Below are 53,430 nucleotides of genomic sequence, written 5' to 3' on the forward strand. Positions count from 1 at the left end.
TTTACACGGTTCAGGTAATTGAGTTGATCGCCGGGGCTACCAACCTCACTATGATGGGACTGAACATTCGCGACGGCTTGCGAATGACCGGCAAAATTAAGCGCCTACGCTGAAAGCTCGATTCGAATCCAAGTGCTAGCGAAATTGCCGACATTCGAGCGAAGGCGACGAATTGGTGCATTGTTGCGCCAAGAGGATATCAAGATACATCCAACACAATGTCGGCCTACTGGTCGCTTAGAACAACCAAAACTTGAAAGTGCTAACCATAACAAACCGCGAACATCGCTGAAGCGGTTTTATGTGAAGCGATCTCTGGTTGAGTAGTGGCCATTCAGTGGAACGAGTACAAAAGGCTGCCTCGCGGACAATGCTACCATTCATTGCGTTGGGACGAATGGACGCTTTATCTGCCAACGGCTTAGTCAGTGGCCAGAATATATCTGCGTCCTATCTCCTGAACGGGACGCACGTTGGAAGGAAATGTTGAGCGCAACGCTTGGAGTTGCTCTGCTGACAACGTAACCATGTCGTTTACAACGTGCCATGTGATAATTTCAAAGCATCCCGGCGTGGTCAGAGAGCCTTTGTATCTGTAACCAGCGTGGCGGCTTGGCAATAGATTTTCCGGAGAAATCATTGTTTCTGGCCTCACGAATTGCCCCTTGGCCGGAATATAGTTTAGCAGGTTATCCATTTGAGCATTCGAGGCGCCGGTTTCCATCAGCACGGCAACCACGAGCAAATCGCCTTCGTCGGATTGGTGTACGAAATGGATCTCCGCATCTGCCTGCTTACCGTTAATAAGGTGTTCAGAGCCGTGGTGGAAATGGAATTGGACAAATTGGTACTTCCGATTTTCAATGGCCACGCTACCAGCTTGGCCTTGAGTGCTGACTTCCAGAGAATGCCCGCTATTCATGATAGCAGGAGCGAACGCCTGCCAGTGCAGTACCAATACTGGCGGCTCAGCCTTGACGGTCATTGATGTCTTGATATCGATTGGCGATTGTTCGTGACCCTCAGAGCAAATACTCAGCGCCGGGCTTAATTCTCCCCAATGTTCAGGGCCAGTGTCACCGACGTAGCCCCAATTGGCTTCTTCCGCATTTGCGTGCTGTGATGACGAAAGCATGAAGATCACACCCATTAAGAACGCCATAGAGTGCCGTACCATCATTTTTTTACTCCTGTTCGTTCTTTTGGCTTACTTTCAACTGTTTGTATTGAGCATCTGGCAGACCCGCCGATGCCCACTACAACACGCCTACTTGTTTCCGAGGAAGATTAGTTTTTTGGCAACCCGTTTTGAAATAACGATTTGATTGAAGACGATAGGCTCCGCTTATCGGGCGCGAATAAATTTCTCAACGGGAGCTCTGAATTTTGCCTGTAAGCGAGTATCGGGAGACTTGACGCAAAGGAGATGGGCCCGCCACATCATAGCGGTGTCTTGCCATCGAATGGCTTCTGCGTGACATTTGACGGCCAAACGGGGGAGTTCGGACATCATGGATTTCAATCAAATACGATACTTTTTGGCACTCGCTGATACGCTGAACTTTACGCGAGCGGCCGAGCAATGCTTTGTGTCACAACCGGCGTTGACGCAGGCCATCAAACGTTTGGAAACCGAGCTAGGTGGGGAGTTGATCCACCGAGATGGTCGCGAGAATGAACTGACCGAGCTTGGCAGATCATTACGGGCGCATTTTGAACAGATTGACCGAACCCGGCATATGGTTCGAGCAACTGCCAAGGCAGTGAATGCTGGGGAAATCGCTGAGCTTAATATTGGATTGATGTGTACGGTCGGTCCTGGTGTACTCGCCCCGATGTTGGATGAGTTTCGCGTCACATATCCGATGGTCTCCATTTTGCTGCATGACGTAGCACCTGCATCCATCCCCGATTTGTTGTTGTCCGGCGCTCTGGATGGGGCCTTCTGCGCCCGACATGGCCCTCCCCATCCGCAATTGGACTATGTTGAGCTGTTCGAGGAGCCGATGGTCATTGCGTTTCCGTCTGATCATCCGTTTTCCAAACTGGACACAGTGCCTTTGCGTGACATTGCCAAGCAGCAATATGTCGAGCGGCTTCACTGCGAGTTCCGCGAAGAAGTTCTGGAATATTACCGGGAACTTGACCTTGAGCTTGAAGTTGCTTTCAGAAGTCAACGAGAGGATTGGATACAGGGTCTGGTCAGGGATGGTGTGGGGGTCTGCTGCATCCCCCGATATTCGCTTTTGCGTCCCGAATTGGAGCATCGACCAATTGTCGAACCGACGCTGTCAAGAAAGGTCTCCTTTGCCACTGTGGGACAATCGACACCAACGCCTGCTCTGAAGGCGCTTGCAAAACTGGCAGAAGCGCATGAATGGCCGGAGTACCAGCCAGCCGATTGACCTCCTTACGGCCAATCGAGTGCCCAAGCCTATCGACAGATCACCCCACATCGCCGCCTATGACCATAAGCGTTGCCTATCGTCTTCGATCAACTCGATATTTCCGTTCAAATTAACCGCGACATACGATCCGCCCAACAACAGACGCTTGCGTCTGTGTAAGGCTCAAGGAGGATCGTAATACACATCTGCTAATGGGTAGCCGAAACCGACGCGGAACTTGCAGTAAATGCAACCTTCATTGACTTGTAGCGAGACGCTTCGGTCAGGTTTCAGGTTTTAGCCTATTTCTCATCTTGCGATCCAAAACGGCGACGTGTTCGCGGGTTTGAGGCACGCCTAGAGCCTCAAGTGCAGGAGGGAGTCCGTTGCCGGTTGAGGAAACAGAAGCCGCGTTCGAAAACGAGTTTTGGGATCACTGGGAGGTCGGCATCTATGTTGAAGCCACCAGCCGGGAACCTTTGTTCGCGTCATACGACAAATATGATGCCGGAAACGGATGGCCAAGCTTCTTACGACCGATAGCGGAAGAAAAAATCGTGGAAATCAACGAACGCGAACATGGTGCGATACGCATCTTGCTGCGTTCCAAGGCAACAAACCGGCACATCGGGTATCTGCTCCTGGACGGGCCGGAACCCACCGGGCTGATCTACTGCATAAAGTCTTCGGCCATTCGCTTCGTGCCAATTGACGAGCTGCCCCAGTCATAACGTCGCGCCCAGAAATCCATGTGCGGCATTGAGGCATGCCAGGCATCAAAGTCTTCAAAATCACACGGGAGAACCAAAATGAAACATGTATCCAGGTCTGCTTATCTGACTTTTTCAACAGCATCTCTGGCGGTGGCAAGCGTTACCGGAATGGCGCTGGCATCAGGGCACTTTATCTCAGGGTTGCAAGGGCAATACCCGGAATACGACCTGAACGACACCTATGTCTTTCAATCCAGTAACGATGGCTACACCACCATCATTTCCTCCGCAAACCCAAGCACGCCGGGTTCAACGGACTCTCCTGCCGGAGTCACGTTCGGCAATGAGGGCATCTACAATATCCATATTGCGCAGGATGACAGCTTTGAAACCGGCATGACATTTGCATTTACCTTCGACGGCGACAGTATCGAAGCTCACAAGATCGGCTCCCCTAATGCAGAGATTGGCGAAAAGGGGGAGACTTTCGGCGAAGGGAACGTCGGCGATTTACTAACGCTGCCTGGTGACATTCGGGTCTGGGCCGGGCGCGGTGAAGAACCGTTCTTTGGCAATGGCGTCGGTTTGGCCAAGTTCAATGCCGCTAAGCAGGGCGGAACGTTTTCGCCGAAAATCTTTCAAGAAGACGGAGATTTGTTCCTGGGTGCAACTTCCAGCTTTATTGTCATTGATATCCCGAACTCAATGCTGAGCGATGAGATCAAGGTTTTCACGACAACGGCAGTTCCGCACAAGGGCGAATGGAGCCAGGTTGATCGACATGCCAACGTGCTGTTCCCGTACGTATTCCTGTCTGACACACCAGCGGTTCAGGAAGATCATGAGCAACACCGACCGGATCTTGACGTGGAAGAACGCCGCCAAGCAATCGTAAACAACGTGTTTTGGGCGGTTTCTGCATCCAAAGCAGATGTTGGCAACGGTGTGGACTACGCGGAGAAAGTCGCGGATATGGTCATGCCGGACGTGATCACCTATCGCCCGGGATCAGAGGCTAGTTACGCCGTCGACGATCTGAACGGCCGCGCGCTGCAAGATGATGCGATGAACACTGTGTTGCAGCTTATGATGGGTGTGCCGGTCGATGACAACGCCGATGACAGCCACCGCTACACGGCTGAGTTCCCATACATCCTGTCCACAAACTAACTCCAACCTCGCACATCGACGCTCCCGGCCACTGACCATCGTGGCCGGGTTAGCCACCTAAGCCGGAGAATTGTTATGAAAAAGCTTGTTGCTGGCGCAGCCGCTCTGACCTGCATTGGTGTTGTATCAATGGCCGAAGAGTCGATCCAATTACCAGTATCCTTTAATGCTGATGGAACCGTAAACCGGCCTTTGGATCACAGACAATGGGTAAATGTTGGTACGACCTTGATACCGCAGGGCGAAATCAACATTATTGACGACCTTCCGATACCAACCAGCGAATACATCGACACCTATGTCGAACCCATGGCATTTGCCATATACATGGCCACCGGAACCTGGCCCAATGGCACGCAGATCGTAAAAGAGTTCACGGCTACGAAGCCAGCCGACGCTGGCGAAGTGTTGACAGAGAGCCACTACAACGGGTTGGCCATGTTGGTGAAAGACGTTCAACGGTTTCCTGCGGAAACGGGCCATCTGGGATATTTCAACTTCGGTCATCATCCCGAACCCTACGAGACCACATCAAAGGTTCTGCCTCGCGAACAGTGTTCAGCGTGTCACGAGGCATTACCCATCTGCGTGGGTAGCAAAGGTGGTGCGCCGCAGATCAGCCCCGGCGACACGCCTGTCAGCCGCCCGGATCCGGTTCTCGTCAAAGCCCTTCGGGATGCGCATGCAATGTTGGAGCGCGACAGTAAAGGCATGCCCTGGTGTGAAGATGCCCCCAAAGACCGCTACCGACGAAAGCTGATCCGCCTTGCCTTTCTGGCACCGGAGCTGCAAAAGGCGATCTTCGAAGGACGGCACATTGCAAAGCTCACGCTGGCGCGTCTACTGAGTTTCGAGATGCCCTTGAGCTGGGCAGACCAAAAGCAGCTGCTGGCGCAATACTTGATCGAATAAGGCCGCGCATGCGCAACCCGTAAAAATGGCCAAAAACCCCTTTTCAGGGCCTCGATCGCTCCAAAACACGCGCCAAACGCCCTGTAAACAGGCTCAAACCTACCTGTTATTAGAGTTATCAGGACCTGCGGGTGAGTGGCTTCTAACCAGCTGAATTTTATAAAAAATTCGAAACTTCAAGGGTCGATCGCCGCGGAATCCACCTGTTATTTGCCTGAATTGGCAAAAAATTCCCTGATAATGCCCAAACCGGACCTTGCATCAAACGAGCGGAGACAGGCCGTTAAAATGGCGGGCGTGTCTCCGAGTTTAGGGGGAGTTGTTAACAGGGAACAACGGATTGAGGCCAAAAAGCCGGCCTATTTCGGGGGGTTGTCAGTCAGCCTGACGCCAGAGACGGGTGGTGGGGGTTGGTGGCGGACCGAGGAGGATTCGAACCCCCGACCCCTTGATTCGTAGTCAAGTACTCTATCCAGCTGAGCTATCGGTCCGCGTTGGTGAGGCGCTATTTAGACCTGAGGCCGAGGGCGCGCAAGTCGATTCTTCAAAAAAACTTCAAAAAGTCATATCACCGCGTGGAAGCCTTATTTCAAAGGTGGTTCCATCAGGCCCTGTGTCTTTCAGAAACAGGTCTCCGCCGTGACCCCGCACCAATTCTTGCGAAATCGCAAGCCCAAGTCCCGAGCCGCCTTTGCGAACACCACCCTGAAATGGTGTAAACAGATTCTCTCGGGCCTTAGGAGGCAGGCCTGGACCCGTATCGCTGATTTCGATGCACCAGTCGGCTTCAAGCTCAGATGCAGACACCGTTACGCGCCCCGCCTTACCCGAGACCAGAAGTGCTTGCCGGGCATTGCGCACAAGATTCATGACAACCCTGAAAATCTGTTCCGGGTCGGCACGGATAACAAGATCTTCGGGTACGTCGTTCACAATCTCAACGCAGGCATCGGCAATGGCGAGTTGCTCGCTGGCGACAACATCTGCGGTAACGTCCCGCAAGCGAACCATGGTCAGGGTTGGGGCTGGTTCTTCGGCGCGTCCGAACGCCAAGGTGCTTTCGCACAAAGAAACCGCCCGCGTGATCGAATTGACAAGTTTGGGTGCCATTCGCGCCACCAGGGGGTCATTGCTTGCTTCAATTCGATCGGTAAACAGCTGAGCAGAGGTCAGAATGTTGCGCAGATCGTGGCTGACCTTAGCCACCGCCCCGCCCAACTGGGCCAGACGTTCACGTTGTTTCAGGGCCTGGGTCAGATCGGTTTGAAGCATCTGCAGGGCCTCTTCGGCCTCGCGCAGTTCGGTCACCTTGGAATTGGGGGAGATGATGCCGCGCGCATCCTCAGGTGCGCTGGCATAGCGCTGCATGTAGCCAACAACGCTTTTGATCGGACGCACCAGTACCACGCGCACAGCCAGAAACAGGAACGAGGCCGTTATGATTGAGATCACAAAGGACAGCCCAAGGATGCGGAGCCCATAATCCGTCATGGCCATGCGCAAGGGCTCACTGTCCATTGTCACTTCGATCAACAGTCCTGCGTCTTTGACCGGTGCGCCGATCACACGGATAACTTCGTTTTCGGGGATGAACAGCCGCGAGACCGCATCACGGATCAGCACCCAAGCGCTGGCATTACGCAAATCAAAGGTCTTGGTGATCTGGGTCGGGATCGGTGAAGACAGCATGAGCTGACGCACCTCGTCGCGGCGCAATACGACGTTATAGACCCCCGCATTTGACAGCAATTCCGCTTCAAGCTCATCAGCCAGCATATCGTCGGCCAACAAAGCAAGCGAGGCGATCTGGGCGCGTTCCAGCCGGTTCAGCAGAAAATCTTCACGGAAACGCGCGATCGAGGGCACAAAGATCAGTACTTCGGCCAACATGACGAAGACCGTCGTCAGGATCAGAAATCGGCCCGACAGCGAGTTCACTTTGCGCTCCTCCTTGGGTCAGGGAATCCAGCGCTGGACGAACCTGACCACTCGTTTAACCATTTGATTCTCAAACAGCCTTGGAGAGAAATAGGCTCCTGCCACACGTTTGTTAAGCTCTCCGACCGTTGGGTAAGGCGAAACCATCGTTGCGATCTGACCCATCTTGAGATTATTGACCAGCGCCAGCGACCACAAGTTGATCAATTCTCCGGCCTGATATCCGACGATTGTCGCGCCCACAGGTCGGCCCTTTACGACCATCACCTTGATGAACCCCTTGGTCTTGCGCTCGGAAACTGCGCGGTCATTGTGGTGATAGTCGAACCGGGCAACCTCCACCGCGTCGCCATGCTGTTCACGGGCTTGTGCCTCGGTCAGGCCGACCTGTGCCAGTTCGGGATCTGTATAGGTGGCCCATGGGATATGAGCGGTCTTCGCTTTCGACGGAAGCCCAAATAAGGCAGAGCGGATGATGATCCCCGCATGATATCCGGCGACATGGGTAAATTGCAGCCCACCTGCAACATCACCAATGGCATAGACCTTGCGATTGCTCGTGCGTAAAGAGTCGTCCACCTTGATGCCTGCCCGCGTGCTGTCGATCCCGGCAGCGCCGAGGTTCAGACGGTCGATATTGGCCTTGCGTCCGACGGCCAGCAACAGATGAGAGCCCGCGTAGACCTCATCATTCTCAGTGACCACCTCAATGGTGCCTGCATTTTCTCGGATCTGGGACACCATGGCGTTTTCATGGATTTCGACACCTTCAGTCCGAAGACTATCCAGCACGACGGCTGCAGCTTCAGGGTCGTCTTTGCCCAGCGCACTAAGGCCCTCGATCACGGTCACTTTGCAGCCCAGCCGGATATGCGCCTGCGCCATTTCCATGCCGATGGGACCTCCGCCGATGATCAGCAGGTGCTCGGGCTTATCGCGCAGGTCAAATATGGTCTCGTTGGTGTAATACGGCACTTGATCCAGCCCGGGCAGCGGCGGCACCAAGGGCGATGAACCTGTGGCCACCACGACGCGTCGGGCGGTGATCAGGTGATCTCCGGCCTGTACCTGCGTGGGTGAGATGAATCGGCCGTACTCCCGGATTACCTTGACGCCAAAGCCTTCAAAACGCTCCTGACTGTCCATGGGTTCGATCTGGGCGATAACACTCTGCACATGATCCTTGGCAGCTGCGTAATCCACTTGTGGCATCGCATCCGCGACGCCAAAAGCCGACGCGTGGGCCTGAGCATATGCAGCCTTGCCGCTGGCAATCAGAGCTTTGGATGGGACACAGCCGAAGTTCAGGCAATCCCCACCCATCTTGTGGCCTTCCAGCAGGATGACATCCGCACCCATCTGGCTGGCCCCTGCGGCTACAGACAACCCGCCTGACCCGGCCCCGATCACCAGGATATCGGTTTTCAACTCTTGCATGGATCAGGAACCCTTTCGACCACGGAGGGATTTGATGACAATCGGCAGCGCTGCCAGCGCGCACAAGCCAATAATTGGCCCGATCACGAAGGGTTCCCATAACAGCGAGACATCCGGGGTTTCGCCGCGATCAAAGACACCACCCAGCCCAACACCGATCCAGGTATAGACAATCCCACCAGGGATGATGCCCAGCGCCGTCGTAATCAGGAAGTTTCGGAACTTTACCCCAACCAATGCGGGCACCAGATTGGCAACGAAGAAGGGCACCACAGGTACAAGACGCAGCAGGAACAAAACCGAGATTTCATTCTCACGCAGCCCGTCCTTCAGTTTCTTGACCGTCCCTTCCGAGGCTTCAAGCTTGGCGGTCAGAGATTCACCCAAACCCCAGCGTGCGGCTAGAAAGATCGTCGAAGCGCCTATGGTTGCGGCAAAAACATTAAAAGCCGTTCCTGCAAGCAACCCGAACAGGAACCCACCGGTCATCGAAGCAACCGCAGCGCCAGGCAGCGAGAAGGCAACAATAATGATGTAAATCCCCACGAAAGCCGCAGCCATCGCCCAGTAGTTTGAATCGCGCCAGGCCAGCAAAGCCTCGCGATTGTCGCGCAGGGTTTCAAAGGTCAGATAGTCGCCCAGCGCAAAGAACCCCACGGCGGCAACGGCGAGAATCACCGCCAAAGGGATATGACGTGCCAGCCCGTTGCGCGGGATCTTGGTGGTTTCGTTCATCTGGGTAGCAGGTTCTTGTTCATTCATCTTGCCCACAACATGCGCCGCCCGCGCGCGCTGCAACAGAGGCCTCACGGGGCCTTGATGTTTATGGCACTTAATGTGAGGGATACGCGCTCTGAACCCGGTTTTTGAAATCTTTTGCCCGGGCAGATTACAGATTTGTTGCAAAACGCACCAAAACCCCCACCTAGGGGTTTGACTTACCCCCCGCTACCCAGTAGAGGACGGGCTTCGAACACTAGGGCTAGGCGAATCCGCGCCGCACCCACCGCTATAGATTGGAGACGGAGCGATGAAACGCACCTATCAGCCTTCGAACCTGGTTCGCAAACGCCGCCACGGTTTCCGCGCGCGCATGGCTACCAAAGCCGGCCGCAAAATCCTGAACGCACGTCGCGCACGCGGCCGCAAGTCGCTGAGCGCATAAGCCGCTCGACCTTTCAGGTTATGAACATGACGCCGCCGGAGGCCCCTGAGGATGGTAACAACCAGCCGAGGGTGATGCCCCCGGCGGCGTCCGTTTGCGCATCTGAATCATTGACCGTACTGCAGAATCGCTCGGACTTTCTGAAAGCCGCGCGGGCCAAACGGCAAGGCACTGCATCGATGATGGTGCAGGCGCGTAAACGTGGCGCTGATGAGGCTGCGGGCATTCGCATCGGGTTCACCTGCTCAAAGAAGGTCGGCAATGCCGTCGCCCGCAACCGCGCCAAACGCCGCCTGCGTGAAGCCGCGCGAGCCGTATTACCTATTCATGGGCATGCGGGCTGGGACTACGTGTTGATCGGCCGCGCCGAGGTTACCGCTGCACGGCCCTTTGATGCGCTTAAAGACGATTTGCGCTATGCGCTGCGCAAAATACACGGGGGTGGCAAATGACCCTCTTTGCCCATCTCCTCGCCCTGCCCGTCCGGGTCTACCGGTTGATCTTCAGCCCCTGGGTTGGATTTAACTGCCGCTATCAGCCGACTTGTTCCGCCTATGCACTGGAAGCGCTTGATAAACACGGCGCCATCAAGGGCGCATGGCTGGCGGCGCGCCGGATCGGGCGCTGCCATCCGTGGGGTGGCGATGGCTATGACCCTGTGCCCGACGACGAACGACCCTGACCCTTGCCCGGTTCACCCAACTGCGATAGGCCCAGCCCATGTTTGATGAAGCCGACGATATCCATCCGCTTTTTGCCGGTGCGCCTTCAACCACCGAGTTCAAGAAGCTGCGCAAGCGCATCGTGCGCCAGACGCGCGAGGCCATTGAGCAGTACGGCATGGTGGACCGCACCGCCGAAAGTAAAACACCCCGCTGGTTGGTCTGCCTGTCGGGCGGCAAGGACAGCTATACCCTTCTGGCGGTGCTCTACGAACTGAAATGGCGCGGTCTGCTGCCCGTGGATCTTCTGGCCTGCAATCTGGATCAGGGGCAACCGGGGTTCCCGGCAACAGTCCTGCCAGAATTCCTAGACCGTATGGGGGTGCCACATCGGATTGAGTATCAGGACACCTATTCCGTTGTGATGGACAAAGTTCCGCAGGGCCGCACCTATTGTGCGCTGTGTTCACGCCTGCGTCGGGGCAACCTCTATCGTATCGCGCGCGAGGAAGGTTGTTCCGCAGTTGTGCTTGGCCATCACCGCGATGACATCCTTGAAACCTTTTTCATGAACCTGTTCCATGGCGGTCGTCTTGCAACCATGCCACCAAAACTGGTGAATGAAGAAGGTGATCTGTTCGTCTATCGCCCGCTGGCCCATGTGGCCGAGGCGGATTGCGAGAAATTCGCCAAGGCGATGAACTATCCCATCATACCCTGCGATCTGTGCGGCAGTCAGGACGGGCTGCAGCGCCAACAGGTCAAGCAGATCCTCGATCTGTGGGAAAAGAACAGCCCCGGCCGGCGACAAGTGATGTTTCGGGCATTGACCAATGCGCGGCCTTCGCATCTTCTGGACCCAAAACTGTTTGATTTCGCAAATCTTTCGATCGATCCGATTCAAAAAGACGAAAATTCAGACGATATTCCCCAGTTACGTTAACGCCTGACTCAGATTGATTTCCTACGGTTGGCTTGCGCGATCCTAGCCCAAGCTGAAGGCCGTAAAACCTATGCGGAAATTCCTCTTTGTCGACCGTTGTTCCGAAACGCTGCGGATATTTCTCACCGGACCGCAGGTTCTGGCATTTATTCCCGCGGCGTGTTTAGCCGCCTTCTGGTTGGGCGGTGAACGTGCGCTTGTTACCACGGCGTTGGGTTTGCCCCTTGCTTTTGCCGTCATCGGAAATTGGGGAAGCCGTTCTTATACAGCCCGCAGTTCAGGTATGCGCCCCAGCGGCCTGGTTCCATATGACGTATTCCAATCAGAGTTGGAGGCGTTGAGTGAATCGGTCAGCAAATCAGGTGAGAATGCCGCCTGTATCGCAATTGCTTTGGACGGCTATGCCGAGCTTCAGGATCTGCACGGTCAGGCTGCCGCCACTCATGTAAAGCAGCAATTCAGTGATCGTATCCTGTCGATCATCCGAAACCAGGACATCTTTTCGCAGATCGATCAGAACCGGTTTCTCATTGGCCTGCATCCCTCCCCACATCTTGATCTGGAAGCCTGCATTCAAATGTCTGGCCGCATCCAAAGCGCAGTCGAAGAGCCGCTTTTGTTGAATGGCACAGGAGTTTACCAATCCTGCTCGATCGGGTTCTGCCTGCATTCAGACCTGCGACAGGTCGAGGCTGATGAGTGGATTGGCGCCGCCACCGCTGCACTGTCCGAGGCGCAAAGAAGCGGTCCCTCGACCATACGCGCCTATTCAACCGCGACCCGTCGGCGATCCCTGGTCCGAGCCAATTTGAGAAAAGAGTTCGAGGCGGCATTAGACAATGGAGAGATTCGGCCCTGGTTTCAGCCTCAGGTTTCAACGGATAATGGGAACATCACAGGTTTCGAGGCTTTGGCAAGGTGGGAGCATCCAATAAAAGGTGTTCTCAGTCCGCAGGTATTCCTGCCCTTCGCCGAGCAAGCCGAACTGATGGAGCGGCTAGGCCAAATCATGCGTCACCATGCTTTTGAAGCGATGCAAGCTTGGGATCGTGCAGCATGCGTTGTGCCCCGGATCGGTATCAATTTCTCATCCGATGAGTTGCGCAATCCGGGTCTGATCGACCGCCTGAAATGGGAGTTGGATCAGTTTGATCTGACACCGGATCGGCTGGCGGTTGAGATTCTGGAAACCGTGTTCTCGCGCAGGCCGGATGACGTGATCACGCGGAATGTAACTGGCATGGCTGCGCTTGGATGTTGTATCGACCTGGATGACTTTGGCACCGGACATGCCTCGATCGCCTCTATCAAGCGGTTTGACGTCTCGCGGATCAAGATTGATCGGACGTTTGTCACCAAATCCGATCAGGATCCCAGCCAGCAGCAACTGGTCAGCGCCATTCTGACCATGGCTGAACGCCTGAATCTCGAAACGCTCGCTGAAGGTGTGGAAACGCCCGGCGAACACGCGTTGATGGCGCAATTGGGCAGTAACCACGTTCAGGGGTTCGGAATTGCAAAGCCAATGCCATTTGAGCAGACCCTGGATTGGATCGCGGCGCATCGTGCCAAGATCAGGGGTGCATCCAAGATCGGTCGCAAAATGGGATGAAATCTGCAATTACGGTGCGCCAAATCCAGCGCCGGAGCGATTTGATGGGCGATTCCGCTTGACCTTTGGGGCTGCACTCTGTTGAACCCACCGGGTGTGTTTCACTGCTCAAGGTGGCTGTCCCCGATGGACGATCAGAACAAAAATCTCATCCTTGCAACCGCGCTCAGCTTTCTGGTGATCCTTGTCTGGTTCGTGCTGTTCCCACCGCCGGAATCAACCACGACGCAGGACGCTGCAGAAATTGCAGATCTGGAAGGCGACGAGGTGCAAACACCCAGCGCAACCAGCACCGTGGGTGAAGCCACAGCGACCGCCGAGGAAACACTGCCAGAGGAACAAGCCCCTCGCGTCAACATCGACACCCCCCGTCTGAAAGGCAGCCTGTCCCTGTCCGGCGGGCGGATCGATGAGCTGTTTCTGAAAGATTATAAAGTCTCGATCGAAGAAGGCGCGCCTATTGTTGAGCTGCTGTCTCCGGTTGGTTCGGAATCGGCTTATTATGCCCTTTACGGCTGGGCACCGGGTACAGGAGTTGCAGGTGCGGATGTCCCGGGCCCCAACACGCTCTGGACATTGGAAGAGGGTGAGACGCTTGGCGTAGACAACCCCATCACGCTGGCCTGGGACAATGGCAATGGCCTGACTTTCCGCCGCACCATCGCGGTCGACCAGGACTACATGTTCACAGTTACCCAATCGGTTGAAAACGCGACCCAATCCGAGGTGGGCATGGCCCCCTATGGCATTCTTGCACGCCACGGTATTGGTGAAGATGGCGACCTTCCGGGCCTGAAAAACTTCTTCATCCTGCATGAGGGTGTGATCGGCATGGCGGACGGCACGCTGTCAGAAGTTGACTATGGTGATGTCCGCGATTTTGACATCGACCCGAACGAACGGGCGCAGGCCGAGGTCTATCAGGTCAAGGAAGATGGCTGGATCGGCTTCACGGATCACTACTGGATGACCACGCTGATCCCAGAGCCGGGCTCGACCTTCAAAGCAGCCGCAAAATATGACTCGCGCCGCAAAATCTATCAAACCGAAACGGTGCTGCCGACGCTGACCGTAGCGCCGGGTGAGACTGCTAAAGTGACCACACGCCTGTTCGCTGGTGCCAAGGAATGGGAAGCCATTCGGGAATACCAGGCCGAAGGTGTGCAGAAGTTCATCGACAGCATCGACTGGGGCTGGTTCTTCTTCCTGACCAAGCCGATCTTCTGGCTGCTGCACAACATCAACCTGCTGATCGGCAACATGGGCTGGTCCATCATCGGCCTGACCCTGATCATCAAGGCGATCCTGTTCCCGCTGGCGTTCAAATCCTACGTTTCGATGGCCAAGATGAAGGAATTGCAGCCCCAGATGGAGGCCTTGAAAGAGGCCGCAGGGGATGACCGCCAGAAGATGCAGCAAGGCATGATGGAGCTGTACAAGAAGGAAAAGGTTAACCCGGCCGCAGGCTGTTTGCCGATCCTGATGCAGATCCCCATCTTCTTCTCGCTGTACAAGGTGATTTTTGTCACCATCGAACTGCGTCAAGCCCCATGGTTTGGCCCGTTCCAGGACCTCAGCGCTCCGGATCCGACCTCAATCTTCAACTTCTTTGGTTGGCTGCCTTGGGCGGCACCGCAGCCTGAAAGCTTCATGGCGCTGATCTTTATCGGTATCCTGCCACTGCTGCTGGGTATCTCGATGTGGCTGCAGCAGAAACTGAACCCGGCACCGACCGATGCAACACAGGCGATGATCTTTGCCTGGATGCCATGGGTTTTCATGTTCATGCTGGGCGGATTTGCCAGCGGTTTGGTGGTCTACTGGATCGCGAACAACACGATCACATTTACCCAGCAATACCTGATCATGCGGAGCCAGGGCTATACGCCCGATGTATTCGGCAACATCAAATCAGGCTTCAAACGAACGCCAAAGACGGACGACAAATGAGCGGTTCGGTCACCAGCATTTGGCGGCACCCGATCAAAAGTCACGGGCGTGAACGCCTTGATCACGTTACCATGATCCCCGGGCATACCATGCCCGGGGATCGTGTTTGGGCGGTTGCACATGAGGCGTCGAAAGCGGATGGATCGGAATGGGCACCCTGCGCCAATTTCAGCCGAGGCGCGAAGGCCCCTCAGTTGATGGCAATCTCGGCGCAGCTGCAAGGCGACTCGGTCACGCTGAGCCATCCCAATCGCCCCGATCTAAGCTTTGAGCCCGACGCGCATCAGGACACCTTTCTGGACTGGGTCAAACCACTGATGCCTGCAGATCGCGCTGCGTCTGCCCGCATTGTCCGCGCCGCTAATCGCGGCATGACGGACAGCGATTTTCCTTCGATCAGTTTGTGCAACATGTCGTCGCATCGGGCGGTCGAGCAGAAGCTAGGCAGGGATCTTTCTATCGCTCGCTGGCGTGGAAATATCTGGTTCGATGGCCTGCCGCTGTGGAATGAGCTCGACTGGATTGGCCGCGACATCCGGATCGGCAAGGCCGTTTTTCATGTGCGCGAACGCATCACGCGGTGTTTGGCGACAACCGCCAACCCTGAAACGGGTGAGCGGGATGCCGACACACTGGGTGCGCTGAGCAGCTGGGATCATCAGGATTTTGGCGTTTATGCCGAAGTTCTGGAAGGCGGCACCATTCACACCGGTGACGAGGTTCAGGTTCTATGACCACACTTCCCTTTCCACTAGCTGAAACTCCAGATGAATTCGCAACGGAAACCGGTCGAAAGCTGTTTGCCGGGCCATCCGAATTCGTCAAAGGCGTCGTTGCGATGGATGGCCTGCCTGCCCCCGATCGGTTGGAGGTATGTTTCGCCGGGCGTTCGAATGTCGGTAAATCCAGCTTGATCAACGCGCTAACGGGCACCAAGGGGTTAGCACGTGCCTCGAACACGCCGGGGCGCACTCAAGAAATCAACTTTTTCACGCAAGGGCCTGAACTCTATTTGGTCGACCTGCCTGGGTACGGGTATGCGAACGCGCCGGTGAAGGTCGTGGAAAAATGGCAACGTCTGCTGAAACAGTATCTGAGTGGACGTCAGACCCTGCGCCGTGCCTTCGTCCTGATCGACTCGCGCCACGGGGTGAAACCTGTGGACGCCGAGATCATGAAGCTGCTGGATACCAGCGCAGTGACCTTTCAGTGCGTTCTGACAAAGGCCGACAAGGTCAAAGCAAAAGACCGGGAAAAAGTGCTGGACCAGGTACGCGCCGCGCTTTCGAAACATCCTGCGGCCTTCCCCGAGATCGTGTTGACCTCATCCGAGAAGGGCGACGGCATTCCGACCCTGCGTTCGATCATTGCGCATCTGGAGTGACGCTGTTCAGCAATATACAAGTCATGAGCTAAGGAAGCCGGGCTGCGCCCATCGGGTACGGCCCGCACAGATTGGCTGTTTCCGCGATCCGGTCTTGGCACCATCCTCCAAACACCCTAACACAGGGTCCCAGAGGGACACTCAGCCATGAAGACACGAGATATGAACCGGGATTGGATCGCCACCGCCGCCACATTGAACAGCGCCCTGCCCTATCTGCAGCGATACGACGGTGCGATTGTCGTCATCAAGCTAGGTGGCCACGCCATGGGCAGCGACGAAGCCATGGAAAGCTTTGCGCGCGATGTGGTGCTTATGCGTCAGGTTGGCGTAAACCCGGTCGTCGTGCACGGCGGTGGCCCAATGATCAATGCGATGCTCGACAAACTGGACATCCAGTCCGAGTTTGTGGGTGGTAAACGCGTGACGGACAAAGCCACAGTCGAAGTGGTCGAAATGGTCCTGTCGGGCCTTGTGAACAAGCGGATCGTGCAGGCGATCAATGCGCAGGGTGGCATGGCTGTGGGTCTGTCGGGCAAGGATGCCCATTTGATGATGTGCGAACAGACCGACGCCTCGCTCGGGTTTGTCGGCACACCGTCCGAGATGAACCCCAAAATCCTGCATGACCTGTTTGCGCATGATGTTATCCCTGTGATCGCGCCGCTGGGCGCAGGTCGGAATGGCGAAACCTTCAATGTGAATGGCGACACTGCAGCCGGGGCGATCGCCTCAGCTCTTAAGGCAGACCGCCTGCTGCTGCTGACCGATGTAGCGGGCGTCAAGAACGCAGCGGGCGATGTCGTGACCGAGCTCAAAGCCGGCCAGATTCGTGAGATGACGCGTGAAGGCACTATTGCGGGTGGGATGATTCCAAAAACCGAAACTGCGCTGGACGCGCTGCATAATGGCGTTCGGGCGGTCGTTATTCTGGACGGGCGCGCGCCAAATGCGGTGTTGCTCGAACTGTTTACGGAACACGGTGCCGGATCCTTGATCCGTCCTGATTAACGCCATAGTGATCTTCAACATCTTGCACCGGGCATTAACATGCTCGATTGTGAATGTATGGAGAACGAGCCCCTATTTCGCCTAAGCGTGTTTTTGATCCTGTTTGTTGTGTTTGCGGCGGCAGAGACAATTGCGCCAAAACGCTTACGAACCTGTCCGCGAAAAAATCGGTGGCTAACCAATCTATCAATCACTGTTTTGAACACACTGATGCTCAGGACTATGGCGATTGGGTTGCCCTTATTGGCAGTTGGCGCTGCCATTGATGCCGGGAAAAATGGATTGGGCGTTTTTAATTGGCTCGCCTGGCCAGGGTGGGTTGAGCTTATTCTATGTGTGCTGATTCTGGACTTTGCAATCTGGCTACAGCATCTGATTACCCACAAGGTACCAATCCTTTGGCGGCTACATCGTGTGCATCACGCCGACCGAGACATGGACGTCACTACTGCAGTCCGCTTTCACCCTGTTGAAATCGCGTTGTCCATGATCCTGAAAATCGGGCTAATCTATCTGCTCGGCGCCAGCGCCCTGGCTGTGATCCTGTTCGAGATCCTTCTTAATGGCACAGCGTTGTTCAATCATTCAAACTTGAAGCTCCCCCTTGCCGTTGACGCTGTGGTACGTAGGATTCTTGTGACACCCGATATGCATCGCGTACATCATTCGGTATTCCGAACAGAGCATGACAGCAATTATGGCTTTGCACTGTCTATCTGGGACCGAATGCTGGGGACTTACATTGCACAACCTCGGGACGGGCACGAACAAATGAGCGTGGGATTGGAATGGCAGGACGATCGACCAACAAAACTGGGCTGGAGCCTGGCTCTGCCCTTCCGCCGTTGATGACCTACGCCAATGTCGAACGAGCAGCCACTCAGGTTGGGCTGATAGTTATGGGTGCACTTCATCCAAGGCCCAGTGAAGCAAAGCAACTTAATGACGGAACCCTAATCCTTCTGGGGGCTGCGGGGGCATTCTGGCCTGCTCTGAAGGCCTCGGCTGAGTGGCAGGATGGCCAACCCGACCCGGTTGATCGCTGGTCCAGACGGGTGATCGGCCAGCTTGCGCAGGACATGAGGGGCACCGCCTACTATCCGTTCGGCGGCCCACCATACGCACCCTTCATTGACTGGGCACTTAAGTCCGGTCGCACCTTCAGCAGTCCAGTCGGGGCCCTGGTGCACGATACGGTAGGGATGATGATATCATTCCGTGGTGCGTTGCATTTTGCGGATGAGTTCTCAATTCCATCCGTGTCTCAATCGTCACCCTGCACAGAATGCCCCGCGCCTTGTGCAACAACCTGTCCGGTTGGGGCATTGAACACCCACAGCTTCTATGACGTGGCAGCCTGTCATGATCATCTCGATACCAAGGCGGGACACAGCTGCATGAACAAAGGCTGCCTCGCCCGGCTCGCCTGCCCTCTCAGCGCCGGCGCAGAGCGCCAGCCAGAGCAATCTGCGCATCACATGAAAGCATTTCACCGATCATGACCCGCACACTGATCCTAATGCGCCATGCCAAGTCCAGTTGGGGCGATCCCTTTGCCGAAGATCACGACCGCCCGTTGAACAATCGAGGACGCAAATCGGCCCCCGCGATTGGGGCGTGGCTGCAAAGCAATGGCTGGCTGCCGGATGACGTTATCTGCTCAAGCGCCAAACGCACCCGGGAAACGTGGGACAGATTGGGGCTGAGCACCCCGGAATTCCGCTTTACCCCCGCCTTGTATCTGACAGGCCCCGATGAGATGTTCGCCGAATTGGCCACAGCCACCGGCAATACCGTACTCATGCTGGGGCATAATCCCGGCATCGCTGCATTTGCAAATCGGCTGGTACGCAACCAGCCCGATCATTCGAGATTCTACGACTATCCGACTTGTGCAACGACTGTAGTCCGGTTCGATATCCCCGACTGGAATGCGCTCGAATGGCATCAGGGTGAGGTTCTGGGCTTCACGATCCCACGCGAGCTGCTGGAATAGAAAAAGGCGAGGTCGACACCCCGCCTTCTTGGTTTTCTGATCCGAATTTAGTGTCCCAGAATCTGGCTGAGGAACAACTTGGTCCGTTCGCTCTGCGGGTTGTTGAAGAACTCTTCCGGTTCGTTCTGCTCCACAATCTGACCGGCATCCATAAAGATCACGCGGTTGGCGACCTGGCGGGCAAAGCCCATCTCGTGGGTCACACACAGCATCGTCATGCCTTCCTCGGCCAGTTCGATCATGGTGTCGAGCACCTCTTTGATCATCTCGGGGTCCAGCGCCGATGTCGGTTCATCGAACAGCATGATCCGTGGCATCATGCACAGCGAGCGGGCAATCGCCACACGCTGCTGCTGGCCACCCGAAAGCTGACCGGGATACTTGTCGGCCTGCTCAGGGATCTTCACCTTTTCCAGGAAGTGCATCGCGCGCTCTTCGGCCTCTTTCTTGGGCGTTTTGCGCACCCAGATCGGGGCCAGCGTGCAGTTTTCCAGAATGGTCAGGTGCGGGAACAGGTTGAAGTGCTGGAACACCATGCCAACCTCGGACCGGATCTTGTCGATGTTTTTCAGGTCATTCGACAGCTCGGTCCCATCCACAATGATCGTGCCCTGCTGGTGTTCCTCCAGCGCGTTCAGGCAGCGGATCAGGGTAGACTTGCCCGACCCCGACGGCCCCGCGATCACGATCCGCTCGCCCTGATTGACGGTCAGATTGATATCGCGCAGCACGTGGAAGGCCCCGTACCACTTGTTCATATTGGTGATTTCGATGGCGATTTCGTCGCTCACCTGCATTTTGGAGCGGTCGATTTCGCGTTCAATTGCAAGTTCAGACATGTGTTGAACTCCTTAACGGTGGCCAGTCTGAAGCTTGCGCTCCAGGTACATGGAATAACGGGACATGGAGAAGCAAACCACGAAGAACAGAACGCCGATAAAGGCAAACAGTTCCCAGTAGACGCCGTTCCAGGCGGTATCGGCGCGGATGCCGTTGGTCAGGCCAATCACGTCGAACAGACCGATGATCGAGACCAAAGTCGTATCCTTGAAAATACCGATGAACGTGCTCACGATGCCCGGGATCGAGATTTTCAGCGCCTGTGGCATGATGATCAGCCGCTGCGCCTGCCAGTAGTTCAGGCCCAGACTGTCTGCGCCTTCGTACTGACCACGCGGCAGGGCAGCCAGACCACCCCGGATCACCTCGGCCATATAGGCGGCCGAGAACAGGGTCATCATGATCATCACCCGCAGGATGATGTCAAAATTAGTGCCCGGCGGCAGGAACAGGTTCAGCAAAAGCGATGCCACAAACAGCAGGGTAATCAGCGGCACGCCCCGAATGAACTCGATAAAGCCCACGCACAGGTATTTGACGATCATCAGATCGGACTGACGACCCAGCGCCAGCACGATACCGATAGGCAGCGAAACACCAATGGCCACGACACCCAACAGGATCGCTAGCATAAAGCCACCAAAGTCGCGGCTTTCCACCGGCGCGATACCGATCGGAATGATTGCATTGATTGCGTCAGCCACGGAACCGGCAGCAAACAGCCACCATAGTATGGGCAGCGCAATCGCAAGGATAATCGCGGCAAGAGACCCGGCAACCGGAAGCGCAAACTTGTACGCGAAATACCCGATGGCAAATCCGGCGGCGACCATGAGCGGCCCCCAGATCGACCCACCCCACATCAGCCAAGGCAGCAGGAACGGATAAGCCGCCGTTACAATCAACAGCTTACGCGGCACCTTGGTGAACAACACCGGCGCAATAGCAACCAACAACAGGATGAAGGTCAGGTTCGGTCGGAAATAGGCCGGCCAGCCGCCAGTTTCGGGCGGGTTAGACCACGTCGCGTCCGGATGGGCCGGATACGGCGGATAGAACCCATAGAGCAGCTGTAGCCACCGGTCCTTGATCACACCCCAGCAGGCATGACCATGCGTATCGCCCCAGGTCGCCATCATGATCTCTCGACATTCCGACAGCGAATTGGCGTTCCAAACGGATTCGAACGTCCAGGACAGGATGTTGGAGAGCACATAGTAGATGAACACCAGCGAGACGATCGTCAGGATGGCGTTCAGCCAGCTTGAAAACAGGTTATGCTTGATCCAGCCCAGTACACCGACCTCGGAGGCGGGTGGTGCCTGTTCCGGCAACATTTCCGTGCGGACAAATGAAACATCACTCATATTACCGCTCCACCAGTTTGACACGGTTGTTGTACCAGTTCATCACCGCCGAAATGCTCAGCGAGATGGACAGGTAGACCAGCATCAGCAGCAGAACGCATTCCAGCTCGCGACCGGTCTGGTTCATGGTGATGCCACCCAGCGTACCCGTGATGTCCATATATCCGACCGCGATCGCCAGCGACGAGTTCTTGGTCAGGTTCAGATAGTTCGAGATCATTGGCGGGATGATCACCCGCAACGCCTGCGGCAAGATCACCAGACGCATGGTCCGGCCCGGGCGCAGGCCCAGTGCGGATGCGGCCTCGGTCTGACCCTTGGAAATGGCCAGAATACCGGCGCGCACGATCTCGGCGATGAATGCCGCAGTGTACAGCGATAGGGCCAGCCACAAGGCAATCAGCGAGTTACGAAGGTGGGTACCGCCGCTGAAGTTGAAGCCTTTCAGCTCAGGGTAGCCCAGGTGAAAACCCAGAACGCCCAGCAGGATAGCTGACGGCACGAACAAAAGGCCCAGTTGGATGTGCCAGATGGTCGGGCGATCGCCGGTCTTTTCTTGCGTTGAATTGGCCCAGGCCGAAACCTTGCGCATCGCAAAGATGCTGCCGCCAAACACGATCAGGAAGGCGATCAGGTCAAGCGAAACATCAAAGCGCAGGCTTGAGGTACCGAAAAGGTGGATATCGCCCAATCCGCGCGAGAACAGAAACTCGGGGATATAGACCCCGCGATTTGTGACCGCGACCGTGCCAAAAAGATCCATCGTGGCTTCTGGGTTTTCACCTCGGAAGGCGCGCGGTGATGGCAGGCTTTCAATCAGGATCGCCATGGCGAACACGATCCAAAGCAGCACTGGAACGTTACGGAACATCTCGACATAGACTGTCATGATCCGCGCGATCAGCCAGTTATTCGACAGGCGCAAAACACCGACCATGACACCGATGATCGTTGCTGTGATACAGCCCAGAACTGCAACAACCAGAGTGTTTAGCAGGCCTATAAACGCTGCGCGCAGATGGGTATCGCGCGAGTCGTATTCCAGCAGGCGTTGGTTGATGTCATAGCTGGCCGGTTCGGCAAAAAAGTCGAACCCGACTGTTCTGCCCAGCGTTTCAAGGTTCTGAATGGTGTTGTTGATAATCCAGGCTGCCAGAAGCATGAAACCGATCATCGCTATGACCTGAATGGTCGCAGATCGGTACCGCGTATCATAAAGGAGCATGGACAGCCGGAAGTGCTCCTTCGGCGGGTCAGTGAGTGTCGTCATGACCTATGTATATCCCCGTGCATCCCGGATGTTGGCAGAGTTTGCCTCTGCTCAGATCGTTCCGGGCGTGTTTCTTATGGAAGGAAAAAGGGCGCGGGTTCCCCCGCGCCCTTTTCCGTGGATCTTAGCGGAAAGGCGGTGCGTACAGCAAGCCACCATCGGTCCACTGTGCGTTCAGGCCGCGTGCCAGACCGATCGGGGTTTCCTCACCGATGTTCTTGGCAAACACTTCGCCGTAGTTACCGCCGACTTTGATCGCACGCTGTGCCCAGTTCGCGTCCAGACCCAGCATCTCACCCAGCGTACCTTCGGTACCCAACAGGCGGTTTACCTCTGGGTTGTCGGTGGCACCGCTGGACATCTCGTCGATGTTCGCCGAGGTTACACCCAGTTCTTCCGCTGCGATCAGTGCGTTCAGGGTCCAGCGGACCACATCGCCCCACTCGTGATCGCCATGACGGACCAGCGGGCCCAGCGGCTCTTTCGAGATGATTTCGGGCAGGATCACGTGGTCGCCTGCGTTTTCAAAGGTGGCGCGCGTAGCAGCCAGACCCGATGCGTCGGTGGTGTAAACGTCACAGGCACCAGCCAGATACTGCTGCTGCGCTTCGGCGTTGGTTTCGATCGGAACCGGCTCGTAGCTCATGTTGTTGATGCGGAAGAAATCCGCCAGGTTAAGCTCGGTGGTGGTGCCGGTCTGGATGCAAACGGTTGCACCGTCCAGTTCCTTGGCCGAGCTGACGCCCAGTGCCTTGGGAACCATGAAGCCCTGACCATCGTAGTAGTTGATGCCGACGAATTCGAACTTCAGGTCGACGTCGCGGCTGAAGGTCCACGTGGTGTTACGGGCCAGCATGTCAATCTCGCCCGAAGCCAGCGCGGTGAAACGTGTTTTACCGGTTGTCGGGATGAACTCAACAGCGCTTGGGTCGTCCAGAACAGCAGCGGCTACCGCGCGGCATACGGCCACGTCAAAACCCTGCCACTCACCATTGGCATCGGGGCTAGCAAAGCCGGGTACGCCGGTTGCAACGCCGCAGTTCAGCTTGCCGCGGGCTTTCACGTCGTCAACGGTACCCGCTGCAGCTGCGCCAGCAGCCAGGCCGGCAATGGTTGCCACGCCCAAAATTACGGATTTTTTCATTTTTACCTCTTCCTGATTTTCCATCCCTGAATGGAACGGTTCGATCCGGCGCATAGGCGCCAGAAAGGTTACCCAAAAGGTGTCTCCCCTTTAGTGGCCCGAGTTTGGGCGTATTCATCAACAAACGTCAAGGGCTGGATCAGGGAAAACGATAGGTCTTTTCTGCCAGAATCGGACACAAATTCACGATTTGACGAGAATCCGTCTCAGAACGAGAGGTCAAAGAACTGCTTTGCGTGCAGAAAGGCGACCCGTTTCACTTCGGCGGCAGCGTGCGCCTCATCGTCGTGGCCCCATTGTTCGATCTGCCAAAGCTCGTCCAGTCGAGAAATGCGCCATATCTCGTCCGGTTTGCGCCAATTCTGCGCAGCGGCAAAACCAAGAATCAATGACCCCGACAGGCTGACGAGGTCATGAAACGCCGCCAGCTGGAACGCATTCAGTCCATGCACCCGGTCACGCAGGCCTTGCAGCACCTCGGCAGCTTGCGGTTGATGCACCACCCCTGCACGCGGGATCAACCGCGCGCCCAGCACGTCCGCAGCCCAATCCAATGCAGGATCCCAGGCCTCGGACTGCCGCTGCTGCAACGTTTCGGGATGGGTCGCCCGATAACACAACAGATCCGAGTCGCCGTAATCGGCCAGCATATCGGCAACCTCACCATGCTGGTGCCGCACCTTGTCAATCGCCGCATTGGCCGAACGGGTGAACGGCATCGTGGTCGGATCAATTTCCTTTTCCTGTGCATCCCATTCCCGTGCAACGGCCTCGGCCATGGCACGCGTGGGCAGGTCTAGCGCAGCCTTGGCGGGCGTTTTGACCCGCCGACCATCCAGTTCAACCGTATAGCCCACGTCGGTCTCAACGACCGTGCTTGTCGTCCAGAAGCGTTTGGGTTTCCAGTCGCTCATCTCTTTAGCCCCAGATCTTGGCCAGTGCGCCTGGCAATTCTTCGAATGTTTCGATCACATGTGTCGCAGCCGTCAGTACCCGACGATCGTGATAACCCCAGCTGACACCGATCCCGGCAACCTGCGCGGCTGCGGCCATATCCATGTCAAAGCTGGTGTCGCCCACCATGACGGCTTGCGCAGCCGGCACGCCCGTTTCAGCCAAAGCTGTTTCTATCATCGACGGGTGCGGCTTGGACGGGTGGTGATCTGCAACCTGACGAGTAATAAAATGCTGCTGCAACCCATGCCCTTCAAGCAGCGCATCAAGCCCGCGCTGAGACTTGCCTGTGGCCACTCCCAAAAGTACCTCGGGCTGAGCGTGAAGAGCGTCAATCACTTGGCGCGCACCGGGATAAAGCGGCGAGCTTGCGGCGCCCTGCTCCAACCTTTGCGCGTGATAGGCATGCTTATATCCGTCAACCAATGCGCTTTGTATCCGTTCGGACTGATCTGCTGCCAGACGCGCCATTGCATGGGGCAGAGATAAACCGACGATGGACAGGATGGCGTCACGATCCGGGACCGGCAGTGACTGCGCCTGAAAACAGGCGGTCATTGCCGAAACAATGGCACCCTGACTATCGACCAGAGTGCCATCCACATCAAACAGGACCAGCCGCAATGGAGCGTTCATCGCAACTCCTCAAACGGATCATCTGCAGCGAGGTCTTCGGTCCAGCCCAGCGTATCCCAGCTGTGTTTCATATGATCCGGTAAAGGCGCCGTAAGCGAGATGGGTTTGCGGGTCATCGGGTGTTCAAAGGACAGGCTGCGGGCGTGGAGGTGCAGCTTTTTGCTGATGATACCTCCCAACTGCGCGCCCCAGCCATCGCCGAGGTTTTCCTGCCCCGAGCCGCCATATTTCCCATCGCCAATGATCGGGTGGCCGATCGCCGCCATGTGCGCGCGCAGCTGATGGGTCCGCCCCGTCACCGGCACCATCGCGACCCAGGCTGCCCGCCCTGCAACGCGATAGAGCGTTGCATAGAGCGTATGCGCGCGTTTCGCGCCGGGCGTATCGTTCACCTCGCTCGGATGAACAGCGATCATCTTCTCGCCTTCGCCATGCTTACCATGCCCCGGTGCCTTGACCAGCCCGGTCTTGATTTCGCCCAGGTACGGAGTTGGAACACCAGCTACCAGCGCCCAATAGATCTTTTGGGTGTTACGATGCCGGAACGCAGCGGTCAGCCCCTTGGCAGCCTCGCGCGTGCGGGCCAACAGCAGTACGCCCGAGGTGTCCTTATCCAAACGATGCACAAGGCGCGGGTTCTCGTCACACCCAAAACGCAACGCTTCGGACAGGCTGTCCACATGGCGGGTTTGACCGCTGCCACCCTGAACTGGCAAGCCATGCGGCTTGTTCAGCGCCAGCACGTGATCGTCTTTATAAATCACGCAAGACTGGATCATCTTTGCGTCAGCGTCCGAAACACGATGCTTTACGACAGCGGGCTTATGGTCGGCGTCTGGCAGCGGCGGCACGCGCACAGACTGCCCGGCCTCTAGCCGCGTCGAAGCTTTGACCCGACTGCCATCTACGCGCAGTTCACCCTTGCGGCACATCTTCTCGATCCGGCCCTGGCTGACATGAGGAAACAGGCGGCGCAGCCAACGATCCAGCCTCTGGTCGCCATCGCCCTCTGCTACGGTGATCACCTGTACGCCGCTCATGCCATTGCCCCTTGTTCCGCACGGCTGATCCGCCCGGATTGTGCTTGTTTCAGTGCCTTAGAAATCATGCGCGTCTGTCGCGCGCATCGGGTGCAGAGTCAAGTCTAGCCCTGATTGCGTTGCGTTCTCAGCTTGGCGAAGTATTCCAGCCGTTTTTTCAGCTCGCGCTCAAAACCACGCTCTACCGGCTGATAGAGAACCGGGCGCTTCATATCATCCGGGAAATAGTTCTGACCCGAGAACCCATCTTCGGCATCGTGGTCATAGGCATACCCTGCACCATATCCCTGATCCTTCATCAGCGATGTCGGAGCGTTCAGGATATGTTTGGGTGGCGGTTCACTGCCCGATTGCTTGGCCAGCCGCATCGCCGCCTTATACCCCACATAGGCCCCGTTCGATTTCGGAGCGAGAGCCAGATACACCAACGCCTGCGCCAGTGCCAACTCGCCCTCGGGCGAGCCCAGCCGTTCATAGGTTTCCCAACTGTGCAGGCAGATCGATTGCGCCTGAGGATCGGCCAAACCGATATCTTCAACCGCCATCCGCGTGATCCTCCGCGCCAGATAGCGCGGGTCTTCGCCGCCGGTCAGCATCCGCGCAAACCAATACAGCGCCGCGTCAGGGTCCGATCCACGCACCGATTTGTGCAGGGCTGAGATCAGATTATAATGCTCATCCCCCGATTTGTCGTATTTTGCGGCCCGCCGCATCAGGCGCGTCGACAATGCATCCGGGTCCAGATCGGCGTCCACTTTCCAAGCAGCAACCTGTTCGATCAGGTTCAGTAGTGCGCGACCGTCGCCATCCGCCATCTCCTGCAGCGCCTCGCGGGCGGCAGACGTTAGCGGCAAGGCGCGGTCAAGCTCTTTCTCGGCGCGTTGTGTCAAACGCTCAAGATCAGCAAGGCTAAGGCGTTCCAGAACCAGCACCTGAGACCGGCTGAGTACCGCCGCGTTCAACTCGAAGGAAGGGTTTTCGGTCGTCGCGCCAACCAAGAGGATCGTGCCGTCCTCCATATGCGGCAGAAACCCGTCCTGTTGCGCTTTATTGAAACGATGGATTTCGTCAACAAATAACAAGGTGCCCTGCCCGTTTTGACGACGGATTTTAGCAGCCTCAAATACCTTCTTCAGATCCGGCACACCGGTAAAAATCGCGCTGATCTGCACGAAATGCAGATCGGTCTCCTGCGCCAGCAACCGGGCGATGGTTGTCTTTCCCACACCCGGCGGGCCCCAGAAGATCAGGCTGGACAGACTACCTGACGCGAGCATCACCCCCAATGGCGCATCTGGTCCCAAAACCTGCTCTTGCCCGATCACCTCAGACAGGGATTGTGGGCGCAAGCGATCCGCAAGCGGCCTGTGCGGCGAAGCGGTTGGTTCCGCAGAACCGGTATCGAACAAATCACTCACGGATCACAACCGAAACCGCAATGAGATTAACCGGCTTCCCCGCTCAACCTCCATCTGTACCCGGCGACCTGGATCGGTCAGGGCCTGAACGATATCCTCCGGTGTCTCGGTTCTGGTTCCGTTGATACCTTTAACGACATCGCCCACACGCAATCCTGCGCGGCCGCCATAGCGGCTCGGATCAACCACCACGACGCCGGTCTGAGACAGCGACAAGCCAAGCTTTACGATCACCGCCGGATTTACGCCCGAAACGATCAGACCTGGCATGACCGTATCCTCGTCCAGCGTAGTCTCATCCGCCGCAGGCGTTTCAGGCGGTTTGATCAGCGCCACTTCAATATCCGAGCGGTCTTCGCCCCGCAGCCGAGTCAGGACCGACTTTCCACCTACCCCGGCAACAGCCATGCGAAATTTCATCTCGGCCGGAGAATTCACCTCGTCTCCGTCGACATGAGTGACAACGTCACCGACCCGCAGACCCGCTTCTGCCAGCGGACTCAGTTCATGCAAGTCAGAAATCACCACACCTAGAGGGATGGCCATACCCAGAGACTCGGCTATGTCCGCGCTCATGTGTTGACCGGCCATTCCTGCCCAAGGACTTACGAAGCTTTCGTTGCCAGACTGCGCCTGCCGAAGGAATTCGGCTACCAAATTGGCCGGAATGGCAAAGCCGATACCGTTCGACCCGCCCGAGCGGGTCAGGATTGAAGTATTGATACCAATCAGATCACCATTCACATCGATCAGCGCGCCACCGGAATTGCCCGGGTTGATCGCCGCATCGGTTTGAATGAAGTACCCTCGTGCGTTTCCGGTTGCGGTTCCTGTGCGCGCCAGCCCTGAAATAATACCTGACGAAACAGTTTGGCCAACGCCGAAGGGGTTGCCAATCGCCAGCGTCAGCTCTCCTACTTCAACCTGATCGGAATCGCGCATCTGCAGGAACGGCAGATCGTTTGCCTCTTCCAACCGCAAGATTGCAATGTCGCTTTCTTTGTCACCCAGAACGACTTCGGCAGTGAATTCACGACGGTCGGTAGTCACGACCTGAATTTCCGATGCCATCCCCACAACGTGGTAGTTTGACACCACATACCCATCACCAGTGAGGATCACGCCGGAGCCGAGCGAATTCTGCACACGGGGGCGTGGCGTCCCAAATCCACGGCCAAAGAAGTCCTGAAAGAACGGGTCAGAAAATAGCGGATTTGCCCGCCCTTCGCGAACAATCTTGGCGTAGATGTTCACAACCGCCGGGGCAGCCTGCTTTACGACAGGGGCGAACCCGAGGCTGATTTCGGTCTGGCTTTTTGGTACCTGCGTCTCTGCGGCTGCCGGTATTGCGCCCATCAGCAATACTAGGGAACACAATAGTCTTAGCATCATCGGCCCTCCGGCAATATCGCCAACCGGATATGCGGGGCCGATGCAAAGATTGCAAGCGACATAACCCGCTGCCTTCGACAATGCAGAGGACCTACCGCTTTCTTTTGAGCTATTCGCACAAATATCCTGCTTGAGCATTATGGCTTCGCAAAGCGTTGCAAAAGTTTCACAGGGAGTTGTGCTATGTGTTGGACTTGGCGCTGAATCCAATCAGAGGGAACGACCATGCACAAAGACCGGGAATTGACCTTTGCAACGGCCCTTGCCTCTCATCATCGAAATAAGAGCTTTGTGCGGGAAGAGCACGCCCACGAGTATTACCAGGCCTCACTACTGAGTGCCGTCATGCAGGGAGTCTATGACGGGACTGTTTCCATCGGTCAGCTGCTGGAACACGGAGATTTCGGTCTCGGTACCTTCAACGCCCTGGACGGAGAAATGGTGGTGCTGGATGGTGTCGCTTATCGCCTGGATGGGGAAGGCAAAGCGACAATTGCGGATAACGGCGCGCTGACACCATACGCAGCCGTCATTGACTTTGAACCGACGATTTCGCTTGCGTTGGATTCTCCGGTTAACAAATCCGATTTCGAGGAGGGTTTGGATGACATGGCCGATGCAAAGAACCTGTTTTACGCGGTTTGTTTCACCGGATTGATCAAACACATTAGGTATCGAAACGTGTTGAAACAGGAACGGCCATACAAACCTTTGCTGGAAGTGGTCAAAACGCAGGCCGAATTCGAATTGGATGATGTTGATGGAACCATTCTTGGGTTCCGCTGCCCTGACTACGCGGTCGGGATCGGCGTTCCGGGTTACCACTTGCATTTCATCTCTGACGACCGGACTACCGGTGGGCACGTTCTTGATTACACATTGACCCGGGGAAAGATCGAAATTGATCACACCTCTTCATTGCATCTGGAACTGCCAGAGACAGAGGATTTCTCTGACGCCAATCTATCCGCAGGAGCGTCGGCAGATGGCATTCTGAAAGCCGAAAGCAATTAGGTTGCGCCCAATTTGGACGTCCGAAAGGTACAAAAGAAAACCCCCGCGACTGTGACGCGGGGGCTGAAACTCAGATATAGACGAGGCTTATTCGTCGGCTGCGGCCTCTTCGGCGGCAACGCGGGCTTTGTCGGCCGCGCCTTTGGCGTCGACGTCACGATCAACGAATTCGATGATCGCCATCGGTGCCATGTCGCCATAGCGGAAGCCAGCTTTCAGGATGCGGACGTATCCACCCTGACGCTCTGCATAGCGGGGGCCCAGAACCTCGAACAGCTTTGCGACGTCTTTGTCTTCTTTCAGCTGTGCTGCCGCCTGACGACGGGCGTGCAGGTCGCCGCGCTTGCCCAGAGTGATCAGTTTTTCGATGATCGGGCGTAGTTCTTTTGCCTTCGGCAGAGTTGTTTTGATTTGCTCATGCTCGATGAGCGAACCAGCCATGTTTGCAAACAGAGCCTTGCGGTGCTCATGAGTACGGTTCAGGCGGCGGTAACCACGTGCGTGACGCATTTTTCAATTCCTTATTTCGCGTTTTGCTTTGTCTGGCCGGCGATGCGTGTCACCGGCTCTCCTTGGGGCGGAAGTGCCCATATGGTCCCCGGCAGCCCGGGCATTTGTGAAGACGCGCTTAGAACGCGTCTTCGAATTTCTTGGCCAGATCTTCGATGTTGTCGGGCGGCCAGTCCTCGACATCCATGCCGAGGTGCAGACCCATACCGGACAGCACTTCCTTGATCTCGTTCAGCGACTTGCGGCCGAAGTTCGGAGTGCGCAGCATCTCGGCTTCGGTCTTCTGAATCAGATCGCCGATGTAAACGATGTTGTCGTTCTTCAGGCAGTTTGCCGAACGGACCGACAGTTCCAGCTCGTCCACTTTCTTCAGCAGCAGCGGGTTGAACTCCAGACCATCGTCTTCGTCCTGGCGGCCAGCCGATTCCGGCTCATCGAAGTTGACGAAGATCGACAGCTGATCCTGCAAGATGCGAGCAGCAAAGGCCAGCGCATCCTCGGGCGTGATCGAACCGTCGGTGTCGATTTTCAGGGTCAGCTTGTCATAGTCCAGAACCTGACCTTCACGGGTCGGCTGAACGTCATAGGCAACCTTTTTGACCGGCGAATAGATCGCGTCGATCGGGATCAGGCCAATGGGTGCGTCTTCGGGCTTGTTCTTCTCAGCCGAGACGTAACCTTTGCCGGTGTTGACGGTCAGTTCCATGAACAGGTCCGCGCCATCGTCCAGGTGGCAGATGACGTGATCGCGGTTCAGAACCTCGATGCCAGCGCTTTCGCTGATGTCGCCAGCGGTGACAACTGCGGGGCCTTTGGCATTAATCGACAGGCGCTTGGGGCCTTCGACTTCCATGCGCAGCGAAACGCCTTTGAGATTCAGGATGATGTCGGTGACGTCTTCACGTACGCCCGCGACCGAGGAGAACTCGTGCAGTACATTATCGATCTGAACGCTGGTGATGGCCGCGCCTTGCAGCGAGCTCATCAGAACGCGGCGCAGCGCGTTACCCAGGGTCAGACCAAAGCCACGCTCCAGCGGCTCGGCAACCAGGGTTGCCTGACGTGCAGGGTCGTTGCCCGGCTTGCCGTCAAGCTGGGTCGGCTTGATCAATTCTGCCCAATTCTTATGGATCATGTAATCCCTCCATTCCTGTCCGCGCCCCATGACCAACAAGGTGCAGACGCCCGAGGTTCAAAATGACGTGCTGGGGCCGTGCAAAAACACAGCCCCAGCTTAATTCAAAATCGCTTAGACGCGACGACGCTTCGGCGGACGGCAGCCGTTATGAGCGATCGGGGTCACGTCGCGGATCGACGTGATGTTGAAGCCCACTGCAGCCAGCGCACGCAGAGCCGATTCACGACCCGAACCGGGGCCCTGAACTTCGACTTCCAGCGTCTTGACGCCATGTTCCTGCGCCTTTTTGCCTGCATCTTCTGCAGCCATCTGAGCGGCGTAGGGGGTCGATTTCCGCGATCCCTTGAAGCCCATGGTACCGGCAGACGACCACGAGATGGCGTTGCCCTGTACGTCCGAGATCAGGATCTTGGTGTTGTTGAAGGTCGAGTTCACATGGGCAACGCCCGATGCGATGTTCTTACGCTCTTTGCGCTTAACGCGAGTCTTGTCACGTGCCATCGGTCAGACCCTCCCTTATTTCTTCTTACCGGCAATGGCCTTTGCGGGGCCTTTGCGGGTACGAGCATTGGTGTGGGTACGCTGACCGCGAACCGGCAGGTTGCGGCGGTGACGCAGTCCGCGATAGCAGCCCAGGTCCATCAGGCGCTTGACGTTCATCTGAACTTCACGACGCAGGTCACCTTCAACGGTGAAGTTTGCATCGATGTGCTCGCGGATGGCCAGAACTTCGGCGTCGGACAGTTCGTTGACGCGACGGTGCGCTTCAATGCCTACGGCTTCGCAGATCGCTTTGGCCGAGGTGTTTCCGATACCGGTGATATATGTGAGGGCGATTGGTACCCGCTTTGCAGTCGGGATGTTTACGCCGGCAATACGTGCCACGTGTCACTTTCCTTTTTGTTGCGGTTCCGTAACTCCGGAACCTTTTTTCACAACACTTGACCGTGGCAGTGACGCCAGAGGGTCCAGTATTATTCGAGGTGGTCGGGGCAATTGGGACGAATCCCGCATGCGATCTTGATTCCCTATAGGGATGGGGGTCGATATGGGCTTTTGGCGGTGCCGTCAAGCCCATATTGATATCAGCCTAGAACCGCCTCGATCGACGCGGTGACTTCCTTGATATCCGCCAGCCCGTTCACCGGACGCAGATCGCCTTTGGCGTAGTAATAGCCAATCAGCGGCGAGGTCTTCTTGTAGTATTCCATCAGGCGCGTACGAAGGCTGTCTTCGTTATCGTCGGCGCGACGGACGAAGTCATTTTCCTTGCCACAATTGGTGCATTTGCCATCCGCAGGAATCGGCTTTGTGTTGTCGTTATAGACCTCACCACATCCGCCGCAGGTTGACCGCGCCGTGATCCGGTCCACCAGCGCCTCATCGTCCACACGCATCTCGATCACCGTATGCAGCGACTGGCCCAGCTTGGTCAGCAGAGCCGACAGCGCGTCGGCCTGTGCCAGCGTCCGAGGGAAGCCGTCAAAGATGAAACCGGCACCTTTTTCGGTGGTCAGCTTTTCTTCTATCAGGCCGATCACGATCTCATCGGTGACCAGCTTGCCCGCGTCCATGATCGCAGCAACCTTCTGGCCCATTTCCGTGCCCGAGGTTTTGGCCTCACGCAACATGTCTCCGGTGCTCAGCTGCACCATACCGCGGGTTTCAACCAGGTGACGCGCCTGCGTTCCTTTGCCTGCCCCCGGGGGGCCGAGAAGAATGATGTTCATCGACGAGCAGCTCCCTTTCTGCCGCGTTTCTTGCCTTTGCCGCGCAGCTGGGACTTTTCAATCAGCCCTTCGTATTGATGCGCCAGCAGGTGGCTCTGGACCTGTTGGATAGTGTCCATGGTCACAGAGACAATAATCAGAACCGAGGTGCCGCCGAAATAGAACGGGATAGCAAACTGGCCCCGCAGGATTTCAGGCAGCAGACAAACGGCCGCCAGATAGGCCGAACCCAGAACCAGCACGCGATTGACCACGTATTCCAGATACTCGGCGGTTTTCTTGCCCGGACGGATACCCGGTACAAAACCGTTCTGCTTTTTCAGGTTGTCCGCCACATCGTCCGGCTTGAACGACACGTTGAACGTGTAGAAATAGGCGAAGAACACGATCATCGAAGCGAAGAACAGCAGATAAAGCGGCTGTCCGGGGCCGAAGTTGGCCAGCAGCCATGACATGACCGGGCCATTTGTGGCACCCGACGAGAAAGTCGAGATTGTCACCGGCAACAGCAGCAAGGAGCTTGCAAAGATCGCAGGGATCACACCCGCCGGGTTCACTTTGACCGGCAGGTGGCTGGAGCCGCCTTCGTAGACTTTCATACCAGCCTGACGGCGCGGGTATTGGATATGGATCTTGCGCAGGGCCCGCTCCATGAACACCACAAAGGTGATCACGGCGATGACCATGATGATCACACCAACGATCACGGCAGGGCTGATCGCACCGCTGCGTCCACTGGCAAAGAACTGCGCCAACGCGGCCGGAACCTCGGCAATGATGCCGACGAAGATGATCAGAGAGATACCGTTGCCGATGCCGCGTGCAGTGATCTGCTCGCCCAGCCACATCAGGAACATGGTACCACCGACCAGAGTGATCATGGTCGACATGCGGAAGAACAGGCCCGGATCAGTCGCAAGATCGCCCGATTCCAACGAAACCGCCAGACCATAAGCCTGAACGGTGGCCAGAGCCACGGTACCGAAACGGGTGTATTGGTTGATCTTCTTGCGCCCTTGCTCGCCCTCTTTCTTGAGCTGTTCGAGCGCGGGAACCATCGATGTCAGCAGCTGCACGATGATCGAGGCTGAGATATAGGGCATGATGCCGAGGGCAAAGATACCCATCCGCCCCAGCGCCCCGCCGGTGAACATCGAAACCATGCCGCCGATGCCTTGCCCCGCTTGCTCCATGAACTCGCGCAGTGCTTGCCCGTCGATACCTGGGACCGGAATGAAGGTGCCCAGACGATAGACGATCAACAAACCCAGCGTGAACAGGATGCGGTTGCGCAGATCGGTGGCTTTGCCCAAAGCAGCCCAGCTTGTGTTGGCTGCCATTTGTTCTGCTGCTGATACCATAAATCGGTCTCTCTTATGAAAACACCGCCCGGAACCGTTTTCCGGCTCGGGCGGCGTCTTGGAAAACTCTGAGGTCTATGTAAGCGGGTCTGCGCCCGCTCACAAGCGCTTACTCTGCCGCAGCAGCTTTTGTGACCGTCAGTGAACCGCCCGCTTTCTCAACTGCCTCAACAGCAGATTTCGAAGCACCTGTGACTTCCAGGTTCACTTTGGCGGTGATTTCACCTTTGGCCAGAACGCGGACACCGTCCAGCTTGCGGCGGACCAGACCCGACGCAACCAGTGCGTCCTCGGTGATCGCAGCTTTGGCGTCCAGCTTGCCGGCGTCGACAAATTTCTGGATCAGACCCAGATTGATAACGGCGAATGCCTTGCGGTTCGGCTTGTTGAAGCCACGCTTGGGCAGGCGCTGGTACAGCGGCATCTGGCCGCCTTCGTAGCCATTGATGGCCACACCCGAACGGGATTTCTGGCCTTTGATACCACGGCCACCCATTTTACCTTTGCCAGAACCGGGACCACGGCCAACGCGGGTGCGTTTAGGTGCGGCGCCAGGATTGTCGCGCAATTCGTTCAGTTTCATTTCGCTTCTCCTAAGCCGGATGTGACCCCCGAAGCGTGATGGGCCAAACACGGCATTTCTTGATTTTGATTCTTGTGGACGGAAATCCACCGGAGCGCTCTACAGCGTTGTGCCCTGCGTTGCAAGGTTTGATCCATCACAATTGCCAAAACCAAAAGAGGCGCCAGATTGGCGCCTCTTCAACGGTGAGTGGTTCAGGTGTTACGCGCAATATGCGTGGTCGCGTGCAATATCTGCGATATCACAGCGGCGCACGCCGATATCATCAAGCTCGCGATTGGTCAGACTTTGCAATTCGCGATAGGTGCGGCTGTATTCCGCAGCCCGTGCGCGGTTTTCTTTTACGCGCTCAACAAAGCTCGCAATCCGAGCGTTCAGGTTGAAGCCGCCATGTGTCAGTGTAGCTGTATGTGCCATATCTAATTTCCTTTCTGTTCCAGGGCGTATTCCCTGGGCGTTTCCATTTGTTCCTTTGTGGACAAGGCTCAGATAGGAGCATTAGATACCGCTAACAACGCGCGTTTTGGTCTAGCCGGTATGCGTTTGGTGAATGGCAAATGACCCATGAAAATAGTGCCCTGACAAAGCCGGAAGCCTGAGCCAGACTAGCCTCATTTCTCGATGAGGTTACTCATGTCGATATTGCACTTGTCCATCACCGCCGCAGACCCCGAGGACGTCGCGAAGTTTCTGGCAGATATTATGGGCGGCGAAGCGTTGCCATTTCCCTCATTCCCGGACTCGTGGATTGCGTTTGCCGAGAAAGACAACGGGACAGCAATTGAAGTATATCCATTGACCCATACCCTGATCGCTGGCCCAGATCAGGTAACCTGCAAGGTCGGCGATATGGACCCCTCGTCAACATTCGCTCATATCGCGCTTGGTTCAGTCCTGTCGCAACAAGACCTGCTCAACAAGACTCACCAAAAAGGCTGGACTACCCGAGTGTGTAATCGCGGCCCGTTTGAATGTGTTGAAATCTAGTTGGAAAACCGGGTCTTGATCGAAGCGCTCGATAAAGACATGCAGAGCGACTACCGCGCGGGGATGACAATGGAGAATTGGGCAGCGATGTTTGGCTTCACGCGCTAATCCGGCAGCTATACCTCACAACAAAAAACGCCCCCGGCACTGCCGGAGGCGCTTCAATTACTTCAAAGAACTCGCGTTTAACCGCGCTCTTCGATGATCTCAACCAGATGCGGGATCTTGTTGACCATGCCGCGGACCGAAGGAGTGTCCTCCAGCTCGCGGGTGCGGTTCATCTTGTTCAGGCCCAGGCCGATCAGGGTTGCGCGCTGTTCGGCGGGGCGGCGGATCGGGGAGCCGATCTGCTTGACGACGATGGTTTTTGCCATGGGTCGCTCTCCTTATGCTTCTGCTTCAGCAGCAGCCGGTGCTTCGTCCCGCTTGGGCAGGATGTCAGCAACCTTTTTGCCACGACGTGCGGCAACCGAACGCGGGCTTTGCTCTTTCTGCAGGCCGTTGATGGTGGCGCGGATCATGTTGTACGGGTTCTGCGAGCCCAGCGATTTGGACACAACGTCCTTCACGCCCAGCATTTCGAACACGGCACGCATCGGACCACCGGCGATGATACCAGTACCTTCAGGTGCGGTGCGCATAACCACTTTACCGGCGCCGTGACGGCCTTCGATGTCGTGGTGCAGGGTCCGACCTTCGCGCAGTTGCACGCGGATCATCTGACGCTTGGCCTGTTCAGTCGCCTTGCGGATGGCCTCAGGTACTTCTTTCGCTTTGCCTTTGCCAAAGCCGACGCGGCCTTTCTGATCACCGACAACCACCAGAGCGGCGAAGCCAAAGCGCTTACCACCTTTTACGGTTTTCGACACGCGGTTGATTGCGACCAGACGATCTGCAAATTCCGGCGCTTCTTCACGATCGCGGCCACGGCCCCGACGGTTTTCACGTTCTGCCATTTGGCATCCCTTTTCTCATGTGGCGCATGCGGCGCCGTTTAGTTCAATCCAAGTGAGCCCCGACTGTCGCCGAGGCCCCCGGATCATCGGGGCAGCCGCAAAGCTGCCCGCAAGTCTTAGATCTTCAGACCACCTTCACGCGCGGCGTCGGCCAGAGCCTTCACCTTGCCGTGGAACAGGAAGCCGCCACGATCGAAATAGGCCTCTTCGACGCCTGCCTTTTTGGCGCGCTCGGCGATGGCCGCGCCCACTTTGGTGGCCGCTTCGACGTTGTTCTTGCCCACAACGCCCAGATCCTTTTCCAGGGTCGAGGCTGCGGCCAGGGTCACGCCACGTACGTCGTCGATCAGCTGAACAGAGATGTTCTTGTTCGAACGGTGTACGGACAGACGGGGACGACCCGCGTTGACCTTGCGAAGTTTGTTCCGAACGCGCAGGCGGCGCTTCAGAAACAGGGTTCTTTTGCTGTTTGCCATTGTCTGCGTCCTTACTTCTTCTTGCCTTCCTTGCGGAAGATGAACTCGCCCTTATAGCGGATGCCCTTGCCTTTGTACGGCTCGGGACGGCGCCATTCGCGGATTTTGGCCGCGACTTCGCCCACCTGCTGCTGGTCGATACCTTCCACAACGATCTCGGTCTGCTTCGGTGCGGTGATGGTGACACCTTCCGGAGCAGTGAAATCAACATCGTGGCTGTAGCCTAGGTTCAGCTTCAGGGTATTGCCCTGCATCTGAGCCCGGTAACCAACACCCTGGATCTCCAGCTCTTTTTTGAAGCCGTTTGTTACGCCTTCAACAAGATTGGCGACCATGGTGCGGCTCATGCCCCACTGCTGACGCGCACGCTTGGACATGCCACGGGGATCGATCTTGACCACGTTGTCTTCAACCGACAACGTAACGTCGTCGGTGGCGGTGAAGCTACGGGTGCCTTTCGGACCTTTCACTTCGATGGTCTGACCCGACACAGAGGCGGTAACGCCGCTGGGCAGCTCGACCGGTTTTTTACCAATACGAGACATTGCAGACCTCCTTAGAAGACGGTGCAGAGCACTTCGCCGCCAACATTGTTGGAGCGAGCGTTTGCATCCGACATCACACCTTTCGGAGTGCTGACAATCGACACACCCAGACCCTGACGGACCTGCGGGATGTCATTGACGCCCATGTATACGCGACGACCGGGCTTCGAGACCCGCTTCAGTTCGCGAATAACAGGGGTGCCTTCGTAGTATTTCAGGCTGATTTCGATGGCCGGATGACCGTTTTCACCGGTCGTCGCTTCGTAGCCACGGATGTAACCTTCGTCCGCCAGCACGTCCAGAACCCAACCGCGCAGCTTGGAAGCCGGGGTGGAAACGGTGGACTTGCCGCGCATTTGCGCGTTGCGGATACGGGTGAGCATATCGCCGATAGGATCATTCATATCTATGTCTCCCTTACCAGCTCGATTTCACCATGCCGGGGATCTGACCAGCAGAACCCAGCTCGCGCAGCGCGATACGGCTGACCTTCAGCTTACGGTAGTAAGCGTGGGGACGACCGGTCAGCTGACAACGGTTGTGCAGACGGGTAGCCGAGCTGTTGCGCGGCAGTTTCGCCAGTTTCAGACGCGCTTTGAAACGCTCTTCCATCGGCTTGCTCTCGTCATTCGCGATTTCTTTCAGCTCGGCACGCTTTGCGGCATATTTGGCCACCAGGCGTTCGCGCTTCTTCTCGCGTTCGATCATTGCTTTTTTAGCCATGTCTCAATCCTCCCGGCGCTTACGCGTTGAACGGCATGTTGAATGCTTTCAACAATGCCTTTGCTTCAGCGTCGGTTTTCGCTGTGGTGGCAATTACGATATCCAGGCCCCAGACCTCGTCGACCTTGTCGAAGTCGATTTCCGGGAACACGATGTGCTCTTTCATGCCCATGGCAAAGTTGCCACGACCATCGAAAGACGGCTTCACACCGCGGAAGTCACGAACGCGAGGCATCGCGATGGTGATCAGACGATCCAGGAATTCGTACATCCGGTCGCCGCGCAGGGTCACTTTCGCACCCAGCGGCATGTCTTCACGGACGCGGAAACCCGCGATCGACTTCTTCGCCTTGGTTGCAACGGCCTTCTGGCCAGCAATCGCAGTCAGATCTTCGACAGCAGCTTTCGCTTTTTTCGAGTCTTTGACGGCCTCAGCACCACAACCGATGTTCAGAACGATTTTTTCCAGCTTGGGCAGCTGCATGTCGTTCTTGTAGCCGAACTCTTCTTTCAGAGCGGCACGGATGGTTTCGGCGTACTGAGCTTTCAGACGCGGGGTGTAGGTTGCGTTATCAAGCATCGATCACGTCCCCTGTGGTCTTGGCGAAGCGCACCTTCTTGTCGCCTTCCATGCGGAAGCCAACGCGGGTTGCTTTGCCGTTTTTGTCCAGCAGTGCCAGGTTCGACAGCTCGATCGGGCTTGCCTGAGGCAGGCGACCACCTTGCGAGGTTTGCGACTGACGGGTGTGGCGGATGGCGATGTTGATGCCATCGACAACAGCTTTACCGGCTTTCGGGTCAACCGAGGTGATAGTTCCCTCTTTGCCCTTGTCCTTGCCGGCCAGCACGACGACCTTGTCGCCTTTGCGGAGTTTAGCAGCCATGATTACAGCACCTCCGGAGCCAGCGAGATGATTTTCATGAAGTTCTTGCCGCGCAGTTCACGAACAACGGGGCCAAAGATACGGGTACCTACGGGCTCGTTGTTGTTGTTCAGGATGACGGCGGCGTTGCGATCGAAACGGATCGCGGTGCCGTCTTCACGACGGACTTCCTTGGCGGTGCGTACGACGACGGCCTTGCGGACGTCACCTTTCTTCACGCGGCCGCGCGGGATGGCTTCCTTCACCGAGACGACAATGATGTCGCCCACGGAGGCGTATTTACGCTTGGAACCACCCAGGACCTTGATGCACTGAACTCGGCGTGCGCCGGAGTTGTCAGCGACATCCAGATTGGTCTGCATCTGGATCATGTGGTTTCTCCCGACCTGTGGGGGCTGGTCTCGTTAAATCCCCCAGGGTTTCGACAAATGAAAAGTCCTGGGGGCTTACGCCTCCAGAACCTCCCAACGTTTCGTCTTCGATTTCGGCGCGCATTCGATGATGCGTACGGTGTCACCGACCTTGAAGGCGTTCTTTTCATCGTGAGCCCGGTATTTCTTGGACTTACGGATGGTTTTCTTCAGAACCGGATGCGTAAAGCGGCGCTCGACGGATACGGTTACGGTCTGTTCGTTGGCGTCGCTGGTCACGGTGCCTTGCAGGATACGCTTGGGCATCTGATTACTCCTCGGATGCCGCAGCAGCGGCCTTTTCGTTCAGAATGGTTTTGACACGGGCAGCATTGCGGCGGGCCGCTTTGATGCCGGCTGTGTTTTCCAGCTGACCGGTTGCCTGTTGAAAGCGCAGGTTAAAGCTTTCTTTCTTCAGGTTGGCCAGTTCCTCGCGGAGCTGGTCCGGGGTCTTGTCACGCAGTTCTTGGGCGTTCATCGCCTTTTCCTTTGCTCAAAACACCAGAAGGCCCCCTTACAGGGTCACCTTTGACCTGGTGGATGAATGATAGACATACGAATCGCCCGACAACGCCGGGAGATCGCAGGATGCCGCCGTATAAGGGTTTGGGGGGTGGGTGGCAAGGGAAAGTTTCAAACCGTGTTCGGGCAGATGAAACTACCTGTTTCCAAATTACCGCCGCCCTCTGAAACCGGGCAGCAGATCACTACTGCGACCTTTCTGGATCCCGACAAACGCGGCCAAGTGCTCAGGCACCTTTCTCCTGCATTTTCCGAACCATTTTCAGGCGCGCGCGTCGCGGCAGCAACGGCATGACCCAACCCAGCACAAACGCGAGCGACTTATCGTTGATCACCGTGAGCTTCCCATCGATCATGGCGTCATAGCCGACTTTGGCCACGGCCTCAGCGGTCGCCCCTTTTTGGGCAACAAGCTTCGTGCCCTCAAGATTTGCCGCAGCAGCAAATTCGGTCACGACATAGCCCGGCTCCAGCGCCGTCACAGTGACGCCCTTACCTTTCAGCTCCTCCGCGAGCGCCTGACTGAAACTCGAAACATAGGCCTTGGTGGCAAAATAGGTCGCCTGCAATGGACCCGGCATATGCGCCGCCGTCGAACTGACATTCAGTATCTTTCCGCCACCGCCACTGATCATATCCGTGCCGAACAGATGACACAGAGAGACAAGGGCTTCGACGTTCAGCCGGATCATATCCAGATCGTCCGAAAGGCGGCGATCCAAAAAAGCCCCATGCCCTCCGAATCCAGCATTGTTGATCAGGTAGTCGACCGTCAGGTTTTTGCACTTGACGGCCTCATAAAGTTTTTCCGCGCCTCCAACAGCACCCAGATCAAGCGGAATCGCAGTGACAGTAACATCGTGGGCGGCCTCAAGCTCTGATCTGAGGGCATCTAACGCGTCTCCGCGTCGCGCACTGATGATCAGATTGCCGCCTTGTGACGCATGATAACGTGCCAATTCCCGGCCAATTCCGGATGATGCGCCTGTGACGAGAGCTGTTTTGGTCATAGTATCCTCCGACGAAGCAACCTGAGCGCTTTCACCTTGGCGCTTCAAGACGCTTCACTCCCATTTATAGTTGAAGCTGACAGAAATCCGCTCGTCCTCGGCCATGTTCATCGGCACTTCGTGGCGCAGCCAGCTTTCCCACAGCAGGACGTCACCTACCTGCGGCTTCATATAGATGAAAGGCTGCAATTCCCGGCGCCCGCCCTTCAGCCGCGTCGGTGCGGCCATCATGCGGCCCGACCGCGGGTCTTCCAGTTTCAACGCACTGGCCCCTTCGGGCATGGACACATAAGTCGTGCCTGAGATGACGCTGTGCGGATGCAGGTGGCTGGCATGCATCCCGCCTTCAGGAAGGATATTGATCCATAGATCCTCAAGCTTCAGTGCGCGGTCGTCCAGATCAAACTCCAAATCCTTGGCAAAAGCAGCGACGTGCTGATCCAGCACTTTGACAAGATCGGCAAATATAGGAAACCGCCAAGGCAAATCGGTCAGCGAAGCATAGCTGGTGTAGCCTGGATACGCATTCGCTTCACACCAGTCCTGCCCGGCCTCATCATCTTCAGCAATAACAACGCATGAACTTTCCAATTCCTCCGCGTCGATCCTGGGATCGAATTCGGACAGGTTTGCGCGATAGAGACGGGTGACGAAGAGTGATTCAATCTGTGCCATGGGCCGGGCATACCCCAGCCCTCTCGGCAAGACCAGCCGCTTAGGTCTTGATGGGCCCTTTGCCACAGCGTGGTATCGGGCGACCTCCGTCGGCATAGGCGAGGCACAGCACGATCTCATCCGGTTTCGGCGCATCTGGGATGTTCAGCGTCATCGTGTCGAAATGATCGAACGACCACGGATTGTCCTTGTGCCCCAGCGGAAGATCAATCGCGCAACCCGGCGCGCCCAGCTTGGCGTTGGACGGTATCACCGCCTCACCTCCGCCCACCGCAGCGCGCATGGGCGCACCGAGTTTGGGGTGAATCACCGCCCCGCCCTGCTCAAGATCGCCATTCATGCCGACAATCGCGGCTTTACCGTATGAGACCGGCGCTCCGTCCAGCTGAGAAATCACCTCGGCAGCGAGTTCCGGGCCCAGAATGGCGCCGATCTCGAACAACTCTGAAAGATCGTCCGAGAAGCGCCCGGCCAGAGGGTTCTGCATCACTGCCAGCGCTGCGACCCGATTGATCGGATCACAAGGTTGGCCCAACTGGTCGGTGGATATGACTTCTTTAATGAACAATTTTTTGCGTAGCTGAACCATAGGTCCCTCCCATACCTGCAAGCCAACCTAGGGGTGCGGCGGACGGAGGTCGACGTTTTTCAGGGCCCACGAAATCACGGGCTGCCGAGCCAAAAGAAAACCCCCGCCGGTTTCCCGACGAGGGTCATTCTTGTAACGAGTGGGGTCAAAGCCCCAATCGCTTACCAGTCTTCGCGGACCACAACGCGCGTCTTGATCGGCAGCTTCATCGCGGCCAAGCGCAGGGCCTCGCGGGCGATGTCGTCATTGACGCCGTCGATCTCGAACATCACACGACCGGGCTTTACTTTCGCTGCCCAGAAGTCAACGGAGCCTTTACCTTTACCCATACGGACTTCGGTTGGCTTCGAGGTCACGGGAGTATCCGGGAAGATCCGGATCCAGACGCGGCCCTGACGTTTCATGTGACGGGTCATGGCACGACGTGCAGCTTCGATCTGACGCGCGGTGACGCGCTCGGGCTGCAGTGCTTTCAGACCGTAGGTGCCAAAGTTCAGATCGGAACCGCCTTTGGCGAGCCCCTTGATCCGGCCTTTGTGCATCTTGCGGAATTTAGTACGCTTTGGTTGAAGCATATCTTTCCCTCCTTAGCGACGACCGCCACCAGCACCACGAGGTGCAGGGCCGTCCTGGAGTTCCTGTGCTTTACGGTCACGTGCCTGCGGATCGTGCTCCATGATCTCACCTTTGAAGATCCAGACCTTGATCCCGATGATCCCGTAAGGAGTCATCGCTTCGGCATGTGCGTAATCGATGTCGGCACGCAGGGTGTGCAGAGGCACGCGGCCTTCGCGGTACCACTCGGTCCGTGCGATTTCGGCGCCGCCCAGACGACCAGCGACGTTCACCCGGATACCCAGGGCGCCCATGCGCATGGCGTTCTGAACCGAGCGCTTCATGGCGCGACGGAACGAAACACGACGTTCCAGCTGCTGAGCGATGGACTCGGCAACCAGCTGCGCGTCAAGCTCGGGCTTGCGCACTTCGACGATGTTCAGGTGCAGTTCGCTGTCGGTCATACGAGCAAGCTTTTTGCGCAGAACTTCAATGTCTGCACCTTTCTTGCCGATGATGACACCGGGACGTGCAGTGTGGATCGTAACGCGGCACTTCTTGTGCGGACGTTCGATGATCACACGGGCAACACCGGCCTGCTTGCACTCTTTGTTGATGAACTCACGGATTTTGAGGTCTTCCAGCAGAAGATCACCGTAGTCTTTGGTGTCGGCGTACCAGCGGCTGTCCCAGGTGCGGTTGACCTGAAGGCGCATGCCGATCGGATTGACTTTATGTCCCATTAGGCTTGCTCCTCAACTTGACGCACCTTGATGGTGATCTCCGAGAACGGCTTCATGATCTTGCCGAAACGGCCACGGGCACGCGGACGACCGCGCTTCATGACCAGGTTCTTGCCAACCCAGGCTTCGGCGACGATCAGTTCGTCGACATCCAGGTTGTGGTTGTTCTCGGCGTTGGCGATTGCAGACTGCAGGCACTTCTTGACGTCCTGCGCGACACGCTTGTTCGAGAAAGTCAGGTCGGTCAGAGCCTTCTCAACTTTCTTGCCGCGGATCATCTGCGCAACCAGGTTCAGTTTCTGCGGGCTAGTACGGAGCATGCGCGTTTTCGCCATTGCTTCGTTTTCAGCCACGCGGCGGGGGTTCTTTTCCTTGCCCATGACTTACTTCCGCTTCGCTTTTTTGTCAGCGGCGTGACCGTAATAGGTACGAGTCGGCGAGTATTCACCGAACTTCTGACCGATCATGTCTTCCGAGACGTTGACGGGGATATGCTTATGGCCGTTGTACACACCAAAGGTCAGACCCACGAACTGGGGCAGAATGGTGGAACGACGCGACCAAATCTTGATGACTTCGTTGCGGCCCGACTCGCGCGCTGCTTCGGCTTTTTTCAGCACGTAAGCATCGACGAAAGGACCCTTCCAAACAGAGCGAGACATAGATTAACGTCCCTTCTTCTTGGCGTGCCGCGAGCGGATGATCAGCTTCTGGGACGCTTTGTTCTTGTTGCGGGTACGCTTACCCTTGGTGTCCTTACCCCACGGAGTAACCGGCGTACGGCCACCCGAGGTACGACCTTCACCACCACCGTGCGGGTGGTCGATCGGGTTCATTGCAACACCACGAACCGACGGACGAACGCCCTTGTGGCGCATACGACCGGCTTTACCGAGGTTTTGGTTGCTGTTGTCGGGGTTGGACACGGCACCAACGGTGGCCATGCATTCCTGACGGACCATGCGCAGCTCGCCCGAGCTCAGACGGATCTGAGCGTAGCCGCCATCGCGACCAACGAACTGAGCGTAAGTACCGGCCGCACGTGCGATCTGACCGCCTTTACCAGGCTTCATCTCGATGTTGTGGACGATGGTACCAATGGGCATGCCCGAGAAGGGCATTGCGTTGCCCGGCTTGATGTCGGCCTTGGCGGATGCCACGACTTTGTCACCAACAGCCAGACGCTGCGGAGCCAGGATATATGCCTGCTCGCCGTCTTCGTATTTTACCAGTGCGATGAATGCGGTCCGGTTCGGGTCATATTCGATCCGCTCGACGGTTGCCGCGACATCAAATTTGTTCCGTTTGAAGTCAACGATCCGGTAGAGACGCTTTGCGCCACCGCCGCGGCGGCGTGAAGTGATCCGTCCGGTGTTGTTCCGGCCGCCCGATTTGGTCAAACCCTCTGTGAGAGACTTGACCGGACGTCCTTTCCAAAGCTCCGAACGGTCGATCAGCACCAGCCCGCGCTGGCCCGGCGTCGTCGGCTTGTACGACTTGAGTGCCATGCTTTCTGTCTTCCGTTTAGCAAGTGCAGGGATTTCCCCGCTATGTGATAGGCCCCCGTAGGTGCCAAGGGTATAGGGCCCCGAAGGTCCCCGGTTACAAATATCAGAGGCCCCGGAACGAATCCGAGGCCGCAAGATTGGGAGCGTGTAGCAGTGTTGAGGATGGGTGTCTATAGGGTGCGGCCCAAGATTCTTATGGAGACCAAAGAAAAAGGCACCGCAACATTTGCCCCAGGTTCCAATTTCGCAAGTCGCGCGATCAGTGGGTATTGCTTATCCGGCCGGAAGAACTCAGGTAACTTGCCACTCACTGATACAATGCGCGAACCTCGGCGAAGGACAACAGGCGGCGGTGTTTTTCGTCCCACAGGTGCAACCGCGCGTTGGCAATGCTCTCACGAATGGTCATCCTGTTGCTGTTTGCCAACTCGTCGTGATCGCGCAGCACTTCGGTCAGGCGGTAGAACGGAATGCGGCTGTACAGATGGTGCACGTGGTGGATGCCGATATTGGCACTGAACCACTGTAGCACCGGCGGCAGAACATAATGCGAGCTTCCGTGCAGGGCCGCCTCGTGCAACTGCCAATCCTTGTCCGATTCCCAATGCGTTTCTTCGAATTGGTGCTGAACATAAAACAGCCATACTCCTGCAGTTGCCGCAATCAGGGTTGAGGGCAGAAAAATCAGTAGGACCGGCATCAAGCCGCCATAGTAGTAGACAGCAAAAAGTGCGGTCAGAATAGCTATATTGGTGCCCATCGCGCTGACCCAGAACCGAGCGTTACCAGTTAAACCCAAGGGCAGACGGTTTTGGAGCAGGAACAAATAGCCGGGACCAAGTACGAACAGTGTGACCGGATTGCGGTAAACGCGATACCAGAACCGGTTCATGGGAGACTTGGATTGGTACTCAGCCACTGTCAGCGTGTGGATATCCCCCATTCCCCGCTTATCCAAGTTACCCGAACTGTTGTGATGGTAAGAATGAGTGCGGCGCCAGACATCATAAGGTGTAAGGGTCAGCACCCCGATCACCCGTCCAACCCAGTCGCTGACTGTCCGGTTCTTGAAGAACGCCCCGTGCCCGCAATCGTGTTGGATCGCAAACAGGCGCAGCAGGAAGGCCGCATTCAGGACCGCAATGGCAAATGCCAGCCAGTAGCTGATGGATAATGCCATCCAGGACAGCGCCCAAAGCACAAAGAATGGGATAATGCTGACACCCAGCTCAAAGGAACTGCGCCATTGATTAGGTTCGCGGTATTTGGCAAGCGTCGAAACCCAATCCCGCGCGGCAGTTCTATCCGGGTTTTCCCGGGTCGAGAGAGAGGCTTCGGTCATGCGCCTGCCATGTCTTTTGTTTGTTGGAAGCCGGATAGACTACCCGCGCGACATAGCAAGCGAATTGTGCAAATTATGAGAGTTTAGCGCTCAAATTTTTGTGTCGCCGCGTAAGAACAACCCCCATGAGCACGCCACTTACCTCTCCCCAAAGACGCGTCCAATCACGGACCGCCGGATATATCGATGTGTGGTCTCTCTTCCAGGGTTGCACGTGCTTCTGAAGCGTTTCTGATGAGTCAACACAACTCTTACCCCAACGACCGCCTTCTGCAGAGCGGCTCAGACTCTACCGCGATACGTTGCTTGAGTTTGATATGACCCAAAACCTCGCGAAATGCGCGGTGCTTGGGTTTGCCTTCCAGATAATCCGCCAGTTTGAGCAGGTTGATCGGGTGCTTCATAATTAACGTCTCGATCCGCTGCACCGCTTCGTCCAGCACGTAGTGATCCACGTACTGGCAGGCCACCTGTGTGGGCGTAAGGAGACAGTAATCCTGCGGGCGTTTCTCAGTATAGCGCGTGATGTCGAAGGGCGACGCACCGAGGGCGTGGAACTTGGGGATGTGCACACGCATCTCGGCCTCGACGTGTTCCAACACCGTACCCGAGGTCTGGCGAAACCCCAGCGGACCAAGCTTACCGACCACATGATTGCGCATCGCCGGAGAGATCATGTCCACATCCGCCCGGTCGTATTTCAGATCGTCGAAAACCGACAAAAGCCCCAGCTTTTCATCGGCGATCTGAAAATAGGGCTCGGCGCTGAAAGCCCGCATCTTCTCCAACAACTGCGCACGCGCAGTTTCAGGGTCCGAAACGAAATCGGCCCCGGCGGGTTGAACCGCCGGGGCCGTGAATAGTCGCAGTAAGCGTCGGATCAAAGGCCGGTGCTCACGTCGATTGTGTTACCCTCTTCCAGGGTCACATATGCTTTTTTGACGTCTTTCCGACGGCCCAGCTGGCCGCGGAACCGCTTGACCTTGCCTTTGGTCACAGTGGTGTTCACCGCTTTGACCTTCACACCAAACAGAGCCTCAACGGCCTCTTTGATTTGCGGCTTGTTACTGTCGATCGCCACTTCAAAGACAACCGCGCCGTTTTCAGACGCCATGGTCGACTTTTCGGTGATGACCGGCTTGCGGATCACGTCGTAGTGTTCTGCCTTCGCGCTCATTTCAGACGAGCCTCCAGTGCTTCGACAGCCGCTTTGGTGAGCACCAGGGTGTCACGCTTGAGGATGTCATAGACGTTTGCGCCCATCGACGGCAGGATATCCAGACCTTCGATGTTCTTGGACGCTTTCAGGAACCCTTCGTTCACGGTCGCGCCGTCGATGACCAGAGCGCGTTTCCAACCCAGGTTTGCAACCTGTTTGGCCAGAGCGGCGGTCTTGCCTTCGGCTTCGGCGTTTTCGATCACAACCAGTTCACCGGCCTTGGCTTTCGCCGACAGAGCGTGGCGCAGGCCAAGCTTGCGGAACTTCTTCGGCAGGTCATGACCATGCGAACGCACGACGGGGCCTTTGTAGATACCACCACCACGGAAGATCGGCGCGTTACGGTCACCGTGACGCGCGCCACCGGTGCCCTTCTGGCGATAGATCTTCTTGGTCGAGTAGCTGGTTTCCGAGCGGGTCTTCACCTTGTGGGTGCCGGCCTGCGCGTTGTTACGCTGCCAACGGACCACACGGTGCAGGATGTCCGCGCGCGGCTCGAGGCCGAACAGGTCTGCATCCAGCTCGATGTTGCCGGCCTTGCCGCCGTCCAGTTTGATTACATCAAGTTTCATGCTTCACCACCTTCCGCGGGAGCTTCTTCCGCAGGTGCTTCGGTTGCAGCCGATTTCACAGCAGCCGGGAAAGGCAGGTCTTCCGGTGCTTTCTTCTTGACGGCGTCCTTGACGGTGACCCAGCCCGATTTCGGTCCGGGAACGGCGCCTTTGATGAAGACCAGGTTCCGGTCGGCGTCGGTTTTGACGACTTCCAGGTTCTGGGTGGTGACACGGGCAGCACCCATGTGACCGGCCATCTTCTTGCCTTTGAACACCTTGCCCGGATCCTGACACTGACCGGTCGAACCGTGCGAACGGTGGCTGATCGAAACACCGTGCGAGGCGCGCAGACCACCGAAGTTCCAACGCTTCATCGCACCGGCAAAGCCTTTGCCGATCGAGGTGCCCGAAACGTCAACTTTCTGACCTTCCAGGAAGTGTTCTGCCGAAATCTCGGCGCCCACATCAATCAGGCCATCTTCGGAGACGCGGAACTCGGCCAGCTTACGCTTGGGCTCGACCTTTGCAGCGGCGTAGTGACCGCGCATGGCCTTCGAGGTGCGTTTTGCTTTGGCAGCACCGGCGCCCAGCTGAACGGCAGTGTAGCCGTCTTTGTCAGCGGTGCGCTGTGCAACAACCTGCAGGTTGTCCAGGTGAAGAACGGTCACAGGGATCTGCTTGCCGTCTTCCATGAACAGGCGGGTCATGCCAACTTTTTTTGCGATAATACCAGAGCGCATAATCTATACCCTCCGATCTTACGACTGCAGCTTGATCTCGACATCCACACCAGCAGCGAGGTCGAGCTTCATCAGCGCGTCAACGGTCTGGGGGGTCGGATCAACGATGTCCAAGAGACGCTTGTGCGTGCGGATCTCGAACTGGTCGCGGGATTTCTTGTCAACGTGAGGGCCACGGAGAACCGTGAACTTTTCGATCTTGTTCGGCAGCGGGATCGGGCCGCGCACGTTCGCGCCGGTCCGCTTGGCAGTGTTGACGATCTCTTGCGTGCTGGCATCCAGAACGCGATAGTCAAATGCCTTCAGCCGAATACGGATGTTTTGGCTTTGCATAGATACAGCCTTTTACCAGGCGTTGAGGTTGAGAGGAGGACAGACGCGCATCGCCAACCCTCTTCGAACCCAAAAGGCGGGAATCATCCCGCCTTGATGTTCTTGATGAGAACTCGCGCGTATTAGTGGGGTTGGTGGGATTTGGCAAGGCCTATTTGATTGGACTTTCACCTGAAGTGTGCTTCTTAATCTGCTCTTCAGTGATGAGTTCTTCCGCAAGCGCACTCGCGAGACTATCAGCCACCCTCCAGCACTGAAAAAGCTCTTCATGCAACTCTTCTAAGTCAGCGACCATATCATCCCGCCCCACTTCGGACTGAATCTTATAGTTATGACGCTCAAAAAACCCGTGAAAAAGTTTGTTTCTTGCGACCAAGCCTCGTTTGAACTGTTTGATGATTAGATCGTCTTCAAACCGCAATTCTTGTTTTAGAATTTCCAGGACTCTGCCCAACGTGCTGCATTCAATAACTTCTAGAGCCCTTGCGGCCGCATTTGGGTCCTGTTCGCTGTACCAATTGTTGTTATGTCCCTTGCTCGCCAACACAACAGTTCCGAGCGCAGTCTCGAATAGCTGTGCCGCTTCCGCAGTAATTCCGAACTTTGCATAAAGCTGATCTCTACTCGCCATACAAAAGTCTATTTCAACTTCAGAAGCTGATTACAAGAAAAAGGCCTCCCCGAGGGACGGCCTTCTTGATTTCCTCACTGAGTTGCTCTCGGCAGATTTTTCCATGGAAAATCGCCTGCCGCAACCAGATGCGACAAGCGCGCCTTTCTCGATGATTTTCGATACTACACCGGCGCCGACGGTGCCGCCGCCTTCGCGGATCGCGAAGCGCAGACCGTTTTCCATCGCGATCGGTGCCATTAGCTCAACGCCGAACGATACGCATGTCCACCTCGGCTCCATTTTCGGTCTGTTTCAATCAAAACTTAACCTAATTCCTCACTAACCAAGGATCTTCTACCTTCATGCCTTGATAAACCGCGTGCAGGAAAAGATGAGCAATCACAGGGTCATTTGAAAATGGCGAGAATTGCAAATTGCCCTCTCTGACGCCCTCCTCAGCTTCATAGACAACCTCATCCCCTTTGACAGTCACCAGCACCTCAAGTTCAGCCAGAGTCTCCGGATCGACTGCCGTGGGATCATCCGACAGGATCACAAAATCCGCCACTTTGCCGACCTCAATCGAGCCCTTCTCATCTTCCTCAAAATGCTGCCATGCAGGCCAGATCGTCATTGCCTTCAATGCCGTCATGACATCGACCCTCTGATACGGCCCCAGAATGTCACCTGACCGCGTGCGACGCGTGACCGTAGCCGCAAGAACACGCATGCTATCTGGAAAGGCCACCGGCGCATCGTGATGCGTGCCGAACATCATGTCACGTTCGCGTAGCCATCCTGTAGGAGAGATATTGTCTGCATTGACCGGCCCAACAGTATGATCTCGGTGCCAATCGCCCCAATAAAACGTATGCATCGGGAATAACGACGGAAACACACCAAGGCGCTTAAAACTGGCAACCTGATCCTCTCTTAGAAACTGACCGTGCACCAGAACGGGCCGGTTGCCAGGGTCGCCATACTTGATCTGCGCCTCTTCGAGCGCAGCAATCAGCATGTCAGATGCTCCTTCGCCGTTGGAATGCACAAGGATCTGGAAATCATTCTCGTAACACCAGTTCACAGCGTCCTGGAGTTGTTCCATGGTTATGGCGGCATAACCTGCGTACCCCGCGGCATAGTTTCCAACCGGATCATAGTAGGGTCGATCCCGCAAAGCCGTGAAGCCCTGCGGCGAACCGTCAATTGTCAGCTTGCAGCCCCCTACCCGAACCCGGTTGTCATAATCCGCCGAGGTGTTTGCTCCGATATACTCCCTCGACTCGAGAACATCCGGAAACGCTACAACGTCGATAGGAAGCCCTTCTTCTGCGGCAACTTTCTTAAGAACTTCGACGATTTCACCTGAAGATCGACCTTCTTGTCCGGTCGTATATCCAAACTTTGCCCAGAGTTCGGTCCCAGCTCGGGCAAATGCTGCCAGACCTTCCTCACCCAAATTCCCCAGCATCGGCACGAGAACCGAAAAGAACGCGTACTCCTCCAGAACACCGTTTGGCTCTCCGGCCTCATCGCGTTGGATCACCCCGCCCGGAGGTGCTTCGGAAGCCGCCGTTATACCAGCCAATTCCAAAGCTTTCGAGTTTGCGACACCTATATGCCCAGACTGATGAATAATGACGACCGGCAAGTCCTCAGACACAATGTCCAGCTCTTGTCGTGTTGGGTGACGGAGTTCCCTTAATTGAGCATTGTCGTAACCAAAGCCGATGATCATTTTGACCTGCTCAACGGCTTGCGCATTCTCCTCGGCCCAGTCAGTCAGCGTGGATTGCAGACTGGCGATATCAATGACATCCCCGTCCGGTGGCGCAAGAAGGTTAGCGGACAGGGCTTGCAGGCCGCCCATGACGACATGTCCGTGGCTATCAACGAAACCCGGAAGCATCGCGCGCCCTTCCAGATCATAGGTCTCGGTTTCCTCACCCTGATGCACCGACAAGTCAGATAGCGACCCAACCGCAAGAATGCGCCCGTCTTTGACTGCGACAGCTTTGGCGGACGGAGCCGTATCGTCCATCGTTACAATTGGCCCGCCAAAATAGATCCGATCCGCAATCTGTTGTGAGGACGCTGAGGTAGATGAGAAAGCAACCGCTGCAACAAGACAAACTGAACGCGCTGAAAAGTGCATCTTATGACCTCTTTCTAATTGCAATGTCTCAATACGAAAGAAGTTAGCATTACTGTTGGCTTAGGCAAAAACGAAAAAGGGCGCCCCGAGGGACGCCCTTTCTTTGTATATTCGCTTACGCGAATTACTCGATGATTTTCGAGACGACGCCGGCGCCGACGGTGCGGCCGCCTTCGCGGATGGCAAAGCGCAGGCCGTCTTCCATCGCGATCGG

At 56.5% G+C, this 53,430-nt stretch carries 67 protein-coding genes, 1 tRNA gene and 1 pseudogene; 18 read left to right on the plus strand and 51 right to left on the minus strand.

The window, feature by feature from the left end; all coding sequences use genetic code 11:
* Nucleotides 1-421: 421 nt before the first annotated feature.
* Nucleotides 422-1,180, minus strand: coding sequence for a carbonic anhydrase family protein (locus ACR0EN_RS19890; RefSeq protein ID WP_170819002.1), 759 nt, complete (start codon nt 1,178-1,180; stop codon nt 422-424).
* Between the two features lie 331 nt (nt 1,181-1,511).
* On the opposite strand from ACR0EN_RS19890, the gene ACR0EN_RS19895 reads away from it, so the two are divergent.
* The 4 genes from ACR0EN_RS19895 (at nt 1,512) to ACR0EN_RS19910 (ending at nt 5,182) form a co-directional block, all read left to right on the plus strand.
* Complete coding sequence (locus ACR0EN_RS19895) at nt 1,512-2,405, plus strand: LysR family transcriptional regulator (RefSeq protein WP_170819003.1); 894 nt, start codon at nt 1,512-1,514, stop codon at nt 2,403-2,405.
* A gap of 368 nt (nt 2,406-2,773) precedes the next feature.
* Nucleotides 2,774-3,118 carry a peptide-methionine (R)-S-oxide reductase MsrB gene (msrB, locus tag ACR0EN_RS19900; RefSeq protein WP_170819004.1) on the plus strand — a complete coding sequence of 115 codons (345 nt, stop codon included), beginning with the start codon at nt 2,774-2,776 and terminating at the stop codon, nt 3,116-3,118.
* A 78-nt stretch (nt 3,119-3,196) separates the two neighbouring features.
* Nucleotides 3,197-4,270: a DUF4331 family protein gene (locus ACR0EN_RS19905; RefSeq protein ID WP_480588419.1), complete on the plus strand. Its 1,074-nt coding sequence runs from the start codon at nt 3,197-3,199 to the stop codon at nt 4,268-4,270.
* A 75-nt stretch (nt 4,271-4,345) separates the two neighbouring features.
* Nucleotides 4,346-5,182, plus strand: a complete 837-nt coding sequence (locus tag ACR0EN_RS19910) for a cytochrome P460 family protein (protein ID WP_480588421.1) — start codon at nt 4,346-4,348, stop codon at nt 5,180-5,182.
* 414 nt (nt 5,183-5,596) lie between these two features.
* On the opposite strand, the gene ACR0EN_RS19915 is transcribed toward ACR0EN_RS19910, so the two are convergent.
* The 4 genes from ACR0EN_RS19915 to ACR0EN_RS19930 all read right to left on the minus strand — a co-directional run bounded on the left by ACR0EN_RS19915 (nt 5,597) and on the right by ACR0EN_RS19930 (nt 9,292).
* Nucleotides 5,597-5,673 (minus strand) — tRNA-Arg (locus ACR0EN_RS19915).
* A gap of 64 nt (nt 5,674-5,737) precedes the next feature.
* The gene (locus ACR0EN_RS19920) at nt 5,738-7,120 is read right to left on the minus strand and encodes a sensor histidine kinase (protein WP_480454529.1); all 1,383 of its coding nucleotides are present in this window, start codon (nt 7,118-7,120) and stop codon (nt 5,738-5,740) included.
* A gap of 18 nt (nt 7,121-7,138) precedes the next feature.
* Nucleotides 7,139-8,557 carry a dihydrolipoyl dehydrogenase family protein gene (locus tag ACR0EN_RS19925; RefSeq protein ID WP_480588423.1) on the minus strand — a complete coding sequence of 473 codons (1,419 nt, stop codon included), beginning with the start codon at nt 8,555-8,557 and terminating at the stop codon, nt 7,139-7,141.
* 3 nt (nt 8,558-8,560) lie between these two features.
* Nucleotides 8,561-9,292: a TVP38/TMEM64 family protein gene (locus tag ACR0EN_RS19930; RefSeq protein ID WP_170392949.1), complete on the minus strand. Its 732-nt coding sequence runs from the start codon at nt 9,290-9,292 to the stop codon at nt 8,561-8,563.
* Between the two features lie 295 nt (nt 9,293-9,587).
* On the opposite strand from ACR0EN_RS19930, the gene rpmH reads away from it, so the two are divergent.
* From rpmH to ACR0EN_RS19990, 12 genes are all read left to right on the plus strand, one after another.
* Nucleotides 9,588-9,722, plus strand: coding sequence for a 50S ribosomal protein L34 (gene rpmH / locus ACR0EN_RS19935; RefSeq protein ID WP_005980833.1), 135 nt, complete (start codon nt 9,588-9,590; stop codon nt 9,720-9,722).
* 26 nt (nt 9,723-9,748) lie between these two features.
* Nucleotides 9,749-10,174 carry a ribonuclease P protein component gene (rnpA, locus tag ACR0EN_RS19940; RefSeq protein WP_170392869.1) on the plus strand — a complete coding sequence of 142 codons (426 nt, stop codon included), beginning with the start codon at nt 9,749-9,751 and terminating at the stop codon, nt 10,172-10,174.
* Nucleotides 10,171-10,404, plus strand: coding sequence for a membrane protein insertion efficiency factor YidD (gene yidD / locus ACR0EN_RS19945; RefSeq protein ID WP_170424577.1), 234 nt, complete (start codon nt 10,171-10,173; stop codon nt 10,402-10,404). Before rnpA ends, yidD begins: the two co-directional genes overlap by 4 nt.
* 38 nt (nt 10,405-10,442) lie before the next feature.
* Complete coding sequence (gene ttcA, locus ACR0EN_RS19950; protein ID WP_480588425.1) at nt 10,443-11,327, plus strand: tRNA 2-thiocytidine(32) synthetase TtcA; 885 nt, start codon at nt 10,443-10,445, stop codon at nt 11,325-11,327.
* A 70-nt stretch (nt 11,328-11,397) separates the two neighbouring features.
* A complete protein-coding gene (locus ACR0EN_RS19955; RefSeq protein ID WP_480588427.1) occupies nt 11,398-12,939 on the plus strand; it encodes a putative bifunctional diguanylate cyclase/phosphodiesterase in 1,542 nt (513 codons plus the stop codon).
* A 126-nt stretch (nt 12,940-13,065) separates the two neighbouring features.
* Entirely contained in the window at nt 13,066-14,889 is a 1,824-nt protein-coding gene (gene yidC, locus ACR0EN_RS19960; RefSeq protein ID WP_480588429.1) for a membrane protein insertase YidC, read from the plus strand.
* Nucleotides 14,886-15,623 carry an MOSC domain-containing protein gene (locus ACR0EN_RS19965; protein WP_480562670.1) on the plus strand — a complete coding sequence of 246 codons (738 nt, stop codon included), beginning with the start codon at nt 14,886-14,888 and terminating at the stop codon, nt 15,621-15,623. Before yidC ends, ACR0EN_RS19965 begins: the two co-directional genes overlap by 4 nt.
* On the plus strand, nt 15,620-16,273 hold the full coding sequence (gene yihA, locus ACR0EN_RS19970; RefSeq protein WP_170392875.1) for a ribosome biogenesis GTP-binding protein YihA/YsxC: 654 nt from the start codon (nt 15,620-15,622) through the stop codon (nt 16,271-16,273). Before ACR0EN_RS19965 ends, yihA begins: the two co-directional genes overlap by 4 nt.
* 147 nt (nt 16,274-16,420) lie before the next feature.
* Complete coding sequence (gene argB, locus ACR0EN_RS19975; protein WP_170392876.1) at nt 16,421-17,284, plus strand: acetylglutamate kinase; 864 nt, start codon at nt 16,421-16,423, stop codon at nt 17,282-17,284.
* 57 nt (nt 17,285-17,341) lie between these two features.
* The gene (locus ACR0EN_RS19980) at nt 17,342-18,133 is read left to right on the plus strand and encodes a sterol desaturase family protein (protein WP_170508739.1); all 792 of its coding nucleotides are present in this window, start codon (nt 17,342-17,344) and stop codon (nt 18,131-18,133) included.
* A complete protein-coding gene (locus ACR0EN_RS19985; RefSeq protein ID WP_170597772.1) occupies nt 18,133-18,786 on the plus strand; it encodes a ferredoxin in 654 nt (217 codons plus the stop codon). The genes ACR0EN_RS19980 and ACR0EN_RS19985 overlap by 1 nt, the downstream gene beginning before the upstream one ends.
* Nucleotides 18,783-19,280, plus strand: a complete 498-nt coding sequence (locus tag ACR0EN_RS19990) for a histidine phosphatase family protein (protein WP_170733979.1) — start codon at nt 18,783-18,785, stop codon at nt 19,278-19,280. Before ACR0EN_RS19985 ends, ACR0EN_RS19990 begins: the two co-directional genes overlap by 4 nt.
* A 47-nt stretch (nt 19,281-19,327) precedes the next feature.
* Here the strand turns inward: ACR0EN_RS19990 and ACR0EN_RS19995 are convergent, their stop codons facing one another.
* The 9 genes from ACR0EN_RS19995 to ACR0EN_RS20035 form a co-directional block, all read right to left on the minus strand.
* Nucleotides 19,328-20,119, minus strand: coding sequence for an amino acid ABC transporter ATP-binding protein (locus ACR0EN_RS19995; protein WP_304621965.1), 792 nt, complete (start codon nt 20,117-20,119; stop codon nt 19,328-19,330).
* A gap of 12 nt (nt 20,120-20,131) precedes the next feature.
* Nucleotides 20,132-21,487, minus strand: coding sequence for an amino acid ABC transporter permease (locus ACR0EN_RS20000; protein ID WP_170819032.1), 1,356 nt, complete (start codon nt 21,485-21,487; stop codon nt 20,132-20,134).
* A gap of 1 nt (nt 21,488) precedes the next feature.
* Entirely contained in the window at nt 21,489-22,757 is a 1,269-nt protein-coding gene (locus ACR0EN_RS20005) for an amino acid ABC transporter permease (RefSeq protein ID WP_480588431.1), read from the minus strand.
* A 124-nt stretch (nt 22,758-22,881) separates the two neighbouring features.
* The gene (locus ACR0EN_RS20010) at nt 22,882-23,901 is read right to left on the minus strand and encodes an amino acid ABC transporter substrate-binding protein (RefSeq protein WP_170392882.1); all 1,020 of its coding nucleotides are present in this window, start codon (nt 23,899-23,901) and stop codon (nt 22,882-22,884) included.
* Between the two features lie 206 nt (nt 23,902-24,107).
* The gene (locus ACR0EN_RS20015; RefSeq protein WP_480588433.1) at nt 24,108-24,815 is read right to left on the minus strand and encodes an ATP12 family chaperone protein; all 708 of its coding nucleotides are present in this window, start codon (nt 24,813-24,815) and stop codon (nt 24,108-24,110) included.
* A gap of 4 nt (nt 24,816-24,819) precedes the next feature.
* A complete protein-coding gene (locus ACR0EN_RS20020) occupies nt 24,820-25,491 on the minus strand; it encodes an HAD-IA family hydrolase (protein ID WP_170819034.1) in 672 nt (223 codons plus the stop codon).
* Nucleotides 25,488-26,531, minus strand: a complete 1,044-nt coding sequence (locus tag ACR0EN_RS20025) for an RluA family pseudouridine synthase (RefSeq protein WP_480588435.1) — start codon at nt 26,529-26,531, stop codon at nt 25,488-25,490. Before ACR0EN_RS20025 ends, ACR0EN_RS20020 begins: the two co-directional genes overlap by 4 nt.
* Nucleotides 26,532-26,635: 104 nt before the next feature.
* Nucleotides 26,636-27,949, minus strand: coding sequence for a replication-associated recombination protein A (locus tag ACR0EN_RS20030; protein WP_170392886.1), 1,314 nt, complete (start codon nt 27,947-27,949; stop codon nt 26,636-26,638).
* Between the two features lie 3 nt (nt 27,950-27,952).
* The gene (locus tag ACR0EN_RS20035; protein WP_170819036.1) at nt 27,953-29,338 is read right to left on the minus strand and encodes a trypsin-like peptidase domain-containing protein; all 1,386 of its coding nucleotides are present in this window, start codon (nt 29,336-29,338) and stop codon (nt 27,953-27,955) included.
* 228 nt (nt 29,339-29,566) lie between these two features.
* Here ACR0EN_RS20035 and budA point away from each other — a divergent pair, with 228 nt between their 5' ends.
* Complete coding sequence (gene budA / locus ACR0EN_RS20040; RefSeq protein WP_170819037.1) at nt 29,567-30,355, plus strand: acetolactate decarboxylase; 789 nt, start codon at nt 29,567-29,569, stop codon at nt 30,353-30,355.
* Nucleotides 30,356-30,442: 87 nt separating this feature from the next.
* Here budA and rplQ read toward each other — a convergent pair whose 3' ends face one another.
* From rplQ to ACR0EN_RS20080, 8 genes are all read right to left on the minus strand, one after another.
* The gene (gene rplQ, locus ACR0EN_RS20045) at nt 30,443-30,865 is read right to left on the minus strand and encodes a 50S ribosomal protein L17 (protein ID WP_170819038.1); all 423 of its coding nucleotides are present in this window, start codon (nt 30,863-30,865) and stop codon (nt 30,443-30,445) included.
* 118 nt (nt 30,866-30,983) lie between these two features.
* Nucleotides 30,984-32,000: a DNA-directed RNA polymerase subunit alpha gene (locus ACR0EN_RS20050; RefSeq protein WP_010437127.1), complete on the minus strand. Its 1,017-nt coding sequence runs from the start codon at nt 31,998-32,000 to the stop codon at nt 30,984-30,986.
* Between the two features lie 114 nt (nt 32,001-32,114).
* Nucleotides 32,115-32,504 carry a 30S ribosomal protein S11 gene (gene rpsK, locus ACR0EN_RS20055; RefSeq protein ID WP_008757289.1) on the minus strand — a complete coding sequence of 130 codons (390 nt, stop codon included), beginning with the start codon at nt 32,502-32,504 and terminating at the stop codon, nt 32,115-32,117.
* 15 nt (nt 32,505-32,519) lie between these two features.
* Nucleotides 32,520-32,888, minus strand: coding sequence for a 30S ribosomal protein S13 (rpsM, locus tag ACR0EN_RS20060; protein WP_008757392.1), 369 nt, complete (start codon nt 32,886-32,888; stop codon nt 32,520-32,522).
* 200 nt (nt 32,889-33,088) lie between these two features.
* Nucleotides 33,089-33,733, minus strand: coding sequence for an adenylate kinase (locus ACR0EN_RS20065; RefSeq protein WP_170819039.1), 645 nt, complete (start codon nt 33,731-33,733; stop codon nt 33,089-33,091).
* On the minus strand, nt 33,730-35,094 hold the full coding sequence (gene secY / locus ACR0EN_RS20070) for a preprotein translocase subunit SecY (protein ID WP_170515935.1): 1,365 nt from the start codon (nt 35,092-35,094) through the stop codon (nt 33,730-33,732). Before secY ends, ACR0EN_RS20065 begins: the two co-directional genes overlap by 4 nt.
* Nucleotides 35,095-35,203: 109 nt before the next feature.
* The gene (gene rplO / locus ACR0EN_RS20075) at nt 35,204-35,677 is read right to left on the minus strand and encodes a 50S ribosomal protein L15 (protein WP_170567425.1); all 474 of its coding nucleotides are present in this window, start codon (nt 35,675-35,677) and stop codon (nt 35,204-35,206) included.
* Nucleotides 35,678-35,878: 201 nt separating this feature from the next.
* Nucleotides 35,879-36,094: a DUF1127 domain-containing protein gene (locus ACR0EN_RS20080; RefSeq protein ID WP_480588438.1), complete on the minus strand. Its 216-nt coding sequence runs from the start codon at nt 36,092-36,094 to the stop codon at nt 35,879-35,881.
* A 216-nt stretch (nt 36,095-36,310) separates the two neighbouring features.
* Between ACR0EN_RS20080 and ACR0EN_RS20085 the strand changes: the two genes are divergently transcribed.
* The gene (locus ACR0EN_RS20085) at nt 36,311-36,664 is read left to right on the plus strand and encodes a VOC family protein (RefSeq protein WP_480588440.1); all 354 of its coding nucleotides are present in this window, start codon (nt 36,311-36,313) and stop codon (nt 36,662-36,664) included.
* A gap of 185 nt (nt 36,665-36,849) precedes the next feature.
* Here ACR0EN_RS20085 and rpmD read toward each other — a convergent pair whose 3' ends face one another.
* From rpmD to ACR0EN_RS20230, 29 genes and pseudogenes are all read right to left on the minus strand, one after another.
* Complete coding sequence (gene rpmD, locus ACR0EN_RS20090) at nt 36,850-37,038, minus strand: 50S ribosomal protein L30 (protein WP_039538297.1); 189 nt, start codon at nt 37,036-37,038, stop codon at nt 36,850-36,852.
* A gap of 12 nt (nt 37,039-37,050) precedes the next feature.
* The gene (rpsE, locus tag ACR0EN_RS20095; protein ID WP_155148691.1) at nt 37,051-37,620 is read right to left on the minus strand and encodes a 30S ribosomal protein S5; all 570 of its coding nucleotides are present in this window, start codon (nt 37,618-37,620) and stop codon (nt 37,051-37,053) included.
* Nucleotides 37,621-37,736: 116 nt separating this feature from the next.
* A complete protein-coding gene (gene rplR, locus ACR0EN_RS20100; RefSeq protein WP_170392895.1) occupies nt 37,737-38,096 on the minus strand; it encodes a 50S ribosomal protein L18 in 360 nt (119 codons plus the stop codon).
* A gap of 11 nt (nt 38,097-38,107) precedes the next feature.
* Complete coding sequence (gene rplF, locus ACR0EN_RS20105; protein ID WP_170392896.1) at nt 38,108-38,641, minus strand: 50S ribosomal protein L6; 534 nt, start codon at nt 38,639-38,641, stop codon at nt 38,108-38,110.
* An 11-nt stretch (nt 38,642-38,652) separates the two neighbouring features.
* Nucleotides 38,653-39,045 carry a 30S ribosomal protein S8 gene (rpsH, locus tag ACR0EN_RS20110; protein ID WP_010437099.1) on the minus strand — a complete coding sequence of 131 codons (393 nt, stop codon included), beginning with the start codon at nt 39,043-39,045 and terminating at the stop codon, nt 38,653-38,655.
* 13 nt (nt 39,046-39,058) lie between these two features.
* A complete protein-coding gene (gene rpsN, locus ACR0EN_RS20115; RefSeq protein WP_010437098.1) occupies nt 39,059-39,364 on the minus strand; it encodes a 30S ribosomal protein S14 in 306 nt (101 codons plus the stop codon).
* A 19-nt stretch (nt 39,365-39,383) separates the two neighbouring features.
* Nucleotides 39,384-39,944 carry a 50S ribosomal protein L5 gene (gene rplE, locus ACR0EN_RS20120; RefSeq protein WP_170392897.1) on the minus strand — a complete coding sequence of 187 codons (561 nt, stop codon included), beginning with the start codon at nt 39,942-39,944 and terminating at the stop codon, nt 39,384-39,386.
* On the minus strand, nt 39,937-40,248 hold the full coding sequence (rplX, locus tag ACR0EN_RS20125) for a 50S ribosomal protein L24 (protein WP_480588442.1): 312 nt from the start codon (nt 40,246-40,248) through the stop codon (nt 39,937-39,939). Before rplX ends, rplE begins: the two co-directional genes overlap by 8 nt.
* Before the next feature lie 2 nt (nt 40,249-40,250).
* Nucleotides 40,251-40,619, minus strand: a complete 369-nt coding sequence (gene rplN / locus ACR0EN_RS20130) for a 50S ribosomal protein L14 (RefSeq protein ID WP_008757934.1) — start codon at nt 40,617-40,619, stop codon at nt 40,251-40,253.
* A gap of 75 nt (nt 40,620-40,694) precedes the next feature.
* Nucleotides 40,695-40,925: a 30S ribosomal protein S17 gene (gene rpsQ / locus ACR0EN_RS20135; protein WP_068340771.1), complete on the minus strand. Its 231-nt coding sequence runs from the start codon at nt 40,923-40,925 to the stop codon at nt 40,695-40,697.
* 4 nt (nt 40,926-40,929) lie between these two features.
* Entirely contained in the window at nt 40,930-41,136 is a 207-nt protein-coding gene (gene rpmC / locus ACR0EN_RS20140; protein WP_010437082.1) for a 50S ribosomal protein L29, read from the minus strand.
* Between the two features lie 271 nt (nt 41,137-41,407).
* The gene (locus ACR0EN_RS20145; RefSeq protein WP_480588444.1) at nt 41,408-42,190 is read right to left on the minus strand and encodes an SDR family NAD(P)-dependent oxidoreductase; all 783 of its coding nucleotides are present in this window, start codon (nt 42,188-42,190) and stop codon (nt 41,408-41,410) included.
* 54 nt (nt 42,191-42,244) lie between these two features.
* On the minus strand, nt 42,245-42,865 hold the full coding sequence (locus tag ACR0EN_RS20150) for a 2OG-Fe(II) oxygenase family protein (protein WP_170624960.1): 621 nt from the start codon (nt 42,863-42,865) through the stop codon (nt 42,245-42,247).
* A gap of 40 nt (nt 42,866-42,905) precedes the next feature.
* Nucleotides 42,906-43,454, minus strand: a complete 549-nt coding sequence (locus tag ACR0EN_RS20155; protein WP_170624959.1) for an amino acid synthesis family protein — start codon at nt 43,452-43,454, stop codon at nt 42,906-42,908.
* A gap of 161 nt (nt 43,455-43,615) precedes the next feature.
* Nucleotides 43,616-44,029 (minus strand): 50S ribosomal protein L16, encoded by a 414-nt coding sequence (gene rplP, locus ACR0EN_RS20160; protein ID WP_039538270.1) that lies wholly within the window; start codon nt 44,027-44,029, stop codon nt 43,616-43,618.
* Nucleotides 44,030-44,041: 12 nt separating this feature from the next.
* Nucleotides 44,042-44,752, minus strand: a complete 711-nt coding sequence (gene rpsC, locus ACR0EN_RS20165) for a 30S ribosomal protein S3 (protein ID WP_008758042.1) — start codon at nt 44,750-44,752, stop codon at nt 44,042-44,044.
* Nucleotides 44,752-45,132 carry a 50S ribosomal protein L22 gene (rplV, locus tag ACR0EN_RS20170; protein WP_039538267.1) on the minus strand — a complete coding sequence of 127 codons (381 nt, stop codon included), beginning with the start codon at nt 45,130-45,132 and terminating at the stop codon, nt 44,752-44,754. The genes rpsC and rplV overlap by 1 nt, the downstream gene beginning before the upstream one ends.
* Before the next feature lie 3 nt (nt 45,133-45,135).
* On the minus strand, nt 45,136-45,414 hold the full coding sequence (rpsS, locus tag ACR0EN_RS20175; protein ID WP_010437056.1) for a 30S ribosomal protein S19: 279 nt from the start codon (nt 45,412-45,414) through the stop codon (nt 45,136-45,138).
* A 3-nt stretch (nt 45,415-45,417) separates the two neighbouring features.
* Complete coding sequence (rplB, locus tag ACR0EN_RS20180; RefSeq protein WP_008757664.1) at nt 45,418-46,260, minus strand: 50S ribosomal protein L2; 843 nt, start codon at nt 46,258-46,260, stop codon at nt 45,418-45,420.
* Nucleotides 46,261-46,567: 307 nt separating this feature from the next.
* A complete protein-coding gene (locus ACR0EN_RS20185) occupies nt 46,568-47,602 on the minus strand; it encodes a fatty acid desaturase (protein WP_480588446.1) in 1,035 nt (344 codons plus the stop codon).
* A 251-nt stretch (nt 47,603-47,853) separates the two neighbouring features.
* Nucleotides 47,854-48,486, minus strand: coding sequence for a hypothetical protein (locus tag ACR0EN_RS20190; protein ID WP_480588448.1), 633 nt, complete (start codon nt 48,484-48,486; stop codon nt 47,854-47,856).
* Nucleotides 48,483-48,779, minus strand: coding sequence for a 50S ribosomal protein L23 (locus ACR0EN_RS20195; RefSeq protein ID WP_010437040.1), 297 nt, complete (start codon nt 48,777-48,779; stop codon nt 48,483-48,485). Before ACR0EN_RS20195 ends, ACR0EN_RS20190 begins: the two co-directional genes overlap by 4 nt.
* The gene (gene rplD / locus ACR0EN_RS20200) at nt 48,776-49,393 is read right to left on the minus strand and encodes a 50S ribosomal protein L4 (RefSeq protein ID WP_010437039.1); all 618 of its coding nucleotides are present in this window, start codon (nt 49,391-49,393) and stop codon (nt 48,776-48,778) included. Before rplD ends, ACR0EN_RS20195 begins: the two co-directional genes overlap by 4 nt.
* Nucleotides 49,390-50,115: a 50S ribosomal protein L3 gene (rplC, locus tag ACR0EN_RS20205; protein WP_170819047.1), complete on the minus strand. Its 726-nt coding sequence runs from the start codon at nt 50,113-50,115 to the stop codon at nt 49,390-49,392. Before rplC ends, rplD begins: the two co-directional genes overlap by 4 nt.
* 18 nt (nt 50,116-50,133) lie before the next feature.
* Complete coding sequence (gene rpsJ / locus ACR0EN_RS20210) at nt 50,134-50,448, minus strand: 30S ribosomal protein S10 (RefSeq protein ID WP_008756422.1); 315 nt, start codon at nt 50,446-50,448, stop codon at nt 50,134-50,136.
* A 151-nt stretch (nt 50,449-50,599) separates the two neighbouring features.
* A complete protein-coding gene (locus tag ACR0EN_RS20215; RefSeq protein WP_170819048.1) occupies nt 50,600-51,079 on the minus strand; it encodes a hypothetical protein in 480 nt (159 codons plus the stop codon).
* A gap of 147 nt (nt 51,080-51,226) precedes the next feature.
* Nucleotides 51,227-51,340: pseudogene (locus tag ACR0EN_RS20220) on the minus strand (EF-Tu C-terminal domain-related protein); the annotation flags it as partial.
* 49 nt (nt 51,341-51,389) lie between these two features.
* Nucleotides 51,390-53,216 carry an amidohydrolase gene (locus ACR0EN_RS20225; protein ID WP_170819049.1) on the minus strand — a complete coding sequence of 609 codons (1,827 nt, stop codon included), beginning with the start codon at nt 53,214-53,216 and terminating at the stop codon, nt 51,390-51,392.
* Between the two features lie 124 nt (nt 53,217-53,340).
* A partial coding sequence (locus ACR0EN_RS20230; protein ID WP_211330766.1) for an EF-Tu C-terminal domain-related protein occupies nt 53,341-53,430 on the minus strand: 90 nt, incomplete at its 5' end.

This window comes from Ruegeria sp. AB7, assembly GCF_056542625.1.

What these genes read in the sequence shown, in the direction of transcription:
- secY (WP_170515935.1), bottom strand. Translation starts at nt 35,094, where the DNA reads ATGGTATCAGCAGCAGAACAAATGGCAGCCAACACAAGCTGGGCTGCT.
- ACR0EN_RS19895 (WP_170819003.1), top strand. Translation starts at nt 1,512, where the DNA reads ATGGATTTCAATCAAATACGATACTTTTTGGCACTCGCTGATACGCTG.
- ACR0EN_RS19930 (WP_170392949.1), bottom strand. Translation starts at nt 9,292, where the DNA reads ATGAACGAAACCACCAAGATCCCGCGCAACGGGCTGGCACGTCATATC.
- ACR0EN_RS20185 (WP_480588446.1), bottom strand. Translation starts at nt 47,602, where the DNA reads ATGACCGAAGCCTCTCTCTCGACCCGGGAAAACCCGGATAGAACTGCC.
- rnpA (WP_170392869.1), top strand. Translation starts at nt 9,749, where the DNA reads ATGACGCCGCCGGAGGCCCCTGAGGATGGTAACAACCAGCCGAGGGTG.
- ACR0EN_RS20225 (WP_170819049.1), bottom strand. Translation starts at nt 53,216, where the DNA reads ATGCACTTTTCAGCGCGTTCAGTTTGTCTTGTTGCAGCGGTTGCTTTC.
- argB (WP_170392876.1), top strand. Translation starts at nt 16,421, where the DNA reads ATGAAGACACGAGATATGAACCGGGATTGGATCGCCACCGCCGCCACA.
- ACR0EN_RS20085 (WP_480588440.1), top strand. Translation starts at nt 36,311, where the DNA reads ATGTCGATATTGCACTTGTCCATCACCGCCGCAGACCCCGAGGACGTC.
- rpsC (WP_008758042.1), bottom strand. Translation starts at nt 44,752, where the DNA reads ATGGGACATAAAGTCAATCCGATCGGCATGCGCCTTCAGGTCAACCGC.
- rpsH (WP_010437099.1), bottom strand. Translation starts at nt 39,045, where the DNA reads ATGAATGATCCTATCGGCGATATGCTCACCCGTATCCGCAACGCGCAA.
- ACR0EN_RS19990 (WP_170733979.1), top strand. Translation starts at nt 18,783, where the DNA reads ATGACCCGCACACTGATCCTAATGCGCCATGCCAAGTCCAGTTGGGGC.
- ACR0EN_RS20080 (WP_480588438.1), bottom strand. Translation starts at nt 36,094, where the DNA reads ATGGCACATACAGCTACACTGACACATGGCGGCTTCAACCTGAACGCT.
- ACR0EN_RS20150 (WP_170624960.1), bottom strand. Translation starts at nt 42,865, where the DNA reads ATGGCACAGATTGAATCACTCTTCGTCACCCGTCTCTATCGCGCAAAC.
- ACR0EN_RS19980 (WP_170508739.1), top strand. Translation starts at nt 17,342, where the DNA reads ATGGAGAACGAGCCCCTATTTCGCCTAAGCGTGTTTTTGATCCTGTTT.
- rpmC (WP_010437082.1), bottom strand. Translation starts at nt 41,136, where the DNA reads ATGAACGCCCAAGAACTGCGTGACAAGACCCCGGACCAGCTCCGCGAG.
- ACR0EN_RS19955 (WP_480588427.1), top strand. Translation starts at nt 11,398, where the DNA reads ATGCGGAAATTCCTCTTTGTCGACCGTTGTTCCGAAACGCTGCGGATA.
- ACR0EN_RS20155 (WP_170624959.1), bottom strand. Translation starts at nt 43,454, where the DNA reads ATGGTTCAGCTACGCAAAAAATTGTTCATTAAAGAAGTCATATCCACC.
- ACR0EN_RS19985 (WP_170597772.1), top strand. Translation starts at nt 18,133, where the DNA reads ATGACCTACGCCAATGTCGAACGAGCAGCCACTCAGGTTGGGCTGATA.
- budA (WP_170819037.1), top strand. Translation starts at nt 29,567, where the DNA reads ATGCACAAAGACCGGGAATTGACCTTTGCAACGGCCCTTGCCTCTCAT.
- ACR0EN_RS20025 (WP_480588435.1), bottom strand. Translation starts at nt 26,531, where the DNA reads ATGAGCGGCGTACAGGTGATCACCGTAGCAGAGGGCGATGGCGACCAG.
- rplF (WP_170392896.1), bottom strand. Translation starts at nt 38,641, where the DNA reads ATGTCTCGTATTGGTAAAAAACCGGTCGAGCTGCCCAGCGGCGTTACC.
- yidD (WP_170424577.1), top strand. Translation starts at nt 10,171, where the DNA reads ATGACCCTCTTTGCCCATCTCCTCGCCCTGCCCGTCCGGGTCTACCGG.
- ACR0EN_RS20050 (WP_010437127.1), bottom strand. Translation starts at nt 32,000, where the DNA reads ATGATCCATAAGAATTGGGCAGAATTGATCAAGCCGACCCAGCTTGAC.
- ACR0EN_RS20005 (WP_480588431.1), bottom strand. Translation starts at nt 22,757, where the DNA reads ATGACGACACTCACTGACCCGCCGAAGGAGCACTTCCGGCTGTCCATG.
- rplD (WP_010437039.1), bottom strand. Translation starts at nt 49,393, where the DNA reads ATGAAACTTGATGTAATCAAACTGGACGGCGGCAAGGCCGGCAACATC.
- rpsS (WP_010437056.1), bottom strand. Translation starts at nt 45,414, where the DNA reads ATGTCTCGCTCTGTTTGGAAGGGTCCTTTCGTCGATGCTTACGTGCTG.
- ACR0EN_RS20010 (WP_170392882.1), bottom strand. Translation starts at nt 23,901, where the DNA reads ATGAAAAAATCCGTAATTTTGGGCGTGGCAACCATTGCCGGCCTGGCT.
- rplE (WP_170392897.1), bottom strand. Translation starts at nt 39,944, where the DNA reads ATGCTTGATAACGCAACCTACACCCCGCGTCTGAAAGCTCAGTACGCC.
- ACR0EN_RS20195 (WP_010437040.1), bottom strand. Translation starts at nt 48,779, where the DNA reads ATGAGCGCGAAGGCAGAACACTACGACGTGATCCGCAAGCCGGTCATC.
- ACR0EN_RS20065 (WP_170819039.1), bottom strand. Translation starts at nt 33,733, where the DNA reads ATGAACATCATTCTTCTCGGCCCCCCGGGGGCAGGCAAAGGAACGCAG.
- rplC (WP_170819047.1), bottom strand. Translation starts at nt 50,115, where the DNA reads ATGCGCTCTGGTATTATCGCAAAAAAAGTTGGCATGACCCGCCTGTTC.
- yihA (WP_170392875.1), top strand. Translation starts at nt 15,620, where the DNA reads ATGACCACACTTCCCTTTCCACTAGCTGAAACTCCAGATGAATTCGCA.
- ACR0EN_RS20020 (WP_170819034.1), bottom strand. Translation starts at nt 25,491, where the DNA reads ATGAACGCTCCATTGCGGCTGGTCCTGTTTGATGTGGATGGCACTCTG.
- ACR0EN_RS19890 (WP_170819002.1), bottom strand. Translation starts at nt 1,180, where the DNA reads ATGATGGTACGGCACTCTATGGCGTTCTTAATGGGTGTGATCTTCATG.
- rpsE (WP_155148691.1), bottom strand. Translation starts at nt 37,620, where the DNA reads ATGGCAGAACGTGAAAACCGTCGGGGCCGTGGCCGCGATCGTGAAGAA.
- ACR0EN_RS20000 (WP_170819032.1), bottom strand. Translation starts at nt 21,487, where the DNA reads ATGAGTGATGTTTCATTTGTCCGCACGGAAATGTTGCCGGAACAGGCA.
- rplX (WP_480588442.1), bottom strand. Translation starts at nt 40,248, where the DNA reads ATGGCTGCTAAACTCCGCAAAGGCGACAAGGTCGTCGTGCTGGCCGGC.
- ACR0EN_RS19995 (WP_304621965.1), bottom strand. Translation starts at nt 20,119, where the DNA reads ATGTCTGAACTTGCAATTGAACGCGAAATCGACCGCTCCAAAATGCAG.
- rplV (WP_039538267.1), bottom strand. Translation starts at nt 45,132, where the DNA reads ATGGGCAAGGAAAAGAACCCCCGCCGCGTGGCTGAAAACGAAGCAATG.
- ACR0EN_RS19925 (WP_480588423.1), bottom strand. Translation starts at nt 8,557, where the DNA reads ATGCAAGAGTTGAAAACCGATATCCTGGTGATCGGGGCCGGGTCAGGC.
- rplQ (WP_170819038.1), bottom strand. Translation starts at nt 30,865, where the DNA reads ATGCGTCACGCACGTGGTTACCGCCGCCTGAACCGTACTCATGAGCAC.
- ACR0EN_RS20015 (WP_480588433.1), bottom strand. Translation starts at nt 24,815, where the DNA reads ATGAGCGACTGGAAACCCAAACGCTTCTGGACGACAAGCACGGTCGTT.
- ACR0EN_RS20215 (WP_170819048.1), bottom strand. Translation starts at nt 51,079, where the DNA reads ATGGCGAGTAGAGATCAGCTTTATGCAAAGTTCGGAATTACTGCGGAA.
- ttcA (WP_480588425.1), top strand. Translation starts at nt 10,443, where the DNA reads ATGTTTGATGAAGCCGACGATATCCATCCGCTTTTTGCCGGTGCGCCT.
- rplR (WP_170392895.1), bottom strand. Translation starts at nt 38,096, where the DNA reads ATGGCAAACAGCAAAAGAACCCTGTTTCTGAAGCGCCGCCTGCGCGTT.
- rplP (WP_039538270.1), bottom strand. Translation starts at nt 44,029, where the DNA reads ATGCTTCAACCAAAGCGTACTAAATTCCGCAAGATGCACAAAGGCCGG.
- ACR0EN_RS19905 (WP_480588419.1), top strand. Translation starts at nt 3,197, where the DNA reads ATGAAACATGTATCCAGGTCTGCTTATCTGACTTTTTCAACAGCATCT.
- rpmH (WP_005980833.1), top strand. Translation starts at nt 9,588, where the DNA reads ATGAAACGCACCTATCAGCCTTCGAACCTGGTTCGCAAACGCCGCCAC.
- rplO (WP_170567425.1), bottom strand. Translation starts at nt 35,677, where the DNA reads ATGAAACTGAACGAATTGCGCGACAATCCTGGCGCCGCACCTAAACGC.
- rpsK (WP_008757289.1), bottom strand. Translation starts at nt 32,504, where the DNA reads ATGGCACGTGACAAGACTCGCGTTAAGCGCAAAGAGCGTAAGAACATC.
- yidC (WP_480588429.1), top strand. Translation starts at nt 13,066, where the DNA reads ATGGACGATCAGAACAAAAATCTCATCCTTGCAACCGCGCTCAGCTTT.
- ACR0EN_RS20145 (WP_480588444.1), bottom strand. Translation starts at nt 42,190, where the DNA reads ATGACCAAAACAGCTCTCGTCACAGGCGCATCATCCGGAATTGGCCGG.
- rpmD (WP_039538297.1), bottom strand. Translation starts at nt 37,038, where the DNA reads ATGGCAAAAACCATCGTCGTCAAGCAGATCGGCTCCCCGATCCGCCGC.
- ACR0EN_RS19910 (WP_480588421.1), top strand. Translation starts at nt 4,346, where the DNA reads ATGAAAAAGCTTGTTGCTGGCGCAGCCGCTCTGACCTGCATTGGTGTT.
- ACR0EN_RS20035 (WP_170819036.1), bottom strand. Translation starts at nt 29,338, where the DNA reads ATGCTAAGACTATTGTGTTCCCTAGTATTGCTGATGGGCGCAATACCG.
- rpsJ (WP_008756422.1), bottom strand. Translation starts at nt 50,448, where the DNA reads ATGCAAAGCCAAAACATCCGTATTCGGCTGAAGGCATTTGACTATCGC.
- rplB (WP_008757664.1), bottom strand. Translation starts at nt 46,260, where the DNA reads ATGGCACTCAAGTCGTACAAGCCGACGACGCCGGGCCAGCGCGGGCTG.
- rplN (WP_008757934.1), bottom strand. Translation starts at nt 40,619, where the DNA reads ATGATCCAGATGCAGACCAATCTGGATGTCGCTGACAACTCCGGCGCA.
- rpsN (WP_010437098.1), bottom strand. Translation starts at nt 39,364, where the DNA reads ATGGCTAAAAAAGCAATGATCGAACGCGAGAAGAAGCGCGAACGCCTG.
- rpsQ (WP_068340771.1), bottom strand. Translation starts at nt 40,925, where the DNA reads ATGCCCAAGCGTATCCTGCAAGGCACCGTGACCAGCGACGCCAACGAA.
- ACR0EN_RS19965 (WP_480562670.1), top strand. Translation starts at nt 14,886, where the DNA reads ATGAGCGGTTCGGTCACCAGCATTTGGCGGCACCCGATCAAAAGTCAC.